Source organism: Streptomyces sp. NPDC005496 (assembly GCF_042872045.1).
In the GTDB taxonomy this organism is placed as follows: domain Bacteria; phylum Actinomycetota; class Actinomycetes; order Streptomycetales; family Streptomycetaceae; genus Streptomyces.
Map to the genome: position 1 here is coordinate 1 of NZ_JBIAJQ010000016.1, position 56,488 is coordinate 56,488.

General features: G+C 73.6%; 45 protein-coding genes (1 of these 45 cut by a window edge). 23 read left to right on the forward strand and 22 right to left on the reverse strand.

The genetic code is table 11. The features are described from left to right. The first annotated feature begins 410 nt into the window (after window positions 1-410). Together ACFYQQ_RS36395 and ptsP are read left to right on the forward strand one after the other, a co-directional pair. Window positions 411-860 (forward strand): PTS glucose transporter subunit IIA, encoded by a 450-nt coding sequence (locus ACFYQQ_RS36395; protein ID WP_355790503.1) that lies wholly within the window; start codon window positions 411-413, stop codon window positions 858-860. Between the two features lie 77 nt (window positions 861-937). Then, complete coding sequence (gene ptsP, locus ACFYQQ_RS36400) at window positions 938-2,608, forward strand: phosphoenolpyruvate--protein phosphotransferase (protein ID WP_355790505.1); 1,671 nt, start codon at window positions 938-940, stop codon at window positions 2,606-2,608. Window positions 2,609-2,677: 69 nt separating this feature from the next. Here ptsP and ACFYQQ_RS36405 read toward each other — a convergent pair whose 3' ends face one another. Then, window positions 2,678-3,568, reverse strand: a complete 891-nt coding sequence (locus ACFYQQ_RS36405; protein WP_355790508.1) for a hypothetical protein — start codon at window positions 3,566-3,568, stop codon at window positions 2,678-2,680. Window positions 3,569-3,590: 22 nt separating this feature from the next. Beyond that, window positions 3,591-4,802: an MFS transporter gene (locus tag ACFYQQ_RS36410; RefSeq protein ID WP_388906822.1), complete on the reverse strand. Its 1,212-nt coding sequence runs from the start codon at window positions 4,800-4,802 to the stop codon at window positions 3,591-3,593. Between the two features lie 111 nt (window positions 4,803-4,913). On the opposite strand from ACFYQQ_RS36410, the gene ACFYQQ_RS36415 reads away from it, so the two are divergent. Beyond that, window positions 4,914-6,233 carry an aminotransferase class I/II-fold pyridoxal phosphate-dependent enzyme gene (locus ACFYQQ_RS36415; protein ID WP_355784824.1) on the forward strand — a complete coding sequence of 440 codons (1,320 nt, stop codon included), beginning with the start codon at window positions 4,914-4,916 and terminating at the stop codon, window positions 6,231-6,233. Here the strand turns inward: ACFYQQ_RS36415 and ACFYQQ_RS36420 are convergent, their stop codons facing one another. Beyond that, the gene (locus ACFYQQ_RS36420; RefSeq protein WP_356242264.1) at window positions 6,234-8,201 is read right to left on the reverse strand and encodes an acetoacetate--CoA ligase; all 1,968 of its coding nucleotides are present in this window, start codon (window positions 8,199-8,201) and stop codon (window positions 6,234-6,236) included. Window positions 8,202-8,414: 213 nt separating this feature from the next. On the opposite strand from ACFYQQ_RS36420, the gene ACFYQQ_RS36425 reads away from it, so the two are divergent. Beyond that, window positions 8,415-10,781 (forward strand): glycoside hydrolase family 31 protein, encoded by a 2,367-nt coding sequence (locus ACFYQQ_RS36425; RefSeq protein ID WP_388906827.1) that lies wholly within the window; start codon window positions 8,415-8,417, stop codon window positions 10,779-10,781. Between the two features lie 58 nt (window positions 10,782-10,839). On the opposite strand, the gene ACFYQQ_RS36430 is transcribed toward ACFYQQ_RS36425, so the two are convergent. Both ACFYQQ_RS36430 and ACFYQQ_RS36435 read right to left on the reverse strand, forming a co-directional pair. Continuing rightward, complete coding sequence (locus ACFYQQ_RS36430; protein ID WP_356166371.1) at window positions 10,840-11,379, reverse strand: NUDIX domain-containing protein; 540 nt, start codon at window positions 11,377-11,379, stop codon at window positions 10,840-10,842. A gap of 70 nt (window positions 11,380-11,449) precedes the next feature. Further along, window positions 11,450-12,259 (reverse strand): M15 family metallopeptidase, encoded by an 810-nt coding sequence (locus ACFYQQ_RS36435; protein ID WP_388906830.1) that lies wholly within the window; start codon window positions 12,257-12,259, stop codon window positions 11,450-11,452. 252 nt (window positions 12,260-12,511) lie between these two features. Between ACFYQQ_RS36435 and ACFYQQ_RS36440 the strand changes: the two genes are divergently transcribed. The 5 genes from ACFYQQ_RS36440 to glpK all read left to right on the forward strand — a co-directional run bounded on the left by ACFYQQ_RS36440 (window position 12,512) and on the right by glpK (window position 18,716). Further along, window positions 12,512-12,985, forward strand: coding sequence for a zinc ribbon domain-containing protein (locus tag ACFYQQ_RS36440; RefSeq protein WP_355787252.1), 474 nt, complete (start codon window positions 12,512-12,514; stop codon window positions 12,983-12,985). Next, window positions 12,982-14,172 (forward strand): lipid-transfer protein, encoded by a 1,191-nt coding sequence (locus tag ACFYQQ_RS36445; RefSeq protein ID WP_355787249.1) that lies wholly within the window; start codon window positions 12,982-12,984, stop codon window positions 14,170-14,172. The genes ACFYQQ_RS36440 and ACFYQQ_RS36445 overlap by 4 nt, the downstream gene beginning before the upstream one ends. A gap of 111 nt (window positions 14,173-14,283) precedes the next feature. Beyond that, the gene (locus ACFYQQ_RS36450; protein ID WP_388906833.1) at window positions 14,284-15,930 is read left to right on the forward strand and encodes an EAL domain-containing protein; all 1,647 of its coding nucleotides are present in this window, start codon (window positions 14,284-14,286) and stop codon (window positions 15,928-15,930) included. A 462-nt stretch (window positions 15,931-16,392) separates the two neighbouring features. Beyond that, window positions 16,393-17,175 carry an MIP/aquaporin family protein gene (locus ACFYQQ_RS36455; RefSeq protein ID WP_355793695.1) on the forward strand — a complete coding sequence of 261 codons (783 nt, stop codon included), beginning with the start codon at window positions 16,393-16,395 and terminating at the stop codon, window positions 17,173-17,175. A 23-nt stretch (window positions 17,176-17,198) separates the two neighbouring features. After that, window positions 17,199-18,716: a glycerol kinase GlpK gene (gene glpK / locus ACFYQQ_RS36460; protein ID WP_355793697.1), complete on the forward strand. Its 1,518-nt coding sequence runs from the start codon at window positions 17,199-17,201 to the stop codon at window positions 18,714-18,716. A gap of 184 nt (window positions 18,717-18,900) precedes the next feature. Here glpK and ACFYQQ_RS36465 read toward each other — a convergent pair whose 3' ends face one another. The 4 genes from ACFYQQ_RS36465 to ACFYQQ_RS36480 form a co-directional block, all read right to left on the reverse strand. After that, window positions 18,901-19,506 carry an ATP/GTP-binding protein gene (locus tag ACFYQQ_RS36465; protein ID WP_355794419.1) on the reverse strand — a complete coding sequence of 202 codons (606 nt, stop codon included), beginning with the start codon at window positions 19,504-19,506 and terminating at the stop codon, window positions 18,901-18,903. Window positions 19,507-19,769: 263 nt separating this feature from the next. After that, window positions 19,770-20,165 (reverse strand): DUF742 domain-containing protein, encoded by a 396-nt coding sequence (locus ACFYQQ_RS36470; RefSeq protein WP_355794420.1) that lies wholly within the window; start codon window positions 20,163-20,165, stop codon window positions 19,770-19,772. A 9-nt stretch (window positions 20,166-20,174) separates the two neighbouring features. Further along, complete coding sequence (locus ACFYQQ_RS36475) at window positions 20,175-20,615, reverse strand: roadblock/LC7 domain-containing protein (protein WP_355794421.1); 441 nt, start codon at window positions 20,613-20,615, stop codon at window positions 20,175-20,177. Then, window positions 20,612-23,533, reverse strand: a complete 2,922-nt coding sequence (locus ACFYQQ_RS36480; RefSeq protein ID WP_388906838.1) for a nitrate- and nitrite sensing domain-containing protein — start codon at window positions 23,531-23,533, stop codon at window positions 20,612-20,614. Before ACFYQQ_RS36480 ends, ACFYQQ_RS36475 begins: the two co-directional genes overlap by 4 nt. A gap of 648 nt (window positions 23,534-24,181) precedes the next feature. Between ACFYQQ_RS36480 and ACFYQQ_RS36485 the strand changes: the two genes are divergently transcribed. Next, on the forward strand, window positions 24,182-24,667 hold the full coding sequence (locus tag ACFYQQ_RS36485) for a hypothetical protein (protein ID WP_388906967.1): 486 nt from the start codon (window positions 24,182-24,184) through the stop codon (window positions 24,665-24,667). 372 nt (window positions 24,668-25,039) lie between these two features. Further along, entirely contained in the window at window positions 25,040-26,596 is a 1,557-nt protein-coding gene (locus tag ACFYQQ_RS36490) for an amino acid permease (RefSeq protein ID WP_355791028.1), read from the forward strand. A gap of 73 nt (window positions 26,597-26,669) precedes the next feature. Here the strand turns inward: ACFYQQ_RS36490 and ACFYQQ_RS36495 are convergent, their stop codons facing one another. From ACFYQQ_RS36495 to ACFYQQ_RS36510, 4 genes are all read right to left on the reverse strand, one after another. Further along, window positions 26,670-31,322 (reverse strand): hypothetical protein, encoded by a 4,653-nt coding sequence (locus tag ACFYQQ_RS36495; RefSeq protein ID WP_388906841.1) that lies wholly within the window; start codon window positions 31,320-31,322, stop codon window positions 26,670-26,672. Window positions 31,323-31,363: 41 nt separating this feature from the next. Further along, window positions 31,364-32,242, reverse strand: coding sequence for a hypothetical protein (locus ACFYQQ_RS36500; RefSeq protein ID WP_355781394.1), 879 nt, complete (start codon window positions 32,240-32,242; stop codon window positions 31,364-31,366). Between the two features lie 323 nt (window positions 32,243-32,565). Then, window positions 32,566-34,092: a hypothetical protein gene (locus ACFYQQ_RS36505; RefSeq protein WP_356166397.1), complete on the reverse strand. Its 1,527-nt coding sequence runs from the start codon at window positions 34,090-34,092 to the stop codon at window positions 32,566-32,568. Between the two features lie 252 nt (window positions 34,093-34,344). Then, entirely contained in the window at window positions 34,345-35,049 is a 705-nt protein-coding gene (locus tag ACFYQQ_RS36510) for a GntR family transcriptional regulator (protein WP_355792562.1), read from the reverse strand. A gap of 170 nt (window positions 35,050-35,219) precedes the next feature. Here ACFYQQ_RS36510 and ACFYQQ_RS36515 point away from each other — a divergent pair, with 170 nt between their 5' ends. From ACFYQQ_RS36515 to ACFYQQ_RS36535, 5 genes are read left to right on the forward strand one after another with little or no spacing between them, the layout of a single operon-like run. Next, window positions 35,220-36,539 carry an MFS transporter gene (locus ACFYQQ_RS36515; protein ID WP_355792565.1) on the forward strand — a complete coding sequence of 440 codons (1,320 nt, stop codon included), beginning with the start codon at window positions 35,220-35,222 and terminating at the stop codon, window positions 36,537-36,539. Further along, the gene (locus ACFYQQ_RS36520) at window positions 36,536-37,360 is read left to right on the forward strand and encodes a putative hydro-lyase (RefSeq protein ID WP_355792568.1); all 825 of its coding nucleotides are present in this window, start codon (window positions 36,536-36,538) and stop codon (window positions 37,358-37,360) included. Before ACFYQQ_RS36515 ends, ACFYQQ_RS36520 begins: the two co-directional genes overlap by 4 nt. A gap of 19 nt (window positions 37,361-37,379) precedes the next feature. After that, the gene (locus tag ACFYQQ_RS36525) at window positions 37,380-38,138 is read left to right on the forward strand and encodes a 5-oxoprolinase subunit PxpA (RefSeq protein WP_356166402.1); all 759 of its coding nucleotides are present in this window, start codon (window positions 37,380-37,382) and stop codon (window positions 38,136-38,138) included. Further along, window positions 38,135-38,752 carry an allophanate hydrolase subunit 1 gene (locus ACFYQQ_RS36530; RefSeq protein ID WP_356166405.1) on the forward strand — a complete coding sequence of 206 codons (618 nt, stop codon included), beginning with the start codon at window positions 38,135-38,137 and terminating at the stop codon, window positions 38,750-38,752. Before ACFYQQ_RS36525 ends, ACFYQQ_RS36530 begins: the two co-directional genes overlap by 4 nt. Continuing rightward, complete coding sequence (locus ACFYQQ_RS36535) at window positions 38,749-39,621, forward strand: biotin-dependent carboxyltransferase family protein (protein WP_356166407.1); 873 nt, start codon at window positions 38,749-38,751, stop codon at window positions 39,619-39,621. Before ACFYQQ_RS36530 ends, ACFYQQ_RS36535 begins: the two co-directional genes overlap by 4 nt. A 29-nt stretch (window positions 39,622-39,650) precedes the next feature. Here ACFYQQ_RS36535 and ACFYQQ_RS36540 read toward each other — a convergent pair whose 3' ends face one another. From ACFYQQ_RS36540 to ACFYQQ_RS36555, 4 genes are all read right to left on the reverse strand, one after another. Then, window positions 39,651-40,844 (reverse strand): glycosyltransferase, encoded by a 1,194-nt coding sequence (locus tag ACFYQQ_RS36540; protein WP_388906848.1) that lies wholly within the window; start codon window positions 40,842-40,844, stop codon window positions 39,651-39,653. Then, the gene (locus tag ACFYQQ_RS36545; RefSeq protein ID WP_356166413.1) at window positions 40,841-41,965 is read right to left on the reverse strand and encodes a glycosyltransferase family 1 protein; all 1,125 of its coding nucleotides are present in this window, start codon (window positions 41,963-41,965) and stop codon (window positions 40,841-40,843) included. The genes ACFYQQ_RS36540 and ACFYQQ_RS36545 overlap by 4 nt, the downstream gene beginning before the upstream one ends. Window positions 41,966-42,103: 138 nt before the next feature. Beyond that, complete coding sequence (locus ACFYQQ_RS36550) at window positions 42,104-43,522, reverse strand: HEAT repeat domain-containing protein (RefSeq protein WP_355782600.1); 1,419 nt, start codon at window positions 43,520-43,522, stop codon at window positions 42,104-42,106. 301 nt (window positions 43,523-43,823) lie between these two features. Then, complete coding sequence (locus ACFYQQ_RS36555) at window positions 43,824-44,216, reverse strand: ankyrin repeat domain-containing protein (RefSeq protein WP_355782597.1); 393 nt, start codon at window positions 44,214-44,216, stop codon at window positions 43,824-43,826. Window positions 44,217-44,554: 338 nt separating this feature from the next. On the opposite strand from ACFYQQ_RS36555, the gene ACFYQQ_RS36560 reads away from it, so the two are divergent. Together ACFYQQ_RS36560 and ACFYQQ_RS36565 are read left to right on the forward strand one after the other, a co-directional pair. Then, window positions 44,555-44,749 (forward strand): hypothetical protein, encoded by a 195-nt coding sequence (locus ACFYQQ_RS36560; RefSeq protein ID WP_121404479.1) that lies wholly within the window; start codon window positions 44,555-44,557, stop codon window positions 44,747-44,749. A gap of 37 nt (window positions 44,750-44,786) precedes the next feature. Then, a complete protein-coding gene (locus tag ACFYQQ_RS36565; protein WP_356166419.1) occupies window positions 44,787-46,451 on the forward strand; it encodes a hypothetical protein in 1,665 nt (554 codons plus the stop codon). 15 nt (window positions 46,452-46,466) lie between these two features. Here ACFYQQ_RS36565 and ACFYQQ_RS36570 read toward each other — a convergent pair whose 3' ends face one another. Next, window positions 46,467-47,966: a PLP-dependent aminotransferase family protein gene (locus tag ACFYQQ_RS36570; protein WP_356166422.1), complete on the reverse strand. Its 1,500-nt coding sequence runs from the start codon at window positions 47,964-47,966 to the stop codon at window positions 46,467-46,469. Window positions 47,967-48,030: 64 nt separating this feature from the next. Here ACFYQQ_RS36570 and ACFYQQ_RS36575 point away from each other — a divergent pair, with 64 nt between their 5' ends. The 4 genes from ACFYQQ_RS36575 to ACFYQQ_RS36590 all read left to right on the forward strand — a co-directional run bounded on the left by ACFYQQ_RS36575 (window position 48,031) and on the right by ACFYQQ_RS36590 (window position 51,512). Further along, complete coding sequence (locus ACFYQQ_RS36575; RefSeq protein WP_355792440.1) at window positions 48,031-48,729, forward strand: hypothetical protein; 699 nt, start codon at window positions 48,031-48,033, stop codon at window positions 48,727-48,729. Then, window positions 48,726-49,493, forward strand: coding sequence for a glycerophosphodiester phosphodiesterase (locus ACFYQQ_RS36580; RefSeq protein WP_355792437.1), 768 nt, complete (start codon window positions 48,726-48,728; stop codon window positions 49,491-49,493). Before ACFYQQ_RS36575 ends, ACFYQQ_RS36580 begins: the two co-directional genes overlap by 4 nt. Before the next feature lie 42 nt (window positions 49,494-49,535). Further along, the gene (locus ACFYQQ_RS36585) at window positions 49,536-50,882 is read left to right on the forward strand and encodes an MFS transporter (protein WP_355792434.1); all 1,347 of its coding nucleotides are present in this window, start codon (window positions 49,536-49,538) and stop codon (window positions 50,880-50,882) included. 255 nt (window positions 50,883-51,137) lie between these two features. Beyond that, window positions 51,138-51,512: an RNA polymerase-binding protein RbpA gene (locus tag ACFYQQ_RS36590; protein WP_003977404.1), complete on the forward strand. Its 375-nt coding sequence runs from the start codon at window positions 51,138-51,140 to the stop codon at window positions 51,510-51,512. 179 nt (window positions 51,513-51,691) lie between these two features. Here the strand turns inward: ACFYQQ_RS36590 and fxsA are convergent, their stop codons facing one another. The 4 genes from fxsA to ACFYQQ_RS36610 form a co-directional block, all read right to left on the reverse strand. After that, the gene (fxsA, locus tag ACFYQQ_RS36595; RefSeq protein ID WP_355795153.1) at window positions 51,692-52,270 is read right to left on the reverse strand and encodes an FxsA family membrane protein; all 579 of its coding nucleotides are present in this window, start codon (window positions 52,268-52,270) and stop codon (window positions 51,692-51,694) included. Window positions 52,271-52,343: 73 nt separating this feature from the next. Further along, entirely contained in the window at window positions 52,344-53,135 is a 792-nt protein-coding gene (locus ACFYQQ_RS36600) for a polyprenol monophosphomannose synthase (RefSeq protein ID WP_355795155.1), read from the reverse strand. Between the two features lie 578 nt (window positions 53,136-53,713). After that, window positions 53,714-55,336 (reverse strand): amidohydrolase, encoded by a 1,623-nt coding sequence (locus tag ACFYQQ_RS36605; protein ID WP_356166429.1) that lies wholly within the window; start codon window positions 55,334-55,336, stop codon window positions 53,714-53,716. Window positions 55,337-55,403: 67 nt separating this feature from the next. Continuing rightward, window positions 55,404-55,844, reverse strand: coding sequence for an Lrp/AsnC family transcriptional regulator (locus tag ACFYQQ_RS36610; RefSeq protein WP_355790884.1), 441 nt, complete (start codon window positions 55,842-55,844; stop codon window positions 55,404-55,406). 267 nt (window positions 55,845-56,111) lie between these two features. On the opposite strand from ACFYQQ_RS36610, the gene ACFYQQ_RS36615 reads away from it, so the two are divergent. Continuing rightward, window positions 56,112-56,488, forward strand: the 5' portion of a protein-coding gene (locus tag ACFYQQ_RS36615) for a hypothetical protein (protein WP_355790887.1). Its footprint extends 61 nt past the window's final position; the window shows 377 of its 438 coding nt (coding positions 1-377); the start codon lies at window positions 56,112-56,114; its stop codon lies off the right edge, out of view.

Consider the following 56,488-nt stretch of genomic DNA (forward strand, 5'->3'; position numbering starts at 1 on the left):
TTTTTGGCACGCTGTTGAGTTCTCAAGGAACGGACGCTTCCTTTGTACTCACCCTCTCGGGCTTTCCTCCGGGCGCTTCCCTTCGGTCTTGCGTTGCAAACTCTATCAGTGATTTTCCGTCTCCCTGACCACCGGCCCCCGGACATGGGGAACGGATCCCGAGATAGGATCTGACAAGTTTGGGTGCTGCCGGGCAAGGACGCGTTGCCGCATCGCTCAGCCCCAAGCAGGTCTACGACTGTACCTCCGGCCCCCGAGTGGGTGCAAATCCGTTGGAGAGGTGGTCTAGACCTCTACTCGGGAGCTATCGTGCGGAACCGGCAGTTCATCTGACATACGCTGCTGAACAGTGCGCCGTCCGATACAGGGAGTGACGGCCCATTTGGATCTCCACCCCTGGGAGGCTTCCCATGACCACCGTGACGTCCCCTCTTGCAGGTCGCGCCATCGGGCTCGCCGCAGTGCCGGACCCCGTCTTCTCCGGAGCCATGGTCGGCCCCGGCACGGCCATCGACCCCGTGCGTGAGCCCTCCGAGGCGGTGTCGCCCGTGGACGGAGTCATCGTCTCGCTCCACCCGCACGCCTTCGTCGTGGTGGACGGTGAGGGCCACGGCGTCCTCACCCACCTCGGCATCGACACCGTGCAGCTCAACGGCGAGGGCTTCGACCTGCTCGTCAACAAGGGCGACACCGTGACCCGCGGCCAGTCCGTGATCCGCTGGAACCCCGCCGCCGTCGAGGCCGCCGGCAAGTCCCCGGTGTGCCCGGTCGTGGCACTGGAGGCGACGGCCGAGTCCCTCTCCGAGCTCCGCGAGGACGGCGACGTGAAGGCCGGCGACAGCCTCTTCGGCTGGCAGTGACGGCAGTGCCGTCCCCGGGCGGCGACAGGACAACCACCGCGGCGGCGGGGCTCGCCGCACTATCGGAGACGGGTGAGATGGAGACAATGCTGCGAGGCGTCGGCGTGAGCCACGGTGTGGCGATCGGCGAGGTTCGGCACATGGGAACGGCGGTCCTCGAACCGCCTGCCAAGCAGATTCCCGCGGAGGACGCGGAGCGCGAACAGGGGCGCGCCCGCAAGGCCGTGGAAGCTGTGGCGGCCGATCTGACGGCACGCGGCAACCTGGCCGGCGGCGAGGCGCAGGCGGTGCTCGAGGCGCAGGCCATGATGGCCCAGGACCCCGAGCTGATGGCGGACGTGGAACGGCGTATCGCCGTCGGCAGCACCGCTGAGCGCGGCGTCTACGACGCGTTCGCCTCCTACCGTGCGCTGCTCGCCGGTGCCGGTGAGTACCTCGCCGGGCGGGTGGCCGACCTGGACGACGTACGGAACCGTATCGTCGCCCGGCTGCTCGGGGTGCCCATGCCGGGTGTCCCGGACAGCGACGAGCCGTACGTCCTCATCGCGCGTGACCTCGCGCCGGCGGACACCGCGCTGCTCGACCCGACGCTCGTCCTCGGTTTCGTCACCGAGGAGGGCGGTCCCACCAGCCACAGCGCGATCCTGGCGCGGGCGCTCGGTGTGCCGGCCGTGGTGGCCCTTCCCGGTGCGGGCGAGCTCGCCGAGGGCACGGTCGTCGCCGTGGACGGCAGCACCGGTGAGATCTTCGTGGAGCCGAGCGCCGAGAAGAAGGCGCAGCTGGAGGCCGCGGCGGCCGAGCGCAGGGCGGCGCTGTCCGCGTCGACGGGCCCCGGCGCCACCTCCGACGGGCACAAGGTGCCGCTGCTCGCGAACGTCGGCGGTCCCGCTGACGTGCCGGCCGCGGTCGAGGCGGGTGCCGAGGGCGTCGGCCTGTTCCGTACCGAGTTCCTCTTCCTGGACGACAGCGAGAACGCGCCGTCCGAGGAGAAGCAGGTGGAGGCCTACCGCCAGGTGCTGGAGGCGTTCCCCGAGGGCCGTGTGGTCGTGCGGGTGCTCGACGCCGGCGCGGACAAGCCGCTCGACTTCCTGACCCCGGCGGACGAGCCCAACCCCGCGCTGGGTGTGCGGGGACTGCGCTCGCTGCTCGACCACCCCGACGTGCTGCGCACCCAGCTGACCGCGCTCGCCAAGGCTTCCGAGGGTCTGCCGGTCCATCTCGAGGTCATGGCGCCGATGGTGGCGGACCGCATCGACGCGAAGGCGTTCGCCGACGCGTGCCGCGAGGCCGGGCTGCGGGCCAAGTTCGGCGCGATGGTCGAGATCCCGTCGGCCGCGCTGCGGGCGCGCTCGATCCTGCAGGAGGTCGAGTTCCTGTCGCTCGGGACCAACGACCTCGCGCAGTACACCTTCGCGGCCGACCGGCAGGTGGGTGCGGTGTCCCGGCTGCAGGACCCGTGGCAGCCCGCGCTGCTGGACCTGGTGGCGCTGTCCGCCGAGGCGGCCAGGGCCGAGGGCAAGAGCTGCGGTGTCTGCGGCGAGGCCGCGTCGGACCCGCTGCTGGCCTGTGTGCTGACGGGTCTCGGGGTGACCTCCCTGTCGATGGGGGCGGCGTCCATTCCCTATGTGCGGTCGACGCTGGCGAAGTACACGCTCGCGCAGTGCGAGCGGGCGGCCGCCGCCGCCCGGGCCGCGGACACCGCCGAGGAGGCGCGGAACGCGGCTCAGGCGGTGCTGTCGGGCGAGTAGGGCCGCATTCCGAGTGATCGGCTGTGCGCGAGGGGCGCTCCACCTGCGGGTGGGGCGCCCCTCGCGCGTTCAGTGCCTGTGCCCCCTGCCGGGTTCCTCCTCCCCCAGGTCGGGTGGTACGCAGTAGTCGACGCCGGACTCCGGGGAGACGAGGTCTCCGGAGTCGATGTCGGTGCAGTAGGCGTCGAAGACCTCGGCGGCCGTCAGCGGTACCAGTCCTTCGCCGCGCAGGCGCCAGCCGTAGATCCGGTCGGTGGTGCCGGGAGCGCTGGTGCGCATGACGAGTCCGCCCGGGGCCTGGGTGGCGATGCCGAGGGCCAGGACCGTGGCGAACTCCAGGGCCTCGCTCTCGTCCAGGCCGGCGGCGTCCTCGGTGGCCTCGGCGTGGAGGACGGCCATGAGCGACTCCGGCGTGGTGGAGACGCTGCACACCAGGTGGCGCTCGCCGGGGCCCGCGGTGTCGAGGATGCGGGTGAGCAGGTGGGTGGCCCGGGCGAAGGCGGCCTGTCCGATGTCCTCGCCGCAGGACGCGCAGTCGCCGATGCCGGCCAGGACGGTGGTCGCGTACTCCCAGGTCGCCTGTCGTACGGCCTCGTCGACGAGGTCCGGGACCAGGTCGGCGAGGGGCTGGCCCTCGTACGGGAGGGCGGGGCCCGTCGCGGCGAGCTCGGCTGTGAAGCGGGTGCGGCTGGCCGGGGCGTCGGGGTCGAGGCCGGTGTCGGAGCAGAACGCGGCGTACTCCTCCGGGTCGAAGAGGGCGACGGTGGTGTGGCCGCCCTGGGCGGCGAGTGTCCTGAGCAGGGCTTCGACCTGCTGGAGGTAGGTCCGGTGGTCGTCGAAGGTGAAGGTGCGGTAGCGCCGCATCGCGGCGAAGTCCTCTTCGTCGGTGAGCAGGCCGATGGTGCCGGCGATCTCGCGGCGCAGCACGCGTCGCATGGTCTGGTGTCGGGTGTGCGGCATGGTTCCCCCTGTGCACGGTCGATCAATGCTCACTCACAGTAATCGGGGGCACTGACAACGGCTGCTCTCGGAGCCGGTCGCGGACCAGGCGGTGCTGGAATCCGCAGGTCAGGGCGATGACCGCGCCGAAGACGGTCCATCCGGCGGGGCCGGTGGCGATGGCCGCGGTCACGGCGAGTGGCCCGAGGCTGCGCTGGACGGACTGGGCGAGCCCGTGGACGCCGAGGTAGCTGCCCTGTGCGGTGTCGGGGGCGAGGGCGACGGACAGGTCCCAGGAGACGGTCGCGTGCATCATCTCGGCGACGGTGAAGGCGACGGCCGCGGCGGTGAGAGTCAGGGTCGCGGTCACGGTTCCGCCGGTGCTGGAGAGGGCCATCAGGACGCCGCCGAGGGCGAAGACGGCGGAGAGCGGGAGGAGCAGGGCGCGGGCGGCCGCGGTGGTGGCGCCGAATCGGGCCAGGGGGACCTGGAGGGCCACGACCATGACGTTGTTGAGGACCATGAGCAGGGGTGCGAGGCCGTGCGGTGCGTCGCTGCCGTGGGCGATCCACAGGGGCAGGCCGACCTTGAACACCGCGTCGTCGAGGAAGAGGACGGTTTCGGTGGCGACGTAGGCCAGGTAGGTGCGGTCCCGCCAGGGGCCGGTCGTCCTCGCCGTCGTCGGGACGGGTTTTCCGGAGGCGGCGACGGTGCGCGACGGGGACGGCGGCTCGCCGCAGCGGCGGGTGAGGAGTGCGACGACGGCGAAGGAGAGGGCGTCGCCCACGAGGAGCCACCGGTAGGCCGCCGTGGTGCCGACGGCGAGGGCCGCCGCCGCGACCAGGCCGCCCACGGCCCAGCCCGCGTTGGCGACCGTGCGGTTCACGGCCTGGTAGCGGACGCGGTCGGGGCCCGCCACGCGTGCCGCGTAGAGCTTGGTGAGGACGTTGGCGGCCCGGTCGCCGAGGCTGCCGGCCGCCGAGAACACCAGCAGGAGCACGTAGTCGTCGGTGGTCAGCAGGGCGAGGGAGGCGGCGGCGCGCAGGAGTTGCAGGGCGATCAGGACATGGGTGAGCGGCAGGCGGTCGGCGATGCGGCCACCGAGCGGTGCGCCGGCGATGCCGATGGCTCCGGAGACGGCGACGAGGGTGCCGACCTCGGCGACGGAGAGGCCGGTGACATAGGTGAAGTACAGGACGGAGACGGAGGCCCACAGGCCGCTGCCGATCCGGTCGACGAGCGCGATCCAGAGCATTCTCCGGCCGTCGGGGCCTCCCGGTATGCGTGTCGCCCATCCGGCCGCGCGGCGTGTCGGACTCACTGCTCCCCCTTGCTTCCAGTTATGTATTGATACATACTTGGTAACGTGGCAACACAATATGGGATCGCTGGTACGACAGCCAAGGGAATTGCCGCGTCCGTCGAACGCGGCGTGGCCGAAGGAGCGTTGAACCCCGGGGACGCCCTGCCGCCGGTGCGGCGTCTCGCCGACGGACTCGGGGTGAGCCCGGGGACGGTCGCGACGGCCTATCAGGAGCTGCGCCGACGCGGAATCGTGGTGACACGCGGGCGCGGCGGGACCGTCGTCGCCGCCGCGCCCACGGTCGCCTCGCGGCGGCCGCCCAAGGTGCCGCCCGGCGTGCGCGATCTGGCCGGCGGGCATCCGGACCCCGCGTTCCTGCCCCGGCTGGTGCCGCCGTCGCGACTCTCCCCCGGGGCGCGGTCGCACCGTGGCACGCCCCGGCTGGCGCAGCTGGAGCAGGCGGTCCGCGCGTGGCTGGCTCCGGACGGCGTGCCCACCGAGGGCGTGACCTTCGCGCACGGCGCGCTGGACCTGATCGGGCGGCTGCTGTCCGTGGAGCTGCGGCCGGGCGACGCCGTCGCGATGGAGGACCCCGGCTACCACCACCTGCTGGACCTGGTCACGGCGCTGGACCTGCGTACGGTGCCGGTGGCGGTGGACGACCAGGGGATCCGCCCCGACGCGTTGCGCGCCGCGGTGCGGGCGGGTGTGCGCGCGGTGGTGTGCAGTCCACGGGCGCAGAACCCGTGCGGCGGCTGCTTCTCCGTGGCGCGCCGTGACGCGCTGGTCGCGGTGCTGCGGGAGCGGCCCGAGGTGCTGGTCGTGGAGAACGACCACGCGTCCGCGGTGGCGGGCGCCCCGCTGCACACGCTGACGTCCGGCGGTCTGGCGCGCTGGGTGCACGTGCGGACGGTGAGCAAGTTCCTGGGGACGGACCTGCGGTGGGCCGCGGCGGCCTGCGATCCGACGACCCTGGCCCGGCACGACGGCCGGCTGCTGCTGACCTCGGGCTGGGTCAGCCATCTGCTGCAGGAGACCGTCCACGGCCTGCTGGCGGACGAGGCCACGCGCGCGTCGGTGACGCGTGCCGGGGAGAGTTACGCGCAGCGCCGGAGCGCGCTCGTCGGCGAGCTCGCCCGGCACGGCGTCGAGGCCCGCGGAGTGAGCGGGATGAACGTGTGGGTGCCCGTGCGGGACGAGTCCGCCGTCGTCAACGGGCTGCGCTCGCACGGCTGGTGGGTCGCGGCGGGGGCGCGGTTCCGGCTGGCGTCCGGGCCGGGTGTGCGGATCTCGGTCGCGGATCTGGAGCCGGCCGACGCGCTGCGGCTGGCCTCGGACTTCGCCGCCGTGCTCGGCGAGTCCGAGGCCACCTACGGGGGTTGATCAGGAGCGCTTGCGGGCCAGGTCCTCGTAGAAGCGCAGGAGTTCGACGTCGTCCACGGACCCGACGTTGACGGCCTTCTCCAGGGAGGCGCCCTGGAGGAGGCGCTTGACCGGGACCTCGATGCGCTTGCCCGTGAGGGTGTGCGGGACGCCGGGGACCTCGATCACCTCGTCGGGCACGTGCCGTGGCGAGAGCTGCTCGCGGATCGTGCGCCTGATGCGGTCCAGCAGGGCGTCGTCGAGCACGGCGCCGGGCGCGAGGTGCACGAAGAGCGGCATCCAGTAGCCGCCGTCGGGCTGTTCGACGCCGATGACGAGCGATTCCTTGATCTCCGGGAGCCGTTCGACGGCCTCGTAGATGTCGGCGGACCCCATGCGCACGCCCTGCCGGTTCAGCGTGGAGTCGGAGCGGCCGTGGATGACGACGGAGCCGCGCGAGGTGACGGTGATCCAGTCGCCGTGGCGCCACACTCCGGGATACGTGTCGAAGTAGCTGCCGTGGTAGCGGCTGCCGTCGGGGTCGTTCCAGAAGCGGACGGGCATCGACGGCATGGGGTTGGTGACCACGAGCTCGCCGACCTCGTCGATCACGGGCTTGCCGGCCGGGTCCCAGGACTGGAGGTCCGTGCCGAGGCCCGGCGCCTGGAGTTCGCCGATGTGGACCGGGAGGGTGGGCACGGCGCCCGCGAAGCACGAGCACACGTCCGTGCCGCCGCTGACCGAGGCGATCCACAGGTCGTCGCGGACCTCGTCGTGCAGCCAGCGGAACCCGTCGGGAGGCAGCGGCGAGCCCGTGGTGGCCACGCACTGGACGCGCGAGAGGTCGAAGTCCCGGGAGGGGTGGACGCCCGCCTTGCGGCACGCCATGACGTAGGCCGCCGAGGTGCCGTAGAGGGTGGCTCCCGTGCGCTCGGCGATACGCCACTGGGCTCCTGTGTCCGGGTACCCGGGGCTGCCGTCGTACAGGACGATCGTGGTGCCCGTGAGCAGGCCGGAGACGAGGAAGTTCCACATCATCCAGCCGGTGGACGTGTACCAGAAGAAGCGGTCCTCCGGTCCCAGGTCGCAGTGCAGGCCGAGCTGTTTGAGGTGCTCGACGAGGATGCCGCCCTGGGACTGGACGATCGCCTTCGGCAGGCCGGTCGTGCCCGAGGAGTACAGGACCCACAGCGGGTGGTCGAAGGGGACCTGCTCGAAGACGGGCTCCACGTCGGCGGCGGTCAGCGCCGACCACTCCAGGGTGCCCTCGGGGGCCTCGGTGCCCAGCAGCGGGATGTGCACGACGGCGCGCAGGGTGGGCAGTTCGCGGCGCAGCTCGGCGACGGTGTCGCGGCGGTCGTGCTCCTTGCCGCCGTAGCGGTAGCCGTCGACGGTGAACAGGACGACCGGCTCGACCTGCTGGAAGCGGTCCAGGACGCTGCGGGCGCCGAAGTCCGGGGCGCACGAGGTCCACACGCCGCCCACGGCGGCCGTGGCGAGCAGCGCCACCACGGCCTGCGGGATGTTCGGGAGGTAGCCGCTGATCCGGTCCCCGGGGCGCACCCCGAGGGAGCGCAGCTCGGCCGTCAGGGAAGCGACCTGGCGGCGTAGCTCCGCCCAGGTCACGGGGCTCGGCTCGTGGGTCTCGTCGACGTACAGCAGGGCGGGCTCGTCCGCGCGGGTCCCCGCCGCGCGCAGGGCGTGCTCGGCGTAGTTCAGGGTGGCCCCGGGGAACCACTCGGCGCCGGGCATCGAGCGGTCGCCGAGCACGCGCGTGCAGGGGGTGGAGAACCGTACGTCGAACCACTCGGTGACGGCTTTCCAGAACGTGTCCAGCTCGTCGACGGACCAGCGGTGCAGCGCCGCGTAGCCGCCCGAGGCCGGGGCTCCGTGGTGTTCGGCCGCCCAGGACTGGAACCTGGTGACCTGTGCCCGGTCGATCCGTTCCCGGTCGGGCTGCCAGAGCGGCGAGGCGTTCGCTGAGGACATGGGGCGGCTCCCGGACTGTGCGCGTCGTGTGCGTCGGTCGCGCACGGGCAGGGGTGTGCGCGTCACGCGGCTGACACGGACGATGCCATGTGATCGACTTCCGCACCAGGGTGCGCCGCACATAGTCGGTGTCGTGAAGATGTGCCCACACCACGGGTGAACGGCAGTTGAACGGCCCTCCTCCGGGGCCTCGTGAATGGCAGGCTGAACAGCATGGACGGTCGTGACCTGGTGCGTTCGGTGATATCGGTCGGCTCGGGGGGTGCCACTCAAGGGTTGCGCACCGTGCGGGCCGCGTGGCGCAGGAGGCGTACGGACGCCGCGGGTCTGCCGCGGCGGGGGGCCGAGCGGGCGCGGGTGCCCGGTCCTGTGCTCGGCGTCGAGCCGGGCCCCGGGGGCGGCGTCATCAAGTTCACGCGCTCGGAGCTCCAGGTCAGCGTGGCGGCGAACGGGTCGCTGTTCTGGGGCTGGGACGGGGCCGGGCCCCTGCCGTCGCACGCCCTGTCGGGCGGCTGCCCCGAACCGGACCCCCGGGCCGTGCTGGAGCCCGACAAGGACGGGGGGTGGCGGATCGTGGCCGAGCGCCTCACCGTCGCCGTGTCGCGGCACGGGGCGATCGAGGTGCGTACGCCAGGCGGGGTGACGCTGCGCCGTGATCTGCCGCCCCGCTGGTGGGAGTCGGCCGAGGGGGGCGCGGCGCGCTGGATGCAGCGCTCTGAGGTGGCGGCGGACGCGCGGTTCTTCGGCCTGGGCGGGCGCGCCGCCGGGGCGCGGCTGCGCGACGGCACCTACCGGCTGTGGAACACGGATCCTGGGCGCGCCCTCGTGCCGGGCGAGGACCCGCTGCACATCACCATGCCGGTGCAGCTGGTGGTGTCCGACGCGGGCACCCATCTCGTGTTCCACGACAACCCGTGGGATGGCGCGGTGACGCTCGGGGAGGGCGAGGAGGGCGCCGGTTCCGGGCACGACCGGCTCGGCACGTGCCGGCTCCGGATGGAGGGCGGGCCGCTGCGCTGCTGGGTCCTGGTGGGCACCCCCGCGCGCGTGCTGCACGCCTGGTCCGCGCTCACCGGGGCGCCCGCGCTGCCGCCGGCCTGGGCGCTCGGGCACCACCACGGGCGGTCGGACTTCGGCGGCGAGCAGGAGGTGCGGCGGATCGTCGGGGGCTACCAGGAGCGCGACCTGCCGCTCGGGGCGGTCCACCTCGATGTCGACCACCACGAGGCGCGCCGGGTGTTCACGGTGGACCGGGAGCGGTTCCCCAAGCTGCCGGTGCTCGCCGACGAACTGCGGCGCGACGGGATCCGGCTGGTCTCGGTCGTGGACCCGGCGGTCGCCGCGGCGCCGGGCGTCGCCGTCCACGACAGCGGGGCGGCCGAGGACGTCTTCCTGCGCGACGGCGGCGGGAAGCCGGTCGAGGCACCGGCCCGGCCCGGCCGGTCCGTGTTCCCGGACTTCACAGACCCGCGGGTGCGGCGGTGGTGGGGACGGCTCTACGAGGAGCGGCTGGCGCAGGGGTTCGCCGGGTTCCGGCACGACATGAACGAGCCGACGTCGTTCGCGGCGTTCGGGGAGAACACCCTGCCGCGTTCGGCCCGGCACTTCCTGGAGGGCACCGGCGGGGACCATCGCGAGGCGCACAACGTGTACGCGCTGGGCATGGCGCGGGCCGGGTACGAGGGGCTGCGCGAACTGGCGCCCGGGGAGCGGCCGTTCGTGCTCTCGCGTTCCGGATGGGCCGGGATGCAGCGCTACGGTGGTGCCTGGTCGGGCGGTGTGGCGACGGGCTGGCCGGGGCTGCGGGCGTCGCTGTCGCTGGTGATGGGCCTCGGGCTCAGCGGGGTGCCCTACTCGGGAGCCGACGTGGGCGGGTCCGACGGACGCCCGTCACCGGAGCTGTACCTGCGGTGGTTCCAACTGGGCGCCTACCTCCCGCTGTTCCGTACGCACGCCGGGCCCCGGGCGGGCCGCCGGGAGCCCTGGGAGTTCGGTGACGACGTGCTGGCCCACGCGCGTGTGGCGCTCGCCGAACGGCGCCGCCTGCTGCCGTACTTCATGACACTGGCGCACCTCGCCCGCCGTACGGGGGCGCCCTACGTGCGTCCTCTGTGGTGGGGTGCGGCCGAGGACCGGGCGCTGCGCGACTGCGAGGACGCCTTCCTGCTCGGTGACTGTCTGCTGGTGGCTCCGGTGCTCGGTCCGGGGGCGGACCGGCGTGCGGTGCGGCTGCCGCGCGGGCGCTGGTACGACACCGCGACGGGAAGGGCGTACGAGGGGCCCGCCCAGGTGCTGGTCGACGCCCCCCTGTCACGGATTCCGGTGCTCGCGCGCGCGGGTGCCGTGGTGCCCGTGCGGGGCGACGACGGGGTTCTGGAGCTGGAGGTGTGGGCGCCCGCGCGGGGCCGCACCGGGGGCGGGCTGGTGGTGGCCGACGCCGGGGACGGGTGGGACGAGCCGGAGATCGAGCGCTATGTGACGCGCTGGGAGGGGCGGCGGCTGGTGGTCGAGCGGGAGTCCGACGGCGGCCCGGGCGAGCCGCTCCACCGGGTGCGGCTGCGCGGGCTCGGGGCCGGCTGAGCGGCGGCGGGGCCGCGGACGTATGGCATGCCCCGGGCTCGGCGGCCCGGGGCGTCGCTCAGATGTAGCGGCCGTCGAACCAGGCCCGGACGGCCAGCGTGTGCAGGGGGAAGGCGAGTTCGGTCGGCCTGCGCAGCAGGTGCCAGCCCTCCGTCTCGTCCGTGGCGGCGGACTCGGGGAGTCCGGCGGCGGGGCGTTCGGGGAGGAGCCCGAAGAGCAGCAGGTGCCCGTCGGGAGAGCTCATCGCGTCGATGAGCCGCACTTCGCGGCTCGCCGCCTCGATGCCCGTCTCCTCCTGGAGTTCCCGCACGACGGCGTGCCGCCAGTCCTCACGGTGGTCGACGAAGCCGCCGGGCAGGGCGATGCCTCCGCGCGCGGGGGCGATCGTCCGGGTGATGACCACCAGGGCGGCGCCCTGGGTGTCGTAGACGGGCTGCAGGGCCACCGCGACGGGAAGTGGGTTGCGGTAGGCGACCGTGGCGCACGCGGCGCAGGTGCGGGGCCAGCCGGAGACGCCCTCCCCGTAGGGCGCTCCGCAGCTCGAACAGTGGGAGTCCGGCGCGGGGCCGGCCGTCGGCGGGTGGTGGGTTACGGACACGCGCGGACTGTATCCGATCAAGTCGGGAGCCCCGTCGGGGAGGTGTCCGGAGCGCCTTCGGACTCTCGGCTCAGTGGGACGGGTTCAGCGACTTCCGGGACACCGGGAAGTCGAAGTAGGTGTCCGGGTAGGGCTCCGGCTTGTACGTGTAGTGCCACCACTCCTCGGCCAGGTTGACGAAACCGAGGCCTTCGAGGGTGCTCTTCAGAAGCAGCCTGTTGGCGCGCTGTTCGCCCTGGACGCGCGGGTCCAGGGTGTGCGCGAGGGTGTCGAAGCAGTCGTAACCCGTGCCCATGTCCACGGAGTTGTCGGGGAAGCGCTCCTTCTGGGGCGCGTAGCAGGGCAGAAGGGGCTGCCCGGGGACGTGAGGGCGCGTCGGGCGGGCCGGCAGCCGGACGATGGTGAGGTCGGTGGTGGAGCCGCGGCTGTGCCCGGACTTCTCGGCGATGTAACCGTCCTCGAACAGGCGGGTCTTGTCGACCCGCGGATAGAACTCCGCCTTCATCCGCTGGTCGTCGAGGTCCTCGGCCCAGCGCACGAAATGGTCCACCGCTCGCTGCGGGCGGTAGCAGTCGTAGACCTTGAGGCTGTAGCCGCGCCGCAGCAGCTTCGTCTGCGCCTTGTGCAGTGCCTCGGCGGCGGGCCGGGTCAGGATGCAGAGCGGCTGACGGTATCCGTCGACGCGCTCGCCCACGAAGTTGTGCGGCGTGAAGTACCGCATGTCTTGGAGGATCGTAGGGTCGACGGACCTGAGGGCCACGAAGTCCTCGGGCGCCCTCGGTCCCGGTTCGGCGCGGGCGGTGGCGGAGGCGGCGGTCACGGACAGCAGGGCCGCGAGTGTGGTCACCAGGCCCCGCAGCGCGGTGGAGAGTCGTGTCATGACCCTTGCGTCTATCAGGCCGGGGTTCCGTCTGGGAAGGGATCGCATACGGTCCGCGCGCCTCGGGGGATCTGGAGCCCGACGCGTCGCACGTCCGAGGATGCCGCGACACCCCGTGGCTGTGGACCTCCGCGCGCCGGGGTGTCCGGTTCTCCGCGGCCGCCCTGCCCAATCGGCGGCACCCGTGACACACTTCTGACGTCCCGTCAGATCCCGTTCTCTGGAGGACCCTTGCCGCGTACCCGCACACCGGTGGTGGCCGGTTGGTTCACCCAGGAAGAGGACGAGGACGGTTTCCGCCTGCTCGGCACGCGCTGCTCGGCGTGCGCCAGCGTCTTCTTCCCCCGCGAGGACGTCTGTTGCCGCAATCCCGGCTGCGGCGGGGGCGACCTGACCGAGACGCCGCTGTCCCGGCGCGGTCGCGTCTGGTCGTACACGGACAGCCGCTACCGGCCGCCTGCGCCCTACGTGTCCGACCCCGAACTCCCCTGGCAGCCCCGCACGTTGATCGCCGCGGAACTGGAGGCCGAGCGCATCGTCGTGCTCGGACAGGCGCCTGACGGGGTCACCGTCGCCGACCTCGCGGTGGGCATGGAGGTGGAACTCGTCCCCGGCGTGCTGAACGAGGACGCGGGGACGACCTGGACGACCTGGCACTGGCGGCCGGTGAAGGAGGCCGGGACGGCGGATCGAGGCGTGTCCGGCGGGCCGGGGGTGACGGCATGACCGGCGAGGTCGCGGTACTCGGCGCGGGCATGCACCCGTGGGGCAAGTGGGGCCGGGGCTTCGTCGAGTACGGCACCGTGGCCGCCCGGGCCGCATTGGCCGACGCCGGCCTGGACTGGCGGGACATCGGCTCGATCGTGGGCGCCGACACCGTACGGGGCGGATATCCCGGGTACGTGGCGGGCGCGACGTTCGCCAGGGCGCTGGGCTGGCAGGGGGCCCGGGTGACGAGCGTCTACGCGGCCTGTGCCTCCGGGGCGCAGGCCGTCGACACGGCGCGCGCGCAGATCCTCGCGGGGCTCGCGGACGTCGTGCTCGTGGTCGGCGCGGACGCGGCACCCAAGGGTTTCTTCCGCCCGGCCGGCGGGGAGCGCCCGGACGACCCGGACTGGCTGCGCTTCCGGATCCTCGGGGCGACCAACCCCGCGTACTTCGGGCTGTACGCGCGGCGGCGGATGGCCGTGCACGGGGACACGCCCGAGGACTTCGCGCGGGTCAAGGTGAAGAACGCCGCCGCGGGCGCCCTGAACCCGAACGCCCGCTACCGCAAGCGGGTCACGGCCGAGGAGGTCGCCGGCTCGGCGGTGGTGGCGGATCCGCTGCGCCTGCTCGACATCTGCGCGACCTCGGACGGCGGCGCGGCCCTGGTGCTGTCCAGCACGGAGTACGCCCGGCGGCACGGCGCGGCCGGGGCCGTACGGATCCGGGCCGTGTCCACGGTGACCCCCCGCTATCCCAACACCCTGCTGGACCTGCCGGACATCGCGACGGACTCCGCCGCGGCCGTGGCCGCGACCGGTGAGACCTTCCGCGCGTCGATCGCCCGTGCCGCGTACGAGGAGGCGGGCGTCGGGCCCGAGGACCTGTCGCTGGCCGAGGTGTACGACCTGTCCACGGCGCTGGAGTTGCAGTGGTACGAGGATATGGGGCTGTGCGGTGAGGGCGAGGCGGCGAAGCTGTTGCGGGAGGGCGCGACGGCGCTCGGCGGACGGACACCGGTGAACGCGAGCGGCGGCCTCGCGTCGTTCGGGGAGGCCGTCCCGGCGCAGGCCATCGCCCAGGTGTGCGAGCTGACTTGGCAGCTGCGGGGCGCCGCCGGGGGCCGGCAGGTGGCGGGGGCGCGGGTCGGCATCACCGCCAACCAGGGGCTGTTCGGGCATGGTTCGTCGGTGATCGCGGTGCGGTGACCCGGCGGCGCCCGGACGGGTGTGCGTACGCAGTGTGACCGGGCGGGAATGCTGCGTGAACAGCGTGTGAATCGCGTTCCGGCGTGCGCGAGCGGCGCCATCATGCTGTCCGTGCACTCCTGGACGGATACTCTCCGCTTCGCCTTCCAGCCGGTGGTCAACCTGACGACCGGAGGGGTCGCGGCGCTGGAGATACTCGCGCGTCCGGAGGCCGGGGACGTCCTCGCGCAGGCCCGCCGGGACCCGGAACTCGACGGACGGGTGGCCGCGTGGGCCGTGCGCGCCGCCGCCCGCAAGGAGACGCTGCTGCCCTTGCACGTCAACGTGTTCGCCGGGACGCTGGCGGATCTCGGGCGCCTGGCCGACCTGCGCGAGGCCGTACGGCAGGCCGGGCGGATGACGTGGGAGATCACCCTCGACATCGGCCCGCCGTACACGCACGTGCCCCGGCACGCGCTCCTGGAGGCGGTGGCCGGGCTCCGGGCGGAGGGCTTCCGGATCTGCGCGGACGGCGTCGGGGACGGCGACGTGCCCCTGCGGCTGCTCGCGGACCTCGATCCCGAACTCGTCAAGCTCGACGCGTCGTTGCTGAGCCGCCCGGCGGCGGTGCGGGCGATGCGCACGTTCTGCGAGCACTCGGGAGCGCTGCTGTCCGTCGAGGGCGTGGAGACGGAGGCGCAGTGCGCGGCCGCGGTCGCCGCCGGTGCGCAGCTCGCGCAGGGACAGCTGTTCGCCCCGCCGGCGCGGCTGCCCGCCGCCGACGTGTACGTGCCGCCCGTCTCCCCCGCCGTGACGGCCGTGCCCCGGTCGGGGCCCTCCGTACGGCAGTTCGTCCGGCCGGCCGCGCTGCTGCCTGCGACGGCGTCGGCGGGACGCGTGCGGGCGCTGCTCACCGGCTCGCCCGACGTGTCCGGGGTGCTGCTCGTCGACGCCTCCGGGGTGCCCGTGCGCTCGGTGCACCGGTCGCGGTTCCTGCTGTCGATGTCGGGGCGGTACGGGCACGCCCTGTACGCCGACCGGCCCGCCGCCAAGCTCGGTGACCCGCCGCGCACGGTCGGCGTCGACGCGACGGCGTGGGAGGTGCTGGACGTGGTCGCGGGCGGCGACCGGGACCGTACGTCCGACGATGTCGCCGTCGTCGACCGGCTCGGGCGGTGCGTGGGCGTCGTCCGTCTCGCCGACCTCGTACGGGCGCTGGCCGAGAGCCGGGTCGAGGAGGCGGCGGGGCTCAACCCACTGACCCGGCTGCCCGGTTCGGACGCGATCACCGAGGAGGTGGACCGGCGGATCGCGGCCCGGCGGCCCTTCGCGCTGAGCTGGCTGGACGTCGACCACTTCAAACGGGTCAACGACGGGGCCGGGTTCGCGGCCGGGGACGAGCTGATCCGGGCGGTGGGGCGGGTGTTGCAGCACGCCGCGTCCGAGGCCACGCGCGTGGGGCACATCGGGGGCGACGACTTCCTGGTCCTCGCCGACCCCGGCGGCCTCGACCAGGTGGCCGCCTCGGTGCTCGACGCCCCCTGGTCGGCCGGCGGAATGGCGGTGACGCTGTCCCTCGCCACGGTGCTGTGCGCGCCCGGCGCGGTGACCGACCACCGGCAGGCCGCCGCGTGCCTCGCACCGCTCAAGCAGGCGGCGAAGGCCCTGCCGGGCGCGAGCTGGATCCTGGGGCGGGCGGGACTGCCCGGTCACGAGGTGCGCCGGGGCCCGGGCCCCATGGCGGCACAGGCGGGATGCGGGGCGGCCGAAGTGGGGTGAGGCGTCCGGGGCCGGGGCCGGAGCGCCGAGGCTCACCGACTTGTTCCTCCCGTCAACCACCTTTCCACGCAAGGGTGTTGACGACTCGGCGTGCTCGGCGTACCGGCTCCGGGAGCTGAACGGTCGCCGCACCGGCCCGGGCGCCGCCGTTCGCAGGCCCCGGCTCGCACACGGTCGCGAACGGTTCCGGTCGGCGACCTTGACGCCCTCTGAGTGCCGGTGAACACTTCCCGGTGTCAGTCGGCATCGCCGCATTCGGGCGTCTTCAGGCGCTGTACCGTCCGGGTTCCCGCCTGCACGAAGGGCCATCCCCCCACGGGCGATTCCGCTGCTACGGCACGCTCGTCACGGACGCCGGGCGGGGCGCGGGACCTCCCTGCCCTCGGCTGAAGTAGCCATGGGAAACGCACCCTGCACGGTGGACCGGGGCGGACCGCCCCGGGCGAGGGCCTAGGAGCCGCCATGAGCAACGCAGACATATTCGTCGGTGAGGTCATCGGCACCGCGATCCTCATCCTCTTCGGCGCGGGAGTCTGCGCCGCGGTCACTCTCAGATTCTCGAAAGCACAGGCGTCGGGCTGGATCGTCATCGCGTTCGGCTGGGGATTCGCCGTGCTGGCCGGCGCCTACACCGCCGCCCCGCTGTCGGGCGGCCACCTCAACCCGGCCGTCACCATCGGCGTCGCCGTCGACACCGGCGTGTGGGACAAGGTGTGGGTCTACCTACTCGGCCAGATGGTGGGCGCCATGCTCGGCGCCGTCCTCGCCTACCTGGTCTACCTCGCGCAGTTCCAGGCCAACGTCCGCAAGACGGGCACCACGGAGGGGACGGCGGACGAGCCGACACCGACCCTCGGCATCTTCTCCACCATCCCCGAGATCCGGAACCCGGTCGCCAACCTCCTCACCGAGGTCATCGCGACCATCGCCCTCGTGCTGCCGATCCTCGCCTTCGGCAAGAACATCGGCATCGGCATCGGTCCGGTCCCCGGGGAGCAGGGGATCTACGGCTCCGGCATCTCGGTCCTGCTGGTGTCCCTGCTCGTCGTCGGCATCGGGCTCTCGCTCGGCGGACCCACCGGGTACGCCATCAACCCGGCGCGCGACCTGGGCCCGCGCATCGTGCACACGTTCCTGCCCATCCCGAACAAAGGCACCTCCGACTGGGGCTACTCCTGGGTCCCGGTCGTCGGCCCGCTGATCGGAGGGGCGCTCGCGGGCCTCCTCTACAACGCAGCCTTCTGACCTCGAGCGACCAAGGGGTATCCATGCCGGACAACGCCGAGAAGTACGTCGCCGCAATCGACCAGGGCACCACCTCCAGCCGCTGCATCGTCTTCGACCGGGCCGGCGCGATCGTCGCCGTCGACCAGCGCGAGCACCGACAGATCTTCCCCAAGCCCGGCTGGGTGGAGCACGACGCCACCGAGATCTGGTCCAAGGTGCAGGCCGTGGTCGCGGGAGCGATCGCCAAGGCCGGGCTGCGCGCCGACCAGCTCAGCGCTCTCGGGATCACCAACCAGCGTGAGACGACGGTGCTGTGGGACCGCGCCACGGGCAAGCCGGTGCACAACGCCATCGTCTGGCAGGACACCCGTACCTCCGCCCTCTGCGGCGAACTGGGCGGCACGGACGGGCAGGACCGTTTCCGCGAGCAGACCGGACTGCCGCTGGCCAGCTACTTCTCCGGGCCCAAGGCGGCCTGGCTGCTGGACAACGTGCCGGGTCTGCGCGCGCGTGCCGAACGCGGCGAGATCGCCTTCGGCACGATCGACTCGTGGCTGATCTGGAACCTCACCGGCGGCACGGACGGCGGACGGCACGTCACCGACGTCACCAACGCCGGGCGCACCATGCTGATGAACCTGGAGACCCTCCAGTGGGACCCGTCCATCCTCTCCGCGATGAACATCCCCGAGGCGATGCTGCCCGAGATCCGGTCCTCCTCCGAGGTGTACGGCACCGCCGTGGGCCAACTCGGGGGCGTCCCGGTCGCGTCGGCGCTCGGCGACCAGCAGGCGGCCGTGTTCGGCCAGGCCTGCTACGACGTCGGCACGGCCAAGAACACCTACGGCACCGGCAGTTTCCTGCTGCTCAACACCGGCAACCGGCCCGTCCCCTCGAAGAACGGCCTGCTGACCACGATGGGTTACAAGATCGGCGACGAGGCGCCGGTCTACTGCCTGGAGGGCTCGATCGCCATCACCGGGGCCCTGGTGCAGTGGTTCCGCGACCAGTTGGGGATCATCCGCACCGCGGACGAGATCGAGACGCTGGCGGCGAGCGTGGAGGACAACGGCGGGGCGTACATCGTGCCGGCCTTCTCGGGCCTGTACGCGCCCTACTGGCGTTCCGACGCGCGGGGTGTCGTCACCGGCCTCACCCGGTACGTCACCAAGGCGCACCTGGCCCGCGCGGTCCTGGAGGCCACGAGCTGGCAGACCCGCGAGGTCGTCGACGCCATGTACCAGGACTCCGGGGTGCAGATCACCACCCTGAAGGTCGACGGCGGCATGACCAAGAACAACCTCCTGATGCAGCATCAGGCGGACGTCCTGGGTGTGCCGGTGATCCGTCCGAAGGTCTCCGAGACGACGTGTCTGGGCGCGGCCTACGCGGCAGGACTGGCCACGGGCGTGTGGAGCGACCTCGACGAGCTCAAGACGCACTGGCGGAAGGACGTCGAGTGGACGCCGGTCATGGAGTCCGCCGAGCGCGATCGCGAGTACCACAACTGGCACAAGGCGGTGGAGAAGAGCTTCGGCTGGCACGAGGAGGGCGTGTGATCCGGCCGGTGAGGCACGCGCGCGTGGCATGACGTGAGCCGCGCGCGTACGACCCCGGTCGTCGGCGCTGCGTGCGTGTGGGTCCCCGTGGGCCCACACGCGCGTGCAGGAGTGCGGCCCGTACCCCGGTCGGCGGGGGTACGGGCCGCACGCACGGGCCGGCCGGCGCGGCGTACGGGTGCCGTCAGCCGGTGGCGGCCTCGCGGCGTACGGCGGCCTGGTCCATCGCGTGCTGGACGACCCTGATGAGTACTTCCTTGGCCGATTCGCGGTCCCGGGCGTCGCAGAGCACCACGGGGACGCCCTCGTCCAGGTCGAGCGCCCGGCGGACGTCCTCGGCCGGGTAACGGGCCGCGCCCTCGAAGCAGTTGACGCCCATCACGAAGGGGATGGAGCGCCGCTCGAAGTAGTCGACCGCTGCGAAGCAGTCCTCCAGGCGACGGGTGTCGGCGAGGACGATCGCACCGAGGGCACCGGTGGCCAGTTCGTCCCACAGGAACCAGAAGCGGTCCTGTCCCGGCGTCCCGAAGAGGTACAGCACCAGGTCCTCGCGGAGGGTGATGCGGCCGAAGTCCATCGCGACGGTGGTGGTCTTCTTGCTCTCCACACCGCTGATGTCGTCGACCGGACGCCCCGCCTCGGTGAGCATCTCCTCCGTCCGCAGCGGCCTGATCTCGCTGACCGCGCCGACGAGGGTCGTCTTCCCGACGCCGAAACCGCCGGCGACGAGGATCTTGAGCGTGACGGGCTCGACCGGAGGCTTGCCGCGCTCAGTTCGCCCGAAGATCATCGGTCTCTTCTCCTGCTTCGCTGGGGTCGGGCGGGGCGGACCGTGGCCGCCGCGCGGAATGTCGATGACAGGTACGTCTCCGGGGCGGGCATCCGCCGTCTCACTTCCGCCGGGTTCCGTGGCGGTCGTCCCGCCCTCGCGGCCGGGACGCCGTGCCCGCGCGGACGGCAGCGGAGCGGGTCCGGAGAGAGCGCTTCCCGGCCCGCCCTCGGCGGCCGGGCCGGGGCTGCCGGCCTGTCACGTCCTCACCCCGGTTCCGCCGCTCACAGCGCCCGGAGGCCGCTGATCACATCGCGCAGGATGCTCTCGTCCGGCAGCTCCGCGGGCGGTACGGGACGGGTCACGTGAACCAGTTCCTCGTCCACGAGGTCGCCGATCAGGACCCTGACCACGCCGATGGGGAGGTCGAGTTCCGCGGCGAGTTCGGCGACCGACTGCGGGGCGTCACGGCAGAGTTCGACGATGTGCACGTGCTCCGGGGACAGCGTCTGGTCCGCCTCGGGGTCGTCCGCGTGGGTCTCCGTGACGACCACCGCGATCAGGTCGAGCCGGTGCTGGGCCGGGCTGGTGGTGCGCCCGCGCGTCATGGCGTACGGACGGACCACCGGTCCGGCTTCGTCGTCGAACCAGTGGCTGGTCCCCTGACCGTCTCCGCTCATGCCATCCCACTACCCGTCGGTGGGCAGCTCGGTGCGCGGAGCCGCGCCCAGATGCACGCCGACCCGCTTGACCAGGAGCGTCATCTCGTAGGCGACCTGTCCGATGTCGGATTCGGCCTCGGAGAGGACGGCCAGGCAGCTGCCGTCGCCGGCGGCCGTGACGAACAGGAACGCGTCGTCGAGCTCCACGATCGTCTGCCGGACGCTGCCCGCCTCGAAGTGCCGACCGACCCCCTTGGCGAGGCTGTGGAACCCGGAGGCGACGGCGGCCAGGTGCTCGCTGTCCTCCCGGGTCAGGTCCTTGGAGACACCCGTGGGCAGTCCGTCGCCGGAGAGCACGATCGCCTTGCGGATGCTGGCGACCCGGTCCACCAGATCGTCGAGGAGCCAGTTGAGCTCCCCCGACGTCGCGCTGCTCACGGGGTGCCCTGCGGCCTTCGGTGCGGTCATCGACCGTCTCCCTCTGTCGTTCCTTGTGCTGAGCCGCCGTGGGCATCGTCGCCCCCGGCGTTCTCCTCGCGGCCGCGCTGCCAGCCCCGCTGGAGGGAGGCCATGCGGCTGCGTACGTCGTCGGCGTCACGTTCGGCGGGAAGCGGACCTTCACCCGCGGTCCTGTCGCGCTCGGTGCGCCGCTCGGGTCCGTCCTTCAGCTGCGGGGCGAGGCTGGCCTGCCGTACCCGGCGGGGCAGCGCGCCAGCGTCCGGGCTCTCCAAGCCGGTCGCGGCCGTCTCGTCCGTACCGCCCGGCCGGTCGGAGCGGCGCCCGCGCGCGGGGACGACGCCGTGGGCCTGACCGGGCTCGCCGTGCCGCCCGGAGGTGCCGGTGCGCTCGCTCCCGAGGGGAGCCGGCGCTTCACCGAGTCCGCCGTCCGGCCCGCCCGGGGGATCGCCGCGTCCGCCGCCGAAGCGGCGCGACGACACGGGGCGCTCGGCGACGGCGCGTGCCGTGTCGGCGCGCGCACCGCGGCGGGCCGCCGAGGGCGCCGCCTCCTCGAATTCCGTGTGCCTGGACGGCAACGGCTCCGTACTCTCCGTCGACTCCCCCTCCGCGTCCCCGCGCCGGGACCGCGCCTCCGTCACCGGGCGCCCGTGCGAGCTGACCAGCTTGGGGGCCCTGCGGCGCTGCGGCAGCGGTACGGGGGCGTCGGGGTGGACCGGGTCGGCGGGGCGCGCCGACTCGCCGTGGCCCTCACGCGCCTGCTGGTGCTGCTCGCCGGGGACACCGGTGACGGAGCGGCGCGGCCGGAAGAGGCCGCCTCCCTCGCCGTCGTCCTCGCCCAGGACGCCGGGCAGGTCGCCCAGCGCGTCGAGGCCGACGGGGGCCTCCAGTTCGACGGGACCGTCCAGGATCGAGGCGGGCAGGCCCGGCAGCCGTACCGGGACCTGCGCCAGCGCCGCCTTGCGGTCCTGCTCGCTCCCGGTCTCCTTCGCCTGCGTCGCGCGGTCGAGGCGGAAGCCGGTGCCGTTCGTGTCGGGCACGTCGTCGGTGAGCAGCACGTCGGGGATGAAGACGACGGCCGTGGTGCCGCCGTACGGGGAGGGCTGCAGGGAGACGCGGACGTTCTGCCGCTGGGCCAGCCGGCTGACCACGAACAGGCCGAGCCGGTCGGTGTCGGACAGCTCGAACTCGGGGGTCTCGGCGAGCCGGAGGTTGGCGTCGAGCAGCGCCTCGGCGGCCATGCCGAGGCCGCGGTCGTGGATCTCCAGCGTGAAGCCGTTGGCGACGCGCTCCCCGAGCACCTGGACTGCGGTGTGCGGGGGCGAGAACACGGTGGCGTTCTCCAGGAGTTCGGCCACGAGGTGGGTGAGGTCGGCGACCGCCGGGCCGGTGACGGCGACCCGCGGCAGACGGCGTACCTCGATGCGCTCGTAGTCCTCGACCTCGGCGACGGCGGCGCGCACGATGTCCATGAGCTGGATGGGTTTGCGCCACTGCCGTGAGGGTGCCGCGCCCGAGAGGATGACGAGACCCTCGGCATGGCGGCGCATACGCGTCGTCAGGTGGTCCAGGCGGAACAGGTCGGCGAGTTCGTCGGTGTCCTCGGTCCTGCGTTCCATGGTGTCGAGCAGTGTGAGCTGCTTGTGCAGCAGGACCTGGCTGCGCCGGGCGAGGTTGACGAAGACCTCGGAGACGCCCTCGCGCAGTTCCGACTGCTTGACGGCGGCCTCGACGGCGGCGCGCTGGAGGGTGTTGAGGGCCTGGCCGACCTCGCCGATCTCGTTCTTGTCGTACTCCAGGCGCGGCACTTCCGTCTCCACGTCGACCTGTTCGCCCGCGGAGAGCCGGCGCATGACGCTCGGCAGCCGTACGCCGGACGCCTCGTGGGCCTCCAGCCGCAGCCTGCGCAGGTCGCGGATCAGGGTCCGGCCGATGCGCACGGACATGAACAGGGAGACGAGCAGGGCCGCGAGGCCCAGGACGCCCGCGATGGCAGCCTTGACGATGACGTTGACCGCCAGGGGGTGGACCCGGTCCCGGTAGCGGTCCTGGGCCTCGTCGTCCATTCGTCCCAGTTCGACGAGGGTCGCCCCGGCCGTCTCGTCCCAGCTCTTCGCGGTGATCCCGCGGGGCGCGCCCGGGGTCGCGGCGATGACGGCCTGTTCGGCGTTGCGCAGGGGCGCGGTGCCGGCGTTCTTCCAGTAGCGCCCGAAGCGGGCGCGTTCGGAGCCCGGCAGCAGCGGCAGGCTGGTGTCGTACAGCAGGCTGCGCTGGGCGACGAGGTCCGACACGTCGCGGATCTCGTCGTCGGTGATCCGGCCCGCGACGAGCGCCGAGCCGAGGAGCGCGTCCTCGCGGGAGAGCAGCTCCCGGGCGCGCCCGACGTTGGCCAGGGCCCGGCCCTGCTTGTCCATCTCGACGTTGTCCAGCACGTGGAGGTTGGCCATGAGGACGTAGCAGGGGTCGACGATCCGGTTGTAGAGGTCGAGTGCCTGGGTCCGGTCGACGGTGCCCTCGTCGACGCCGTGGCGCAGCGAGTCGAGCCCGTCCAGGGCGTCCAGGATCGAGGCGACGCGCTCGCCGGTGCCCTCGCTCATCTCCCCGCGCACGTCCGGGTCCTCGGCGTTCCTGCGGACCTTGGCGACGGCCTTGTCGGTGGCGGCCCTGCTGCGCCTGAGCGCCGCCTGGGCGTCCGAGGCACGCGGGTCGGCGAGGTGGACGAGGCTCTGGCGGCGTTCCTGCTGGAGGACGCCGACGGTGTCCTCGGTGGCGAAACCGACCTTCTCGACGACGTCGGACACCTCGAACAGGTGGATCGCCTCGCGCCCGGTGAGCACCGTGGCGAAGCCCCAGATCGCGGTCAGGGACACGAGCGGCACGAGCAGCAGCGCCACGATCTTCCGGCGGATGGACTTCCCGCGAAAGCGCATGGCCTCCCCCAGCTCGACCCCCGCCGGCCCGGGGGCACACATGTGCGTCAACAAACGGCGTGAGCCTACTACCGACACAGCGGTATCTCGAAGGGCTGTCCGAACCTCCATCTGCCGTGTACCGCACGGGACATCAGCAGTTGTCCGTGCATTGCGGGAGATTGCCTCCCCGTTCCGGCACCCGCGTCGGGGCCACAACGCGTTCAACTGTCCGGCCGGTTGGCCGGAAAGCTTCGGTCGCCGGGAATCTTTGCCGGAGGTCGTTCGTCTTTCTGTACGGGAACGAGGGGCGGAACCGGCCACAAGGTGCCGCAGGCCGCGTCCAGGTCGCGTAAAACAGCGCAACCCGGGCAGGCCACTGGGAAGCGGGAGTCCTGAGGCACCAGGGCGAGCGGTCTGCTGGGGATGGGGAGTGACGAGTTGATGGGCACGGTGGAGCGCGAGGCGCTCAGGAGCGGCGTTGCGACGCCGGTGGCTGCACGACGGGGACCGCAGGCCCCCGATCCCGGCGCCACGACGGGCGGACGCGACGCGACGACGGCCGGGCCACGGGGCCCCCAGCGCGCGGGCGACGCCACTGGTCCACGCCCGGCCGACCCGCGCGGGGACGACAGCGGCACCCACCGGCTGGTCCAGGCGGACGAGGTGCTGACCGCGCCCCGGTCCACGGCGGAGAGCGGTGACCCGAGGGCGGGCGCGGGGTCCGGCGGAGCGGCCCGCGAGCGCGCCGAAGAGCGGTACTACTACCGGCCGTTGTGGGTCGAGGAGCCCGCGCGCAGGCGCCGGCTGCCCGATCCGGTGCGTACGGCGGCCGTGCGCGCCGTGATCATCATCGCGGTCACGCTCATGCAGGGCGTGGTGGCCTTCCTGTGCACCCTGGCCGGCTCCTGGCTGGCCTTCCCGATGGTCCTCAGCAGCGTCGCGAGCACCGTGGTCGCCACCTGGGCCGCCCTCGACGTCTGGGTCACCCGCCAGGTGTGGAACCAGCGGCACGGAGTGGTGTCCGTCCCGAGCAGCACGGCACGCGCGCTCAGGCGCGAGCGTCGCACGGCCCGCCGGCACGCCCGCACGGCGGAGCGCGCCCAGCAGCGGATACGGCGCCGGAGCGGCGCCCGCCGACTGTCGCACTCGTAGGCGCGAGGCGGAACGGCGTTCGCGGGTACGGGGTTGGCGCTTCGGCCTGTCGGTACGCGTTGTCGTGCCGACCTTGCCGGTACGGGGTTGCCAGGGCGGCCCTGAGTGCGCGGGGCCTCTCAGGGCCGGCCTTGTCGGTACGGGGTTTCCGGGTACCGGTCGGGGTAGCCGGGGCCGGGACAGTCGGTACGGGAGTTGCTCGGCGGTCCGCGCAGGTACGGGGATTGCCGGATAGGCCTGACTGGTACGAGAGTTGCGCGTCGGCCTGATGAGGGTGGAGTCGCCGGGCGGCCTGCGAGCTGTGGGCGTCGCCAGGCGAACCGGCAGGGTCCCGCACGGGTCGTCCCCGCTCGCCGATCCAGGAGGCCGCTCATGACGACCCGTCCGCCCACGACCGGGCAGAACGACGACTCCGAACTGGCCGAGTTCGGCTACCGACCCGAACTCAAGCGCACCCTCGGCAACTTCCACACCTTCGCCGCCGGCATCAGCTACATCTCGATCCTCACCGGCACCTTCCAGCTCTTCTACTTCGGTTACGGCAGCGGCGGCCCCGCCTACTGGTGGTCCTGGCCGATGGTCTTCGCCGGACAGTTCATGGTGGCCCTGTGTTTCGCCGAACTGGCCGCCCGTCACCCCGTCGCCGGGTCCGTCTACAACTGGTCGAAGAAGATGGGCAATCCGCACCTCGGCTGGCTGGCCGGGTGGATGATGCTCGTCGCCTCCATCGTGTCGATCGCCGCCGTGGCCCTCGCCTATCAGCTGACGCTGCCGCAGATCTCGTCCGTCTTCCAGTTCGTCGGGGACGGCACCGGGAAGTACGACGTCGCGACGAACGCCGTGGTCCTGGCCACGGTGCTCATTCTCTTCACCACCCTGGTGAACGCCTTCGGCGTGAAGCTCATGGCCACCATCAACAGCGCCGGCGTCCTCGTCGAGCTGATCGCGACCGTCGTCCTCATCGTGCTGTTCGCCGTCCACATCACGCGCGGACCGCAGGTCGTCATGGAGACGCAGGGCCACGGGACCGGCGAGTCGTTCGGCTACCTCGGCCCGTTCCTCGTCGCCTCACTCGCGTCCGCGTACGTCATGTACGGCTTCGACACGGCTGCCTCCCTGGGCGAGGAGTCCCTGGACCCCTCGCGCAACGCCCCGCGCGCCATCCTCCGCGCGATCGTCGCCTCGTTCGTCCTCGGCGGGCTGGTCCTGCTGCTCGCGCTGATGAGCGTCGGCGGCCTCAAGGGCGAGAAGCTGTCCACGGACGGGCTGCAGTACATCGTCCTCGACGTGCTCGGACCGACGGCCGGCAAGGCGATGCTGTGGTGTGTGCTGATCGCGGTCACGGTCTGCGCGCTCGCGGTGCACACGGCGGCGATCCGGCTGGCCTTCGCGATGGCCCGGGACAACAACCTCCCCGCGTCCGCCCTGATGGCCCGGGTGAGCCCGCGATTCCGGACGCCGGTGCTGCCCGCGGTGATCATCGGCGTGCTCGCCGTGGCGATCCTCGTCGTGAACATCCGCCAGCCGCAGATCTTCACCGTCGTCACCAGCATCGGCATCGTCATGGTCTACCTCGCCTACCTCGGCGTGACCGTCCCGATGCTGGTGGCGCGTCTGCGCGGCACCTGGCGGCCCGCGGGCGACGGCAAGTTCTCGCTGGGCCGCTGGGGCCTGCCGGTCAACGTTCTCGCCGTGCTCTGGGGCACGGCCATGACCGTCAACCTGATCTGGCCGCGGTCCGAGGTCTACAACGCGGCGGCCCCGTACCACTGGTACCTGCGCTGGGGCGCGGTCCTGTTCGTCACGGTGATCGCCGGTGGCGGGTACGCCTACTACTGGTTCGTCCAGCGGCACCGCACCGGCGTCCTCGCCGAGCACCGGCTGCACCCGCAGACGTCCGCCCCCACCGCCGCCCCCGCGACCGACTGACGGCGGACGTCTCCCCAAGGACGCGGAGCCCGGGCACGGTCACACGTGCGGTGCCCGGGCGAACGGCCGTCCGCTACGAGGCGCTCGGCGCCGGCCGCTTGTACATCCGCGTCGCGGTGATCTCACTGTGGCCGGGCTCCCCCGGGGCCGACTCCCGCGGCAGACCGGGCCGCAGGTGCTCCTCGACGCTGATGTACTTCAGCCCGGCCCGCAGGTCGGCGTCGTTGCGCAGCCGGATGACGAGCGGGAACTCGGCGAGCGCGGTCGTGTCGAACAGGCCGGTCGTGTAAAGGAGTTGGACGCCCAGCGCGTCGGACACGGCGCGCTGGAGCTCCAGCAGGTACGTCGCGTTGGCCCGCCCGATGGGGTTGTCGAGGAAGAGCGTGCCGGCGTGCCGGTGCTTGTCGCGGCCCCGGTCGTTGCTGCGCAGCGCCGCCATCGTGCAGTACAGGGCGATGGCGGCGGTGAGCAGCTGGCCGCCGGAGAAGACGTCGCCCATCTGCCCGACGGGGACGCGCTCGGCACGCAGCACGGCGTCCGGCTTGAGGATCTCGACGGCGACGCCCTTCGGGTGCAGTGCGGCGCTGACGCCCCGCAGCAGCAACGACATGCCGTCGCGGCGCATGTCCGAGTTCTTCTTGACCGCCGCACGCGTGGCCTCGTCGACGACCTCCCCGAGCCGCTCGGTGAGCGTCGCCTGGTCGGGCTCCTCGAAACGGATGCGCAGGAACTCCTGCCCTGACCACTCGCCGAGCCCCTCGGGCAGCCGGGAGAGCCGCTGCGCGGACCGCAGGGTGGCGAGCGACGACTCCACGAGCCCCCGCAGCCGGTCGACGATCGAGTCCCTGTTCCGCTCCAGCTGCGCCAACTCGTCGGTGAGCACGCGCAGTCGGGGCGCGAAGGCGTCCGCCCACTTCTGGGCGTGCTCCGGCAGCGCGGCGGCGGGCAGCTCGCGGATCTGCTGCCGTGCCGGGGTGCGCACCTGCTCGTATCGCGTGGAGTTGGCGTGCCGGACGAGGATGTCGCTCGCCTCGCGCACGGCGGCCTCGGCGGCGGACAGGTCGGCGGCGCAGCCGCGCAGCGAGCGGCGGGTCTCGGCGGCGGCGTGCCGCGCCTCCTCCAGCGTGCCGGGGTAGGGCTCGGTCTCCTCCTGCTCCTCGTCCGGGTGCTCGCGCAGCAGGTCCCGGAGCAGGGCGGCCGTCTCCTCGAAGCCGCCGGCCGCGTCCTCCGCTGCGCGGTGCGCGTCGAGCAACTCGGAGTGCGCCTCCCGTGCCTGGCTCAACGCCTCGGTGCGGGCGGCGAGTTCGCCGGTGGCGGTGCGCAGCAGGGTCTGGGCGTGCTCGGCGTCCCGGGGCGTCAGCTCCTCGGGCAGTTCGGTGTGGGCTCCGCCGTCCTCGGGTGCGTGCCGCTCGGCCTCGCCGCGCAGCCGGCCGAGCTGCTCGCTCGCCGTCGACATCCGGGTCTCCAGGAGCTGGACCAGTTCCTCGGCGCGGGCCGCCGCGGCCTGCCGGGACGGGCCGTCGGAGCCGTCCGGCGACTCCAGGAGCTGTGCGGCGCGCGTGCGCACCTTGTTGCTGAGCCGGTCGAACTCGGCGATCGCCGCGCTCTCGTCGCTCTCGGCCCGGGCCTGTTCGGCGCGCAGGTCGGCGCCGACGCCGACCTTCTCGTAGAGCTGGGAGGCGGCGCGGTAGGCCTCGCGGAGGGCGGGCAGTGAGGACCTGACGGCGCCGTCGGTGCCCTCGGTGCCGTCTTCGGCTTCGACACCTTCGGGCACGCCCGCGATCTCGGCGCGCTCGGCGCGCAGCGCGCGGGCCGTGCGGCGGGCGTCGTCGGCGGCGCGCTGGGCGCCGCGCCGGTCCTCGTCGGCGGCGCGTGCGCGCTCCAGGCAGTGCTGGGCGCGGCTCTCCGACTCGGCTGCCTCGTCGGCGAGTTCACGCAGCTTGACCTGCCAGGCGGCCCGTTCGCGCAGGCGGAAGGCGAGTCCGGCGAGGGCGTCGGCGGCACGCCGGGCCCGCTGGGCGGCCTCCTGCCGCTCGTCCCGTACGAGGGCCGCCTCGGCCGCCTCCTCGTCGGCCTCGGCGCGGACGGCCCGCGCCTCGGCCAGCTCGGCCTCCGCCTCCTCGGCGAAGGCGCGGGCGTCCCGGGCGGCGTCGGCGAGCTCCACGAGCCGCCCGGCCGGGCATCCGGCACGCCAGGACGCCAGGCGCGCCGCCAGCTCGCGGTCCTTGCCGAGCCGGGCGGCGAGAATGCGGATCTCCTCGTCCCGGCCGGCCGCGCGGACCCGCAGCGCCTGCCGCTCCTCGTCCGCGGCGTGCTCGTCATGCATGGCCGGGTTGGGCGGTACGAGGAACACGTCCCCGCCGTCACCGGCACCCGGCGCCGGGGTCGGCGCGAGCAGTGCGGCGGCCGTGCCGACCGCGACGGCGGAGCGCGGCAGCAGCGCGGCCTCGGCGAGCGCCTGACGGGCCCGGGCGTGGGTGTCCGGGTCGGTGATGATCACGCCGTCGACGAGCTCGGGCCGGGCGGCCAGTACGCGGGCGTGGTCGACGGGGTCGACGGCTTGCGCGAGATAGCGCCAGCCGGGCAGCGCCGGGATGCCGTGCTCGCCCAGGTACTCGACGGTGGCCAGCACGTCCGGCCCCGGCGGCAGCAGCCCGCCGTCACCGAGCGCGCCGAGGATCCGGGCGTCGTCGGCCGCGGCGGTCCGCAGGTCGAAGAGCTGGCGCTCGGCGGAGGCGACGCCCTCGTCGAGCATGCGGCGCAACTCATCGGCGTAGCCGTCCAGTTCCTCCGGGCTGAGCGGGCTGCTCTGCCCCGGGTGGTCCGGCTCGCCGGCGCTCTCGTCCCGCCGGGGCTGCGGCACGCCCGCGCGCGCGGGGGCCCCGGGCAGGCCGAGCAGTTCCGTGAGCCGCTCCTCGCCCGCGAGGCCGAGTGCCGTGCGCCGCTCCGCGTCGTGGGCGCGCTCCGCGGCCGTCGCCGCGTCCGCCGCGCGGGCCGCGGTCAGTTCCGCGCGGGACTCGGCGGCGGCCGCCTCCCGAGCGTGCTCCGAGGCGCGTCGCGAGGCGTCCCGGGCGGTGTCCCAGGCGGCGACGGCGGATTTCTCGGCGTCGCTGGCGGCCAGCGCGGCCCGCGCCGGGTCGGCGTCCGGGGCGCTGTCGTCGAGCCAGCCGGCGCGCACCGCCTCGGCGGTCTCCTGCTCGACCTCGGCCAGCCGCTGGCGCAGGTGGCCGATCTCGCTGCGGGCGCGCTGCGCCTCGGTGGCGGCGGCCGTCGCGTCGCGGTGCGCCGCCTCGCCGACCTCCTGGAGTCCGGCGGACCGCTCCTCCTCCTCGTTGGCGAGCGCCTCGGCCCCTTCGGCGGCGCCGTGCAGGGCGCGTACGAGGTCGACGGCGGCCTTCGCCCGGGCGGCGAGCGCGGGTGCCGCGTCCCGCTCGGCCTCGCGGATCGCCGCGGCCACGCGCGCGGAGCGGTCGGCGGCGGCGCGGTGCCGCAGGACCAGTTCGGCGGCCTGCCAGGCGGCGTGCAGGGTCCGCGCGTCGGCGAGTTCCCGTTTCTGGGCCGCCGCGGACCTCTCGGCGGCGGCGAGGGCCAACGAGGCGTGCCGGTAGGCGAGTTCGGCGGCGACCAGTCCGCTCCGGGAGCGGGCGCCCTCGGCTTCGGTGACCGTGTGCGCGGCCGCGGTGACCTGCTGGGCGAGGTCGCCCACGCGGTGCCGCTCCTGGACCGAGCGCGCGGAGAGCCGCCTGGCCAGGGTGCGGGTGCGCCGCTCGGCGCCCGTGTGGATGTCCCGCGCGCGGCCGCGGGCCTCGGCGGCCTCGACGATCCTGCCGAGGAGATCCACGGACCCGGCGGTGAAGTCCCGTTCGGCGATGAGTTCGGCGCGCCTGCCCAGCTTGTTGCCGAAGCCGCCGACCAGGTCGGCGAGCCCGTCCGTGTCCCGGGTGTCGGTGACGGCGCGCAGCAGCAGGTCGGTGAAGTCGGAGTCCTTCTTGACCGCGAACAGGCCGGCGGCCTCGCCCTCGTCCGCGTTCATCTCGCGCTGGTAGCGGAAGAGTTCGGGGTCGAGGCCCAGGTCGCCGAGGTGCTCGTTCCAGCGGTCGTGGATCTCCTCCCAGTGCACCTCCAGGTGGGGGTAGGCCTTGCCGGCCTCGGTGATCGCGTCCCGGAAGCCCTTCATGGTGCGGCGCCGGCCCTGGGCGCCGGAGACGCCCTCGACCGGCGGCCGGACGGTGGTGGCCTCGGCGACGGGCAGGTTGTCCAGGCTCAGCCCGGGACCGGGCCGGAAGGAGTACCAGGCCTCGGCGAACTTGCGCGGGTCGTTGGAGACCTGCCGTCCCCGCCACTCGCTGACCTTGCCGACGACGACGCACTCGCCGGTCAGGGTGTGCTGCCACTCCAGCGCGACGTGTCCGCAGTCGTCCGCGAGGAGGAACTTGCGCAGGACGCCGGAGCTGGCGCCGCCCAGGGTGTTCCGGTGTCCCGGCAGCATCACCGAGAAGATCAGCTTGAGCAGGACCGACTTGCCGCCGCCGTTCTCCAGGAAGAGGACGCCCGCGGGTGCCGGGCGGCGCGGCGGGCCGACGGGCTCCTCCTCGAAGAACTCCGCCTGGGTGGGCGCGGGGTCGGGCACGGGCTCGCCGACGCCCCTCAGGTCCAGGACGGTGTCGGCGTAGCGCGCACCGGCGGGCCCGATGGAGTAGAGGCGGACCCGGGACAGCTCGTACATGGCGGCGGACTCTCGTGATCGTGTGGGGGGGGGCGGTGCGGTCAGGAGTGGAACGGCAGTCCGGCGTCGGCGACGAGTTCCAGGTCGTCGGTCTGCTCGGCGGGCAGCAGGCTCGCGGTGCCGTCGGTGACCGGGACGACGCCCAGTTCCAGGAGTTCGGCCATGGCCGCGCTGCCCGCCATGTCCCGTACCTGGAGCTGGTAGCGGGCGGTGGTCCGGTACGTGCCCCCCGAGTCGTCGCCGGTGCGCTGGAGGAAACCGGAGTCGGTCAGGAACGCGACGGCCTTGCCGACGATGCCCGTCGTCGAACCGGCGAGTCTGCGCGCGTCCTTGGTGGCGCCGGTGGAGCTGCGCCGCACCCAGATCCGCCAGGCGGCCTCCAGGCCCGGCGCGTCCGTCGCCGGGTCGGTGTTCTCGCCGGTCTCGTCGGCCCGCTCCTCCAGGCGCCGGCAGGCCTGCCGGACGAAGGCGTCGACGCCGTTGACCGTCACGCGCCCGATGTACCCGTCGTCGGCGAGGTCCTCGGGGCGCGGGAACGCCATGGCGGCGACGGCGAGATGCGCGAGGCCGTGCAGGAACCGGTCACTGGAGTCGGCGGACGTCCGGCGCGCGTAGTCGCCCATGCGGACGGCGAACACGGAGTCCTCGGCGGCGGTCACCGCCATCCCCGCGCGCGGGGAGACCTCCAGGACGACGAGGCCGAGCCCGGCGGCCACGGCGTCGGCGAGCCGGGCGAAGGGCGGGTCCTCGCGGTAGCGGCGCAGCAGTTCGGTGTACTCCTGGTCGCGGGCGGGCTGCAGTTTGGGCTGCAGTCCGAAGGCGACGAGCCGCGCCGCGTCGGCGGCGTCGGCGGGGGTGACGGCGGCGCTCGCCGGAGCGGCGGCTGCCTCCGGTTCACTCCACTCGACGTGCTCGGTCACGGCTCAGGCTCCTCGGTTCATCGGTACGGGGGTGACGCCCCGGTAGGGGGCGCGGGGTGCGGGGGCGGGCGGACACGCCACACTGGCGTGTGCGTGCCGCGGGCCCGGTCCGGCGGCCTGACCGGTCGAGCCGAGGCGGAAACCGAGGCCGGTCCACCGGCGCCCGACCCGCGGCGCGACACCAGGCCGGGCCGTCAACCGGCCCCCCGGGGCACGGCGGCGCGGGTGCGGCGCCTCTCCGGCGTGGGGCCGGTCGCCGGCGCGGGGCCCTGGACGCACGTGGGTGGACGGGGCAGGGCCTGCGGGCCGCCCGGGCTCGGTGTTCACGCCGCCTCCGTCCGGCCGGCGGCCATCCCGGCCGCGTCGAGCAGCGCCGTCCCGACGATGAGGTCCGCCCCGCCGAACTCGGGATCGTCCAGCTCGGTCCCGTCGTCCACGGCGAACAGCAGCTTCTCCTCGCCCTGACGGTAGGCGGTGCCGACCGGCGGGCTGGCCGCGTGCACGGCCAACAGGGCGACGAGGTAGGGCAGTTCGGGGTCCTTGCGGCGGGCCTCGGCGAGCAGCCCGGACAGCCGGCGGGGCGCGTCCGCGGGGAGTTCGAGCAGGTGCATGGCGGCGGCGAGCTGCTCCTCGCTGAACCGGCTGTCGTCCGGCGTGGCGATCAGGTCGGGTTCGGGCATCTCGGCGCCGAGGTGCTCCCGCTCCATGGGCGGCGTCAGCAGTATGTCCACGAGGTCCCCGACGCGCACCGAGACCGGCGTGCGCAGCCCGGTCCCGCGCGCGAAGAAGGCGTCCGTGACACGCGTCGCCTGTTCCACCGGGAGCGGCAGGACGGGCGCGACGAGGTGGCCGTACAGATCGATGCCCGAGGTGGTCATGGGCGTCGCGAAGGCCTGCCGGTCCTGCTCGGCACGGAACAGCGGCCCCGCCTCCAGCAGCCGGGACTGCAGCAGGGTGTGCCGGCGGATGCAGTCCTTGACGATGTCCACGAGCTCGGCGGCGCGCCGCTTCTGCTCGGGGTCCTCGGACTCGTCTCTGGCCTTGCGGATGTTAGTGAGGATCGCGTTCTCGTGGCGGTAGCGGTCGGCGACGTGGTGGAGGGCTTCGGCGATCATGTCGGGGACGGCCTGGAGCCAGTCGACCGCGCGTACGTTGCGCCGGGTCGCGTCCAGTGCCCTGCGCAGCGTCTCCGAGTACTGCACGGTGCGGTACCGGGCCTGCTCGGCGGCGAGCTGCGCGTCGGCGAGCCGGCCCCGGCTGATCAGCACCTCCAGCTTGACCTCGGCGGCGATCTGCGCGCTCGTGACGTCCGTGTCGAGGGCGCCGACGAGGACGTTGACCGCCTCGTCGGTCGTACGGAGGTAGACGGTCCCCCCGTAGCCGGGCACCTCCTCGATCAGCTTGAAGTCGTAGTCGCGGCGGACGTAGGAACCGTCGGGCGCGAAGGTGCCGTACACGGCGCGGAAGCCGCGGTCGACGCTGCCGACGTTGATCAGGTTCTCCAGGACCCAGCGGGCCACGCGCTCATGCTCGGCGACGGGCCGCTGCGGGGCCTGGGCCGCGATGCGGGGGATGAGGCGGGCCACTATCTGGTCGTGGTCGGCGCCCGTGTCGAAGTCCATGTTCAGCGTGACGAGGTCGATGGCGGCGAGGGCGACCTCCGCCATTCCGTACACCGAGTACTCCCCCGCGAGGTTGACCTTGCGGGCGTCGAGGTCGTGCAGCGGCGCGGTGCAGGCGAGCGCGCGAAGCCGCCGCGCCAGACCCTCGTCGGCGGCCGGGCCCGGGGCGGGGCGCGGCCCCGCGCTGAGCTGGGGCGGAACACGGTCCGTCGGTGCAGGCGAAGTCACGGTGCACAGACTAGGTCCTCGGTCTGACAACGGTCGAAACGACTCAGAAGCGCCCACGCTCCCGCGGCCCCGCCCCTCGCCGCCACAGCCCGCGGGCCCCGCTCCCCGGACCCCCGCTCTCCCGCCCCGGCCCCTTCGCGGCACACCGCGGCCCGCCTGCGGAACCCTCGCTTCCGCACCCCGCCACGCCATCGCGCGGGCACTCACGGACGCAGCGGATCGCGCGCCCGGCCGGTCCCGAGGACGTCAGCCTCAGGCCCCGCCCGTCCCTTGGTCGGAGACGCGTCGCGCGTACACCTCCACCAGTCCTTCGAGCGAGTCGTCGAGGTACTCCGCGAGGAGCTTCTCGGCCTCCTCGCCCCGGCCGGCCTCCAGGCTCTGGAGTATCCGCCGGTTGCGGGCCAGATAGGGCTCGTGCAGCCGGCGCGGGTCGTCCACGACGTGGAAGGCGAGGCGCAGTTCGGCGAAGACGCTGCGCATGACCTCGTCGGTGCGGGTGCTCCCGGCGAGCGCCACGAGTTCCCGGTGGAAGTGGATGTTGGCCGTGGAGACGCCTTTCCAGTCGCCTTCCCGCGCCGCCCGGCGGCCCTCGGCGACGGCCGCCGCGAGCCCTTCGACGGCGTACGGCGGTGCGCCGAGGCCCCGGACGACGGCGCACTCGACGAGGGTGCGGGTGCGGTAGATGTCCCGCACGTCGTCGACGGTCAACACCCGTACGAAGACACCGCGGTTGAGCTCGTGCACGAGCAGCCGCTCATGGGTGAGCAGCCTGAACGCCTCGCGCAGCGTGTTGCGGGAGACGCCGAGCGCGCCGCCGATGCTGTCCTCGGACAGCCGGGTCCCGGGCGGGAAGAAGCCCTCGGCGATGCGGCTCCTGAGGATGTCCGCGACCCGCTCGGCGGTGCTGGTGCGGCCCAGCAGGGCGCGGTCGTCGGCCAGTCCGGTCAGCTCTGCCATGCCCGGAATTCAACCGCAGACCGCAGAACGAGACAACAGGGGTATTGAAGGATCGTTCAACGATCCTCTACCTTGGCGAGCAGGCGCCGACCGCACCCGTCCGGCGCCACCGCTTCCGCACGGCACGGCTCAGTCCTCACGCACCCTCCGTCCCTCACTGCGAGGTGCCCATGAGCACGACTCCTCCGCCACCGGCCCTGAAGACCGGCCCCTCGGCCGGCACGGGTGAACCGCCATCCTCCGACGGCCCCTTCGGGTGGCTGCGCGCGCTCGGCCCGCGGGGCCGCCGCGCCTTCGCCGGCGCGTTCGGCGGCTATGCCCTGGACTCGTACGACTACTTCACGCTGCCGCTGAGCATGGTCGCGCTCGCGGCCCACTTCGGCCTGGACAGCGGCCAGACCGGCCTGTTCACCACGGTCACCCTGGTCGTCTCCGCGATCGGCGGGGCCGTCGCCGGTGTCGTCGCGGACCGGATCGGCCGGGTCCAGGCGCTGATGATCACGGTGATCACGTACGCCGTCTTCACCGTGGCCTGCGGCTTCGCCCCCAACTACGAGACGCTGCTGGTGTTCCGGGCCCTTCAGGGGCTCGGTTTCGGCGGCGAGTGGGCGGTCGGCGCGATCCTCGTCGCCGAGTACGCGAGCCCCAGGCACCGGGGGCGCACCCTGGGCGCGATCCAGAGTTCCTGGGCCGTGGGCTGGGGCCTCGCGGTCGTCGTCTACACGCTGGTCTTCCAGTTCGTCGGCGACGATCTCGCGTGGCGGGTGATGTTCTGGACGGGCGCGCTGCCCGCGCTGCTCGTCGTGTGGGTGCGCCGCCGGGTGCACGACGCTCCGGAGGCGGCCGCCGAACGGCGGCGGAACCCGCAGAAGGGCTCCTTCGCGGCGATCTTCAGGCCCAGGAGTGCCGACGGTCCCGGCCTGCTGCGGACCACAGTCTTCGCGGGCCTGCTGTCCACCGGCGTCCAGGGCGGCTACTACACGCTGGCGACCTGGGTGCCCACCTACCTGAAGACCGAGCGGGGCCTGTCCGTCGTCGGCACCGGCGGCTACCTCACGTTGCTGATCTCCGGGGCGTTCCTCGGCTATCTGACCGGCGGCTATCTCACCGACCGGCTGGGCCGCAAACGCAACATCCTGCTCTTCGCGGTCCTCTCCGCCGCCGGCATCCTCACGTACGCGAACATCCCGAGCGGCGCCAACACCCTTCTCCTGGTGCTCGGTTTCCCCCTCGGCTTCTGCATGTCGGCCATCTTCAGCGGCTTCGGCTCGTTCCTCAGCGAGCTGTACCCGACGGCGGTGCGCGGCACGGGCCAGGGGTTCACGTACAACACGGGCCGCGCGGTGGGCGCCGTCTTCCCCACCCTCGTCGGCTTCCTGGCCGGCAGCTGGGGCGTCGGCGGCGCCCTGGTGTTCGGCGCGATCGGCTACGCGCTGGCCGCCCTGGCCCTGCTGGGACTGCCCGAGACGCGCGGGACGGAGCTCCGGTGAACCGCACCTCTCAGGACCGCCCCGTGACCCTGCGGGACGCCCACGCGCACGCGTGGAGCCCCGCCGACGCGCGGGCGCGCTTCCGCTCGGGCCTGTCGGGACCCACCGCCGGAGTCGCCGCGGGCCACACGCAGGCCAACCTGATCTCCGTCCCCGCCGACTGGGCGTACGACATGCTGCTGTTCTGCCAGCGCAACCCCAAGCCCTGTCCGGTCCTCGACGTCACCGACGCCGGGTCCTGGACCACACCGCTGGCACCGGGCGCGGACCTGCGCACCGACCTGCCCCGCTACCGCGTGTGGGAGCACGGCGAGCTGGTGGCCGAACCGACGGACGTGCGGACCCACTGGCGCGAGGACCTGGTGTCGTTCCTCATCGGGTGCAGCTTCACCTTCGAGTGGGCGCTGACCGAGGCGGGCGTGCCGATGCGCCACATCGAGCAGGGCCGCAACGTCCCGATGTACGTGACCGGCAGGCAGTGCCGTCCGGCGGGGCGGCTGCACGGCCCCATGGTGGTGTCGATGCGTCCGGTCCCGCCCGGGCACCTGGCCGCCGCGATCAGGGAGACCAGCCTGCTCCCCGCGGTGCACGGCAGTCCGGTGTACTGCGGGGACCCGGCGGGGCTCGGCGTGGGGGACCTGTCCGTCCCGGACTTCGGCGACCCGGTGGACACCGAACCGGACGACATCCCGGTGTTCTGGGCCTGCGGGGTGACGCCCCAGGCCGCGGTCATGGCGTCGCGCCCGCCCTTCGCCCTCACCCACGCCCCTGGGCAGATGTTCGTCACCGACGCCCGTGACGAGCAGTACCGCGTAGCCTGAGAAGGAGAACGGACACCCCATGACCCTGATCGATCTGAACGCCGACCTCGGCGAGGGCTTCGGCCGCTGGCGGCTCACCGACGACGAGCAGTTGCTGTCCGTCGTCACGAGCGCCAACGTGGCCTGCGGCTTCCACGCCGGGGACGCGATCACCATGCGGCGGGTGTGTGAGCTCGCGGCCGGTCGGGGCGTGCGGATCGGGGCCCAGGTCTCCTACCGGGACCTGGCGGGATTCGGGCGGCGCGCGATGGACGTGCCGCCCGACGAACTGGCCGCCGAGGTGGCCTACCAGATCGGCGCCCTGGAGGTCTTCGCCCGGGCGGCCGGCACGCGCGTGTCGTACGTGAAACCGCACGGCGCGCTCTACAACCGCGTGGTCCACGACGAGGCGCAGGCGCGTGCCGTCGTGGACGGCGTCCTGCTGGCCGGGGGCTCGCTGCCGGTCCTCGGGCTGCCGTCCTCCCGTCTGCTGGAGCTGGCGGCGGAGGCCGGGCTGCCGGCCGTCACGGAGGCGTTCGCGGACCGCGCCTACACCTCCGCGGGCACCCTGGTGCCCCGCACCGAGGAGGGCGCGGTGATCACGGACGGGGACGTGGTCGTCGAGCGGTCGCTGGGCCTGGCCCGCACCGGTGAGGTCGCCACCCGCTCCGGGGAACGCGTCACGGTCCGGGCCCGCTCCCTGTGCCTGCACGGGGACACCCCCGGCGCGGTGGACCTCGCCCGCCGGGTCAGGGCCGGCCTGGAGTCATCGGGCGTCCGCGTGGAGGCGTTCGCATGAGGACGCTCGCGGTCGGCGACCACGCCCTGCTCGTCGAGGTGGGCTCCGGCGAGGAGGCACAGGCCCTGCACGCCGAGCTGCTGCGCCGCCGCGCGGAGGGCGACCTGAGCGCCGGGGAGATCGTGCCGGCGGCGCGCACGGTCCTGCTGGACGGCGTGCCGGACCCCGCCCGGCTGGCGGAGCGCCTCGGCGGCTGGACGATCCCGCCCCTGGCCGCCCGCGCGGACACGGCCGTCGAGATCCCGGTGCGCTACGACGGCCCCGACCTGGCCGAGGTGGCCGCCCTGTGGAAGGTGCCGCCGGGGAAGGTGGCCGAGATCCACGGGGCCACCGCGTTCCGCGTGGCGTTCTGCGGGTTCGCGCCCGGCTTCGGCTATCTCACCGGACTCCCCTCCCACTACGACGTCCCCCGGCGTGCGACCCCGCGGACGGCGGTCCCCGCGGGGTCGGTCGCCCTCGCGGGCCCGTACACGGGCGTGTACCCCCGCTCCTCGCCCGGTGGCTGGCAGCTCATCGGCACCACCGACGCCGTCCTGTGGGACCACCGGCGGGAGCCCGCCGCGCTGCTGGCCCCGGGCACGCGCGTGCGCTTCGTCCCGGCGGGCTCCTCATGACGGACCTGGCCCTCGCCGTCGTCCGCGCCGGCGCCCTGACCACTGTGCAGGACCGCGGGCGCCCCGGCCACGCCCACGTCGGTGTGCCGCGCTCCGGGGCACTCGACGGGCCGGCGGCCGCGCTGGTGAACCGGCTGGTGGGGAATCGGCCGGACGCCGCCGTCCTGGAGACCACGCTCGACGGCTGCGCGGTGCGGCCTCGGTGCGCGGTCACCGTGGCGGTGGGCGGCGCGCCCTGCCCGGTCACGGTGGACGGCCGGCCGGTGCCCTGGGGCGCGCCGGTCCGGATCGCCGCCGGGTCCCTCCTGGACGTGGGTCAGGCACGCGCGGGCGTACGCAGCTACGTGGCTGTCTCCGGCGGGCTGGCGGTGGAAGCGGTCCTGGGCAGCCGTTCCACCGACCTCCTCTCGGGTCTGGGCCCCCCGCCCCTGACCGACGGCGCGGTCCTGCCGCTGGGACCCGGGAACGGCACGCACGCGCGGGTGGACGTCGCCCCGCAGCCCGCCCCGCCCACCGAACTGGTGCTGCGCGTGACCCTCGGCCCGCGCGACGACTGGTTCACGGAGGCCGCCCTGCGCACCCTCACCGGCCGCACCTACGCGGTGTCCTCCGCGAGCAACCGCATCGGCCTGCGCACGGAGGGACCCGCCCTGGAGCGGGCCGTGCCGGGCGAACTCCCCAGCGAGGGCCTCGTCCTCGGCGCGGTCCAGGTGCCGGCGGACGGCAGGCCCCTGGTCTTCCTCGCGGACCATCCGACCACCGGCGGATACCCGGTGATCGCGGTCGTGCGCCCCAACGACCTGCCCGCCGCCGCCCAGGCCGTCCCGGGCACACCGCTGCGCTTCGTGGCGGTGCGCCGGCGCGGCTGAGCACCCGAGCCCGGCGAGGGCGGCGCCGGTCAGCCCGGGAGCGGCACGGGCGTGCCGAAGGCCCGGGGCGCCGCGTCGTGGGCGGCGAGGAAGGCGTTCACGGAGACGGCCCAGCCGAAGCACTCGGCACGCGCGCGTGCCGCCCTCCTCCGTTCGGCCTCCGGCCGCGCCAGGAGCGAGCGCACCGCGTCCGCGAAGGACCCGCCGTCGTCGGCTGCGGTGAGACCCGCGGCCCCGATCACCTCGGTGAGCGCCGACGAGGCGCTGGCGACCACAGGGGTGCCGCAGGCCATCGCCTCCAGGGCGGCCAGCCCGAAGGTCTCCGCCGGACCGGGCGCGAGGCAGACGTCGGCGGACGCCTGGAGCGCGCCCAGCGCCGCCCGGTCGGCGACGTGCCCGAGGAAGGTCACGGGCAGTGCCCGCTCCCGGGCCCGCAGCTCCAGCCGGGCGCGCAGGGGACCGTCCCCGGCGACGACGAGCACCGCGCGCCGGCCGTGCCGCAGCAGTGCCTCCAGCGCGTCGAGCGCCGTGCCGGGCCGCTTCTCGACCGACAGCCGGGAGCACATCACCAACAGGGTCTCCCCCACGCGCGCGTGCCGTGCCCGCACCCCCGGGTCCCGCAGCGCGGGATGCCGTCCGGCGAGGTCGACGCCGAGGGGAGCCCGTACGACGTTGCGGGCGCCGATCCGCACGAACTCCCGGGCGGCGAACTCCGTGGTGCACACCACGCGCGCGTAGGTGTGCGCCGTACGGGTGTTGAGGGCGTCGGCGGCGCGCCGGGCCAGGCCCTCGGGGAGACCCCAGGTCCGCAGCACTCCGTCGGCGGTCTCGTGGGAGACCATCACGGCCGGCACCCGGGCCCGCCGCGCCCAGACCCCGGTCCAGCGCAGCGTGGTGCGGTCGCAGACCTCCAGTCGGTCGGGCGCGAGCGACTCCAGCAGCGCGGCGACCCGCCGCCGGTCGGTGAGGACCCGGTAGCCGCCGGTCCCGGGCAGCAGCGGCCCCGGCAGGGTGATCACGCGCCCCTGCTCGGTCGTGTGGTCGGTGAGGCGTTCCCCCGGGACGATCAGCACGGGCCGGTGCCCGGCCGCGAGGTAGCCGGCGCCCAGCTCCCGCAGCGCGGTCCGCAGGCCGCCCGAGGCGGGGGCGACGAAGTTGGCGAGCCGCACGATCCGCAGGCCCGTACCGGGGCTCGTACGGTCCTGGCCGGTGAGGGGGTTCATGCCGCCACCGCCGTCCGAGTGGAGAGCACGTCCGTGTAGTGGCCGATGAGCTGGTCGCCGACGGCGGCCCAGGTGCGGGTCTTTACCGCGTCTCGGCCGGCGGCACCGTAGGCGGCGCGCAGCGCGGGGTCGGCGGCGAGCGACCACACCGCGTCCCGGACCGCCGCCGGGTCGCGCGGCGGGACGAGGAGCCCGGTGCGTCCGTGGGCCACCAGGTCCAGCGGTCCGCCCGCGGCGGGCGCCACGACGGGCACCGCGCTCGCCATCGCCTCCTGCACGGTCTGGCAGAAGGTCTCGAAGGGCCCGGTGTGCACGAAGGCGTCCAGTGAGGCGAAGATCCGGGCGAGGTCGTCGCCGGTGCGGCGGCCGAGGAAGACGGCGCCCGGCAGAGCCCCGTCGAGCGCGGCCCTGCTCGGTCCGTCGCCCACCACCACGACCCGCACGCCCTCCATCCCGCAGACCCCGGCGAGCAGCTCGACCTGCTTCTCGGGGGCGAGCCGCCCGACGTAGCCGACGATCAGCTCGCCGCCGGGCGCGAGTTCACGGCGGAGCGCCTCGTCGCGCCGGTCCGGGCGGAAGCGGACGGTGTCGACGCCGCGCGGCCACAGCCGCACCCGGGGCACCCCGTGCGCCTCCAGGTCGTGCAGGGCGGCGCTGGAGGGGGCCAGCGTGCGGGCGGCGGCGGTGTGGACGGCGCGGATGCGCCGCCAGGCGGCGCCCTCCCCCGCCCCCATGTACGTACGGGCGTAGCCGGCGAGGTCGGTCTGGTAGACCGCCACGGCCGGAATCCGCATCCGGGTGGCGGCGGCCATGCCGCGCACGCCCAGCACGAAGGGGCCGGCCAGGTGGACGAGGTCGGCGCGGTGCTCGGTGATCGCCGCGGCGACGCGGCGGCTGGGGAGGGCGACCCGGACCTGGGGATAGCCGGGCAGCGGCAGGGAGGGGACCCGGACGACGGGGCACGGCGCGAGGGCGTCGGGCCCGCTCCCGGCCGCGGTGGCCGGGGCGACGACGAGGGGGGCGTGCCCGCGCTCGGCGAGGTGCCGGGCGGTCTGGAGGGCGCAGTGGGCGACGCCGTTCACGTCGGGCGGAAAGGACTCGGTCACGATGACGACACGCATAACCGTGTTGTCGTCGCGCCGGACGTGGACGCGTCAACGTGGATCTTTCCGGACGAGGAACGTCCCATGAGCGTTGCGCTGCGCGCCCGTCCGGCCGGGCCCGCGGCCTCGGCCGCCCGTCGTCAGGTCATCCGGCGTTCACACGGCGGGCATGTCCGGTCCGATCCGGCTGCGTACGGCCGTCTGCACCTCGGCCTCCTCGGCGGGGTCCGCGGCGAGCCGGCGCAGCTGGTCCACGACACGGGCGTCACCGGTCTCGGCGTGCCGGGCGGCGACCTCGCGGGTGGACTCCTCGCAGTCCCACAGGCACTCGACGGCGAACCCGGCGGGGAAGGAGGGGTCGGTGGTGGCCAGGGCGCGCGCGGCGCGGCCGCGCAGCTGGGACGAGGCGGTCTCACGGTAGATGTGGCGCAGTACGGGTCCCGCGCAGGCGATGCCGAGGCGTCCGGCGCCGTCCACGAGCGTCCACAGGGTCGGCGCGTCGGGCCCTTCGCCCCGTACGGCCTCGCGCAGGGCCTCGAGGACGAGGTCGCTGTCCTGTGCGCCGCCCCGGCAGGCCAGCATCCGGCCCGCGGCGGCTCCCAGGGCGTCCGGGCGGTGTGCCCAGCGCCGGGCCCGGTCGACGGCGGCGACGCTGCGCATCCGCTCGAAGGCGTCCACGGCGGCCTCCACGACCGGTGCGGTGCCGGCGGCCGCGGCGCCCTCGATCAGGTCGAGGACGTCCGGATCATTGCTGTCGGCGAGGTAGCGCAGGGCGGTGCATCGGGCTCCGTCGTCCCCGTCGCGGGCGGCCTCGACGATCTGCGGACGGTCCTCGGGGCCGGCGACGGCGGAGAGGCAGCGGGCGGCCGGGACATGGAGCGCGGCTCCGCGGTCGAGGCCCTCCTGGGCCCAGTCGAAGACGGCCCGCACGCTCCAGCCCGGGCGGGGCCCGGCCGGTCGCATCTGCCGTTGCCAGCGGTCGAAGGAGCCCTGTTCCTGGGCGGCACGCACGCGTGCGCCGATCGACGGGCGCGGATCCTCGGCCCACAGCCGCCAGGGCCGGGGTTCGAAGGCGTCGCGCACCTGCGCGGCCAGCTCGGCCTCACCGGCGGGATCGGCGGGGAACCGCGCGAGGACGGGGGCGGCGAGACTGCGCAGGCCCGCGTCGTCGTCACGCAGGGCGAGCTCGTCCAGGGCCCAGGCCCAGTTGGTGCCGGTGGCGGCGTAGCTGCGCAGCAGTTCCAGCGCGTCGCGCCTGCCGTACGAGGCGAGGTGGCCGAGGACCGCGAGGGCGAGGCCCGTGCGTGACTCGCAGGTGTCGAGGATGTCCTCGGCGTCGAAGAGGTGCCGCTCGATCTCGTCGAGCTCACCGCTCAGGTCGAGGAAGAGACGGGCGTAGTAGAGGGAGCGGTTCTCCACCTGCCAGTCGTGGCGGGGGTCGCGGAGCACGCACTGGTTGAGCGCCGCGAGCGCTTCGGCTCGCGGTGCGGTGAGCGCGTGCAGCGTGCCGTCGCCGCGGCCCCTCTGGAGCAGGCCGAGCAGCGTACCGCTGGGCGCTATGACCGGATCGAACATGGGAAACAGCCTCACATCAAGCGTCGACGCAACCGGGGATCGTGCTTTACCTGGCCGCGTGACAACACGTCGGGGCGCCCGCCGTTTCCTGCTTGCTGTAGACCATCTTCCTCTGCCTCTCGTCGGTGGCCCGTGCGGGCCGCGTCACGGCCCGCGCGGTGCGGCAACACCTGCCCAGCCATCGCGTCCGTGAATCACGACGTCATGATGACCCAGCGGTTCTTCCCGCCGCGACCGCATTTCCGGCGGCCCCGTACCGCCTCCCCCGTTTTCAGCGTTCTGCCTGGTCAGGGCAGTGAGTTCAGTGTGCGCCGAACAGTTCGAGCAGTTCTGTCCGGGCGAACATGCGGGCCGTGTCGACGGCCGAGGGGGTGCCCGCGGCCGGATCGGCACCGGCGTCCAGGAGGACCCGGATCACGGCTTCCTCGCCCTTGAAGACGGCTCCGGCGAGGGGGGTCTGCCCGCGGTCGTTGATCCGGTCCGCCTCGGCGCCGCGCTCCAGCAGGGCCCGCACCGCGTCCGCGTGGCCGTGGTAGGCCGCGAGCATCACCAGGGTGTCCCCGCGGTCGTTCGTGAGGTCGGCGGGGACGCCCGCGTCGACGTACTCCACGAGGGCCTCGGTCTCGCCTCGGCGCGCCAGATCGAAGATCTTGGTCGCCAGCTCCACGACCTCGGGGTCGGGGGCTTCACTCATCGGCCGGACCGCCTCTCACTTACGAGTGCTTCTGGGGACTGCGGGAGCTTACGACAGCGAGCGGCACCGTCGTGCCCGGGAGGGTACGACGGTGAACGGCGCGGCCGTACGGGTGAATCGCCAGCGTACTGGCTTCGGCGGCACATGAGCGGTGCCGTCCGAGGCAAAGATCACCACGGGCGCCGCCGGAGGCGTCAGCGGGTCCCGGGCGGCTCCGACGGCTCGGCCGTCCGGGCGAAATCTGGGGAATTTCACTCAGTTGCACCTTTTATCGTATGGATACATGCTGTGAGCCTGGAAGAACTCATGGTGACTGTCCCCACAACCAGGAGCCAAAAATGATCCTGTCCATCTCCGGCGTCGTCCTCCTCGGCATCATCGTCTTCCTCTTCTTCCGCAAGGACGGCCTGAAGGCGTCACACGCCATGGTCTCCGCGCTCTTCGGCTTCTACCTCGCCAGCACGGCCATCGCGCCGAGCATCAAGGCAGGCGGCGAGAGCCTCGCGGGGCTCCTCGGCGGAATCAAGTTCTGACGCCCCTCCCCTACGCACGCACGATCAGGAGACACCAGTGGCGCGGCGCCCTCTTCCCCGCATTCTGAGCAACGGCAGCGCACAGATCGCCCGGAGCCGGGAGCTGGCCCGGACGGCGGCCGACAGCGCCACCGATGTCCTCCACCCACTCATCACGATCACTCGTGGTCTGCGCCGGCTGGCTGGAGCCGGGCGGCGCAGGTGGGCCGACACACCGAAGGACCGGCGCGGGCCGCTCCTGTTCCTGGTCGCTTCGGTGGTACTGGTCGTGGCCCTCGTGCCGTACGGGCCGCTGCTCGCCGTCGTCACGGTGATGGCGGCGGCGGCCTGGAAGGGCCGCGAACGGCGGCCGTCGCAGCCCACGGGCCCCGACGAGCCGCAGACCAAGCGCCTGCAGTCGCTGTACGAGGCGCTCGTCCCGTACTTCTCGACGGCGGAGGACCCCGCCCCCCTCTACGCCCACGGCGGCGAGTGGGAGCAGGCATTCCCGTCCTACGAGTTCGACGACACCGGCCGCGTCTCGCGGCTGCTCGTCCGCTACCCGGCGTACTTCACGGACGGCGAGGCGGAGTCCCGCGCCCGCGTCGAACAGCTGCTGCACACCAAGTCGGGCCGCGGCCGCGAGTACCACTTCGTCTGGGACGAGGAGGGCAACGAGCTCTCCGTCTCCGTCCTGTCCCCGCTGCCCACCGACATCGCCGCCCAGCGATTCGTCACGGCGCCCGGCGAGACGGTCCTCGGCTTCACCGACCCGAGCGACGTCCAGCGCACGCTCCCCGTCACCCACGGCGAGGAGCAGCGCGACGTTCCCCCCGTCGTCTGGCGCACGGGCGTCCGCTCGACGGAGCCGCACCTGCTCGTCGCGGGCGAGCCGGGCAGCGGTACGACCACCCTGCTCCGCTCGATCGCCCTGCAGGCCCTGCAGCAGGGCGACGTCCTGATCGTCGAGGGCGGTGGGACCGGCGAGTTCGCGTGCCTGACCGGCCGCGACGGCGTCCTCGCCGTCGAGAGCGGCCTGACCGGCGCGTTCACGAGTCTGGAGTGGGCGGCGCACGAGACGGAGCGGCGGCTCGTCGCGGCGAACCGCGCCCGGCAGGCCGGCCGCCCGGCGCCCGACGACATCAGGCGCCCGCTGTGGATCCTGCTCGACCGTCCCAGCACGCTGGGGCTGCTCGCCGCGGCCGACGGGCGCAAGGACCCCCAGTCCCTGCTCCAGGTTCCGCTGCGGCACGGGCGCGCGGCCAACGTGACCGTCGTCGTGGCCGACCAGTTCGACAGCCTCGACGCCCTCTCCGACGCGGTGCGGCAGCACACCCGCGCGCGCGTGGTCCTCGGCCCGGCGTCCGCGGCGCAGCTCCAGGCGGTGCTGGGTGTGCCGCCGCACACCACGCCCACCCCGGACACCCCGCCCGGGCGGGGCTACGCGCGGCTCGGCTCGGGCCCCGTCCACCGCCTCCAGGTCCCGGCCACCCCGGACCCGTTCGACGACGCGACGAGCGAAGCCCATCGCCGCGCCGTGCTGGCCCTGCTGCCGGAGCGCACGACTCCGGTCGGGCCCGAGCACCTCGTCCCGGGAGAGGCGGACGCGGACGCGGAGATGGAGGCGGAGCTGGAGAAGAAGCCCGCCGTGGAGACGGAGAAGAAGCGCCCCGTCCCGGTCCTGGAGCCCATGCCGACCGAGGTCGCCGTCGCGGAGAGCTGAGGCGCCCGGCCCGGCCTACGCCACGAACGTGCGCGGCGCGTCGGACCCGCCGCCCGCGCCGGTCTCCACCAGCCGGGCCGCCGCGGCCAGCCGGACCGCCGCCTCCTCGGCCACCGCGCCGGACACCGTGAACGGCAACCGCACGTACCCCTCGAAGGCCCCGTCCACCCCGAAGCGGGGCCCCGAGGGCACGCGCACCCCGACCCGCTCCCCCGCCTCGGCGATCCGCGAGCCCGACAGGCCCCCGGTGCGCACCCACAGCGTGAGCCCGCCGCGCGGGACGGAGAACTCCCACCCGGGCAGCTCACGCCGCACGGCGGCGACCAGCGCGTCGCGGTTCTCCCGCGCCTGTTCCCGACGCACCTCCACGGCCTGCTCCCAGCCGCCGGTGCTCAGCAGCCAGTTCACCGCGAGCTGCTCCACGACGGGGGTCCCCAGGTCGGCGTAGGCGCGCGCCGAGACCAGGCTGCGGATCACGTCGGGGGCCGCGCGCACCCAGCCGATGCGCATCCCGGCCCAGAACGCCTTGCTGGCCGAGCCGACCGTGATCACCGTCGACCCGGCGGGGTCGAAGCCGCACACCGGGCGCGGCATCTCGACGTCCGCGTCCAGGTGCAGTTCGTTCATGGTCTCGTCGACGACCAGCACGGTCCCGGCGGAGCGGGCGGAGTCCACCAGCCGCCTCCGCTGGTCCTCGTCGGCGAGGGCGCCGGTCGGATTGTGGAAGTCGGCGACCACGTACGCGAGGCGGGGCGCGGACTCCCGCAGCACCTGGCGCCATCGGTCCATGTCCCAGCCCGCGAGGCCCTCCGCCATGGCGACCGGCACCAGTCGGGCCCCGGCCTCGCGCATCAGCTGGAGGATGTTGGCGTACGAGGGGGACTCGACGGCGATGCGTTCGCCGCGGCCGGCGAACAGGTGGCAGATCGCGTCGATCGCGCCCATCGCCCCGGTGGTCACCATGATCTGTTCGGGCATGGTCGGGATGCCGCGGGCGGTGTACCGCTCGGCGAGCATGGAGCGCAGGGCGGGCAGGCCGGCCGGGTAGTCGCCGTGGGTGTGCGCGTAGGGCGGCAGTTCCTCCAGGGCGCCCTGGACGGCGCGGGTGAGCCACGGCTCGGGCGCGGGCAGGGCCGCGGTGCCGAGGTCGATCATGGAGCCCAGCGCCTCGGGCGGCAGCGGTTCCAGGCCCCGCGCGGGCAGCGGGTTGCCCGCCGGGACGGCGGTCCAGCTGCCCGCTCCGCGCCGGGACTCCAAAAATCCCTCGCTGCGCAGCGCCTCGTACGCGGCGGCGACCGTGGTGCGGCTGACGGTCAGGGCCAGCGCCAGTTCACGCTCGGCGGGCAGCCGGGCGGCGACCGGTACGCGGCCCTCCAGCACGAGCAGCCGGATGCCGTCGGCGAGCGCGCGGTAGGCCGGCGGGCGGCGGGTGCCGGGGCCGGCGGGGCGGTCCTGCTGCGAGGTGAGGAGCCGGGCGAGCTGCGCCGCTCCCACCGCCGAAGTCCACTGCACCATGTCGACCAGTCCACCTTCCCCGAATTGGCCATGGATGACGACCGTTTCCACGCCACAGAGTGTCATGCGTCAGGCCACTGCCACCACACGGGGGATTCCTTTGTCCACACATTCCGGGTCCGGGCGGCTGCCCCTCCGGCTCGTCAAGCTGTACGCGGGCCTCGCCCTGTACGGCGCCAGTTCGGCGCTCCTGGTGCGGTCCGGCCTCGGTCTGGAGCCGTGGAACGTGCTCCACCAGGGTCTCGCGGAGCTGACCGGGCTGACCATCGGAGTGGTGTCGATCATCGTCGGGGCGGCGGTGCTGCTCCTGTGGATCCCGCTGCGCCAGCGGCCGGGGCTCGGCACGGTCTCCAACGTCTTCGTGGTCGGGGTGGCCATGGACGGCACCCTCGCCCTCGTGCCGGAGGCGCACGGCCTGACGGTCCGGGTCACGCTGCTGGTCGTGGGCATCGTGCTGAACGGAGTGGCGACGGGCCTCTACATCACGGCGGGCTTCGGTCCCGGCCCGCGCGACGGCCTGATGACGGGCCTGCACCGGCGCACCGGCCGCTCGATCCGCCTGATGCGCACCTCTGTCGAGGTGACCGTGGTGGCCACCGGCTTCGCCCTCGGCGGCACCGTCGGGGTGGGCACCGTCCTGTACGCGCTGGCGATCGGCCCGCTGGCCCAGCTCTTCCTGCGCGTGTTCGCCCCCGCGCCGGCACCGCCCGGCAGCACGGTCGTCGCCGCCGGTCAACCGGAGCGCGCGATACTGCCCGGGTGAGCACCCGCATACGCCATCCCTACCTCGACCACCCCGGCCCGATCCCCTTCGCCCACCGGGGCGGGACGGCGGAGGGCCTGGAGAACACCCTGTTCCAGTTCCGCCGGGCGGTCGAGGCGGGGTACCGCTACATGGAGACGGACGTGCACGTCACGGCGGACGGCCGGCTCGTCGCCTTCCACGACAGCACCCTGGACCGGGTGACGGACGGGGCGGGCCGGCTCGCCGACCTCCCCTGGGACGAGGTGCGCCACGCGCGCGTGGCGGGCCGCGAACCGGTACCCCTCTTCGAGGAACTCCTCGACACCTTCCCCGGGGTCCGCTGGAACGTCGACGTCAAGGCCGAAGGGGCGCTGCTCCCCCTGCTGAGTCTCATCGAGCGCACGGCCTCCTGGGACCGCGTCTGCGTCGGCTCCTTCTCCGAGGCGCGAGTGGCCCGCGCCCAGCGCCTGGCAGGACCCCGCCTCGCCACCTCCTACGGCACCCGCGGCGTCCTCGGCCTGCGTCTGCGCTCGTACGGGATGCCCGCCGTCCCGCGCCGTCCCGCGGTCGCGGCCCAGGTGCCGGAGACCCAGTCCGGCGTGACCGTCGTCGACCGCCGCTTCGTGCGCACCGCCCACGCGCGCGGCCTCCAGGTGCACGTGTGGACGGTGAACGAGCCCGCTCGCATGCACCGGCTCCTGGACCTGGGCGTGGATGGCATCATGACCGATCACATCGACACGCTGCGCGAAGTCCTGGAGGACCGGGGCACCTGGGTCTGAGCCCCCGCGCACCGTGCATCCACGGAGAGCGAGGGGCGCGGGTTGGGCACCGACACCGTGCGGGCGACGGAGGCCGACGAGGCCACCGGGCGGCGACGCGAACAACGCGGCTGGTACGTCTACGACTGGGCGTGCTCCGTCTACTCGACGAGTGTGCTGACCGTCTTCCTCGGCCCCTATCTGACCTCGGTAGCCAAGTCGGCGGCGGACGCGGACGGCTTCGTGCACCCCCTGGGCGTCCCGGTCCGCGCCGGCTCCTTCTTCGCGTACTCCGTGTCGGCGTCCGTGATCCTGGCGATCTTCGTGATGCCGCTGGCGGGAGCCGCCGCCGACCGCACGGGCCGCAAGAAGCCGCTGCTGGCGGCCGCCGCGTACGTGGGCGCCGCCGCCACCGCGGGCATGTTCTTCCTGGACGGCGACCGCTACCTCCTGGGCGGACTGCTGCTGATCGTCGCCAACGCCTCGCTGGCGGTCTCGATGGCCCTCTACAACTCCTACCTGCCGCAGATCGCCCCGCCCGAGGAGCGCGACGCGGTCTCCTCCCGCGGCTGGGCGTTCGGCTATGCGGCGGGTTCGCTGGTCCTGGTCGCGAACCTCGTCCTGTTCACCGCCCACGACAGCTTCGGCCTCTCCGAGTCGGCGGCCGTCCGCATCTGCCTGGCCTCGGCGGGCATCTGGTGGGGCGCCTTCACCCTCGTACCGCTGCGCGCCCTGCGCGACCGCCGTACGGCGCCGACGGGGCCCCCGGTGAACGGCTGGCGGCAGCTGGCCTCCACGGTCCGGGACATGCGCCGGCAGCCGCTCACGCTCGCCTTCCTGCTCGCGTACCTCGTCTACAACGACGGCATCCAGACGGTGATCTCGCAGGCGTCGGTGTACGGCTCTGAGGAACTGGGCCTCGACCAGTCCACCCTGATCGTCGCCGTCCTGCTGGTCCAGGTGCTCGCCGTGGCGGGCGCGCTCGGCATGGGGCGGCTGGCGCGCACGTACGGCGCCAAGCGCACGATCCTCGGCTCACTGGTCGCCTGGACCGCGACCCTCGGCGCGGGATACTTCCTGCCGGCCGGCGCGCCCGTGTGGTTCTTCGTCCTCGCCGCCGGCATCGGTCTCGTCCTCGGCGGCAGCCAGGCCCTGTCCCGCTCGCTGTTCTCGCATCTGGTGCCGAGCGGGAAGGAGGCCGAGTACTTCTCCGCGTACGAGATGAGCGACCGCGGGATGAGCTGGCTGGGCCCGCTCCTGTTCGGGCTCACCTACCAGCTGACCGGGAGTTACCGGGACGCGATCGTGTCCCTCGTGGCCTTCTTCGTCCTCGGGTTCGTGCTGCTCGCGCGGGTCCCGGTACGGCAGGCCGTGCGCGACGCGGGCAATCCCGAACCGGCCAGGATTTAGCGCGCGACGCCAAAGGCCGGTAGTGTACGCGTTTGGCCTGCCTGGCGTACCGTTACTGCGCGTCAAAGAACACGAAACGCCGGGTGACATCTTCTGTCAGATGTGACAAACCGGGCGCTGGTGGGTACAACAAGGGGCGGCTACGACGGCGACGCATGACCCACAACGGGAATCTTTACCGCCGACCGGACGTTGACCGGATGACGACGACAGCGACACCTGTCCTGTGGGCGACAAGCCCGGGAGGCACGATTCATGAGTGAGCGAGCTCTTCGCGGCACGCGCCTCGTGGTGACCAGCTACGAGACGGACCGCGGCATCGACCTGGCCCCGCGCCAGGCCGTGGAGTACGCATGCGAGAAGGGGCACCGGTTTGAGATGCCCTTCTCGGTCGAGGCGGAGATCCCGCCGGAGTGGGAGTGCAAGGTCTGCGGGGCCCAGGCACTCCTGGTGGACGGCGACGGCCCTGAGGAAAAGAAGGCCAAGCCCGCGCGTACGCACTGGGACATGCTGATGGAGCGGCGTACCCGAGAGGAACTCGAAGAGGTCCTCGAGGAGCGTCTGGCGGTTCTGCGCTCAGGCGCGATGAACATCGCGGTACATCCGCGGGACAGCCGCAAGTCCGCGTAACTCCTCCGGGAGCTGGGCGGCATACCGACACACGCACGACGACCGCGGGCACCGTACGTTCAGTACGGTGCCCGCGGTCGTCGTGCGTTCTGTTCTCTTCTGCGCCCCGGTCGGCTCTGTTCTGCGCCCGGTCGGTCGGCCCTGGTTCCCGCGCCGCCGTGGCGGCGCGGGAGCGCCGGTCAGCGGCCGAGCGGCGGGCGGCTGTCCACGGCCGGACCCTCGTCCCGCGGGCCCTCGTCCCTGATGACCTCGCCCTGGACGACCTTGCCGTCGGGACGGTGGATGCGGGACTGCCGGAAGGCGTCCTGGAAGGTGCCGGGGACGGCCGCGCGCATCCTGCGGTCCACGGCGCGCTCCGTGTAGGCGCTGACGGCCTTCTGGACCGGCGGGACCAGCAGCAGGAGACCCAGGGCGTCGGAGATCAGCCCCGGCATCATCAGGAGCAGACCGCCGAGCATCATCGGGCCGTTGCCCCGGGTGCCGCCGCCCGTGGGCGGCACCCCGCTCTGCTGTCGGCGCAGCGTCTCGTTCAGGTTGCTGAAGGCCCGGCGTCCGGCCCGCTTGACCACGACCGCGCCCAGCACGAAGCCCGCGAGGATCAACAGCAGGACGGTGCCCCCGCCCGCCGCGCCGGCCACCACGGTCAGCAGCCAGATCTCCAGCACGAGCCAGGCCGCGACGCCGAGCGGCAGGAAGGTACGCAGCCGCGAGCGCCGGGGCCGGGCGGGCTGCGTGGGGGTCGGAACGCCAGTCGTCATGCTCCCAGTGTGCCTGGGCGCGGCTCAGCGCGGGATAAGGGAATGATCAGTCGGGGCCGGTGCCGGGGGCCGTTCAGGTGGTCTTGCGCCCGAGGACCTTGCCGACCCGCTCCCCCACGCCCCACGTGGTGACCCGCCACAGTGCCTCGACCAGGATGTCGCGGCTCATCTTGGAGTCGCCCAGCTCCCGCTCGACGAAGGTGATGGGCACCTCGACGACGTGGTAGCCGGCCTTCACGGCACGGCGGGCGAGGTCGACCTGGAAGCAGTAGCCCTGCGAGGCCACCTCGCCCAGACCGAGGCCCTTGAGGGTCTCCGCGCGGAAGGCGCGGTAGCCGCCGGTGACGTCCCGGATCGGCACGTCGAGCAGGACGCGGGAGTACAGGCTGCCGCCGCGGGAGATGAACTCACGGGACTTGGGCCAGTTGACGACCCGGCCGCCCGGCACCCAGCGGGAGCCGAGCACGAGGTCGGCGCCCTTGAGGGCGGTCAGCAGCCGGGGTAGTTCCTCGGGCTGGTGGGAGCCGTCGGCGTCCATCTCGATGAGCACGCCGTAGCCGTGCTCCATGCCCCAGCGGAAGCCCGCCAGATAGGCGGCGCCGAGGCCCTCCTTGCCCTTGCGGTGCAGCACCTGGACGTGCTCGTCCTCGACGGCCAGCTCGTCGGCGAGCTTGCCCGTGCCGTCCGGGCTGTTGTCGTCGGCCACGAGGACGTGCGCGTCGGGCACGGCGGCCCGCACCCGGGCGACGATCTTCTTGATGTTCTCCGCCTCGTTGTAGGTCGGAATGATCACCAAGGCCGTCCCGAGGGGGCCGAACTGTCTCCCCTGGGCTCCTGCCGCGAGGGTCCCGTCGCCGTCGTTCACCACTGCCCCTTCATGTCCGTACGCAGGGGTCCACCATAATGGCCGCGGCCCGCGTTGCCGCTCCGGCACGTACGTGTACGGGGTGTCCGTTCCCCCGGAGCGGCGAAGGCGGAGCGGCCGGCCGCGGACCGGCCCGGCGCCTCCGCTGCGGATCGGGGCCCGGCGCCCTTCGGGCCGACCAGGGACCCGCTGGCTGCGGGTCGACCGAAAGCCGTTGTCTACTGGACGTCCGGGCCCCACCCGGGTCGCACCTTCCCCCGCGCTCCGGCGGAGCGGGGAGGGACCCATCCGGCCGGAACGTTCCCTCGCCCCGCGGCTCGTGCGCTGGGCCTGGCACCCAGTGGTGGTGTGCCGGTGCGGCACACCATCCCTGACCCAGCGGCGCTGCGGCGACTGCGTGAAGTTCCCCGGCCGGACCTCCGGTGGTGGACCCGGCCGAACCTACCCGCCTCCCGCAGTCGGCTGTCAACAGTCGCCTGACCTGCGGTTATTCGGTCAACTGCCTGGTCAGTGCGGAGGATGCCCAGGTCGCGCGCCGCGCCGGAGCGCCCCGGCCACCGCCGCGCGGGCCCGGCACATCACTCGTCCGGCCGTACGAATACCGTCCGGCCGCCGACGACCGTGCGCAGGCAGACCGGGAGGTCGGCGCCCGGGGTCAGGTCGGGCAGCCCGGGCGTGCCGGAGCGGGGGTCGGTGGACCAGCGCGCCACACGGTCGTCGGGTGCCTGGACGACGAGTTCCTCGGTGCGCCACACGGCGTAGTCCGCGGGGGCTCCGGGGACCAGAACACCCGCGTCGTCCCGTCCGACGGCGCGCCAGCCGCCGCGCGTATGCGCCGTGAACGCGGCGCGCACGGACACGCGGTGGGCCGGGGTGCGGTGGAAGGCGGCGGCGCGGACGGTGCCCCACGGGTCGAGGGGGGTCACGGGGCTGTCGGAGCCGAAGGCGAGCGGGACGCCGGCGCGCAGCAGCGCCGCGAACGGGTTGAGGGTACGGGCCCGTTCGGCGCCGAGGCGCTGGGCGTACATGCCGTCCTCGCCGCCCCACAGGGCGTCGAAGGCGGGCTGCACGGAGGCGGTGAGGCCCAGTTCGGCGAAGGCGGCGACGGTCTCGGGGGTGAGCATCTCGGCGTGCTCGACGCGGTGGCGGGCGGCGCGCACGCGGGCGAGTCCGACCTTCTCGGCGGCGGCGCGCATGCCGTCGACCACGGCGGTGACGGCGGCGTCCCCGATGGCGTGGAACCCCGCCTGGAGTCCGGCCTCGGTGCACCCGACGACGTGCGCGGCGACGGCGGCGGCGTCCAGGTAGGCGGTGCCGGTGTGGGCGGTGTCGGCGTACGGCTGGTGGAGGCAGGCGGTGTGCGAGCCGAGCGCCCCGTCGACGAAGAGGTCGCCGGCGGCGCCGACCGCTCCCAGGGCACGGGCCCGGGCGATGCCCTCGTCGCCGTGCTCTGCCCAGTAGCCGACGACGCGGGGGCCCGGCTGCTCGGCGGCGAGGGCCAGCAGCCCGGTGAAGTCGTCCTCGGAGGAGATCTCGGGGCCGGCGCACTCGTGGACGGAGCCGATGCCGAGCGAGGCGGCGTGGGTGAGCGCGGCGCGCTGCGCCTCGGTGCGCTGCGCGGGGGTGACGGCCCCGAACGCGGCGGCGCGCACGGCGTGGTGGGCGTCGCGGGTCAGCGGTCCGTCCGCGTACCCGGCGCGGCCGGTGACGCCGGGCACCAGGTCGAGCAGCGCCGTGGTGACGACGGCGGAGTGGACGTCGATGCGGGAGAGGTAGAGCGGGCGCCCGCCGGTCGCCTCGTCGAGTTCGGCGCGGGTCGGGGGCCTCCCGTCGGACCAGCGGGCGGCGTCCCAGCCGTGGCCGAGCAGGACCCGGTCGGCGGGCCGGGCGGCGGCGAAGTCGCGGACGAGGGCGAGGGCGGCGTCCAGGGAGGGGGCACCGGACAGGTCGAGGCCGGTGAGGGCGAGCCCGGTGGCGGTGGTGTGGACGTGGGCGTCGGTGAACGCGGGGGTGACGAGGGCGCCACCGAGGTCCACGACGTCGTCGACGCCGCTCGCGAAGGCGTCGGCCGCGCCCTCGGAGCCGACCCAGGCGATCTGCCCGCGCTCGACGACCATCGCGGTGGCGAAGGGGTCCGCGGGGCTGTGGACTTCTCCACCGCGCAGCAGCACGGTGTCCGACGGGGCGGTGCTCTCACTCATGGGCACCAGTCTCGCCCCTGGGAGCGCCCCGGCCGCGCGCGGGGGCCGGGAAGCGGGCGGGGCGCCGTCAGATGCGCGGCGGCCGTGCCTCGTACGGGGTGGAGAGCACCACGGTGGTGCGGGTGGAGACGCCTGCGAGGGAACGCACCCGGGCGAGCAGCTCCTCCAGTTCGTGCGGCGTCGAGACGCGCACCTTGAGGATGTAGTTCTCGTCACCTGCCACGCTGTGGCAGGCCTCGATCTCGGGGACGCCCGCCAGCCGTTCCGCGATGTCGTCCGGGGCGCTGGGGTCGAAGGGCTTCACCGAGATGAAGGCGGTCATGGGCAGCCCCACGGCGGCCGGGTCGACGACCGCGGCGTAGCCACGGATCACGCCGCGCTGCTCCAGCCGGCGCACCCGCTGGTGCACGGCCGACGTGGACAGGCCCGTGGCCTTGCCCAGGTCGGTGTAGCTCATCCGCCCGTCCTCGACGAGCAGCTGCACGATCTGTCGGTCCAGCTCCTCCATGGCGCAAGAACCTACAGGGCGTTGATCCCGGCGGATACCGAGCGGCCCAGGTCATAGCCGGTTCGTGATGTCGGCGCCCGCCGCCGGGGCGCCGTCCGGGAGGGACGATCCGGCCAGGTCGGGCACCTGCGGGAGGCATGTGACGAACGCCACAGTTCCGCGGCGCACTCCGTGATGTTCTCGCGATTACCTCGCAGGCCCGACGGGAAGTGCTTGGTGTGGTCGAGGTCGCAGCGCCTTGTCGGCCCACCCGAGGGGGAGAATCCCATGCAGAGTCTTAAGCGCCCTGGTCGTTCCACGCCCAAGAGGCAGCAGCCCGTCCTTGAGCCCGAGCCGGAGGGTGTCGAACCGGACGCCCTGGACGGCGAGGAGTTCGACGCGTACGACACCTTCGAGATGTACCGGGTGTTCTGCCCGGACTGTGCGCAGCCGATCGCGCTCCTCGCGGACGAGGAGGTCCTGCCCGAGCACGCGCTGTGCGCCTCGCCGTGGAACCCCTTCGGGCTGACGGTGTGCGCCGGTACGGGCCGTTCGGCCGCCGACGCCCGTCCCGCCGACGAGACGACGGAGCCTCAGGAGCAGGACACCGCGCTGCTGTTGACGCTCCCTCAGGGGCTCGACTGGCGGAAGCAGCCCTTCTCGCA

Excerpts from the sequence above, each read along its gene's own strand:
- ACFYQQ_RS36480 (WP_388906838.1), bottom strand. The coding sequence starts at position 23,533 with ATGCGCTTTCGCGGGAAGTCCATCCGCCGGAAGATCGTGGCGCTGCTG.
- ACFYQQ_RS36420 (WP_356242264.1), bottom strand. The coding sequence starts at position 8,201 with ATGTCCTCAGCGAACGCCTCGCCGCTCTGGCAGCCCGACCGGGAACGG.
- ACFYQQ_RS36550 (WP_355782600.1), bottom strand. The coding sequence starts at position 43,522 with ATGTTCGATCCGGTCATAGCGCCCAGCGGTACGCTGCTCGGCCTGCTC.
- ACFYQQ_RS36495 (WP_388906841.1), bottom strand. The coding sequence starts at position 31,322 with ATGTACGAGCTGTCCCGGGTCCGCCTCTACTCCATCGGGCCCGCCGGT.
- ACFYQQ_RS36530 (WP_356166405.1), top strand. The coding sequence starts at position 38,135 with ATGAGGACGCTCGCGGTCGGCGACCACGCCCTGCTCGTCGAGGTGGGC.
- ACFYQQ_RS36405 (WP_355790508.1), bottom strand. The coding sequence starts at position 3,568 with ATGCCGCACACCCGACACCAGACCATGCGACGCGTGCTGCGCCGCGAG.
- ACFYQQ_RS36425 (WP_388906827.1), top strand. The coding sequence starts at position 8,415 with ATGGACGGTCGTGACCTGGTGCGTTCGGTGATATCGGTCGGCTCGGGG.
- ACFYQQ_RS36555 (WP_355782597.1), bottom strand. The coding sequence starts at position 44,216 with ATGAGTGAAGCCCCCGACCCCGAGGTCGTGGAGCTGGCGACCAAGATC.
- ACFYQQ_RS36535 (WP_356166407.1), top strand. The coding sequence starts at position 38,749 with ATGACGGACCTGGCCCTCGCCGTCGTCCGCGCCGGCGCCCTGACCACT.
- ACFYQQ_RS36475 (WP_355794421.1), bottom strand. The coding sequence starts at position 20,615 with ATGACCGCACCGAAGGCCGCAGGGCACCCCGTGAGCAGCGCGACGTCG.
- ACFYQQ_RS36470 (WP_355794420.1), bottom strand. The coding sequence starts at position 20,165 with ATGAGCGGAGACGGTCAGGGGACCAGCCACTGGTTCGACGACGAAGCC.
- ACFYQQ_RS36445 (WP_355787249.1), top strand. The coding sequence starts at position 12,982 with ATGACCGGCGAGGTCGCGGTACTCGGCGCGGGCATGCACCCGTGGGGC.
- ACFYQQ_RS36575 (WP_355792440.1), top strand. The coding sequence starts at position 48,031 with ATGCGTCAGGCCACTGCCACCACACGGGGGATTCCTTTGTCCACACAT.
- ptsP (WP_355790505.1), top strand. The coding sequence starts at position 938 with ATGGAGACAATGCTGCGAGGCGTCGGCGTGAGCCACGGTGTGGCGATC.
- ACFYQQ_RS36545 (WP_356166413.1), bottom strand. The coding sequence starts at position 41,965 with ATGCGTGTCGTCATCGTGACCGAGTCCTTTCCGCCCGACGTGAACGGC.
- ACFYQQ_RS36605 (WP_356166429.1), bottom strand. The coding sequence starts at position 55,336 with ATGAGTGAGAGCACCGCCCCGTCGGACACCGTGCTGCTGCGCGGTGGA.
- ACFYQQ_RS36455 (WP_355793695.1), top strand. The coding sequence starts at position 16,393 with ATGAGCAACGCAGACATATTCGTCGGTGAGGTCATCGGCACCGCGATC.
- fxsA (WP_355795153.1), bottom strand. The coding sequence starts at position 52,270 with ATGACGACTGGCGTTCCGACCCCCACGCAGCCCGCCCGGCCCCGGCGC.
- ACFYQQ_RS36590 (WP_003977404.1), top strand. The coding sequence starts at position 51,138 with ATGAGTGAGCGAGCTCTTCGCGGCACGCGCCTCGTGGTGACCAGCTAC.
- ACFYQQ_RS36560 (WP_121404479.1), top strand. The coding sequence starts at position 44,555 with ATGATCCTGTCCATCTCCGGCGTCGTCCTCCTCGGCATCATCGTCTTC.
- ACFYQQ_RS36515 (WP_355792565.1), top strand. The coding sequence starts at position 35,220 with ATGAGCACGACTCCTCCGCCACCGGCCCTGAAGACCGGCCCCTCGGCC.
- ACFYQQ_RS36525 (WP_356166402.1), top strand. The coding sequence starts at position 37,380 with ATGACCCTGATCGATCTGAACGCCGACCTCGGCGAGGGCTTCGGCCGC.
- ACFYQQ_RS36540 (WP_388906848.1), bottom strand. The coding sequence starts at position 40,844 with ATGAACCCCCTCACCGGCCAGGACCGTACGAGCCCCGGTACGGGCCTG.
- glpK (WP_355793697.1), top strand. The coding sequence starts at position 17,199 with ATGCCGGACAACGCCGAGAAGTACGTCGCCGCAATCGACCAGGGCACC.
- ACFYQQ_RS36435 (WP_388906830.1), bottom strand. The coding sequence starts at position 12,259 with ATGACACGACTCTCCACCGCGCTGCGGGGCCTGGTGACCACACTCGCG.
- ACFYQQ_RS36570 (WP_356166422.1), bottom strand. The coding sequence starts at position 47,966 with ATGGTGCAGTGGACTTCGGCGGTGGGAGCGGCGCAGCTCGCCCGGCTC.
- ACFYQQ_RS36410 (WP_388906822.1), bottom strand. The coding sequence starts at position 4,802 with ATGCTCTGGATCGCGCTCGTCGACCGGATCGGCAGCGGCCTGTGGGCC.
- ACFYQQ_RS36490 (WP_355791028.1), top strand. The coding sequence starts at position 25,040 with ATGACGACCCGTCCGCCCACGACCGGGCAGAACGACGACTCCGAACTG.
- ACFYQQ_RS36610 (WP_355790884.1), bottom strand. The coding sequence starts at position 55,844 with ATGGAGGAGCTGGACCGACAGATCGTGCAGCTGCTCGTCGAGGACGGG.
- ACFYQQ_RS36465 (WP_355794419.1), bottom strand. The coding sequence starts at position 19,506 with ATGATCTTCGGGCGAACTGAGCGCGGCAAGCCTCCGGTCGAGCCCGTC.
- ACFYQQ_RS36395 (WP_355790503.1), top strand. The coding sequence starts at position 411 with ATGACCACCGTGACGTCCCCTCTTGCAGGTCGCGCCATCGGGCTCGCC.
- ACFYQQ_RS36510 (WP_355792562.1), bottom strand. The coding sequence starts at position 35,049 with ATGGCAGAGCTGACCGGACTGGCCGACGACCGCGCCCTGCTGGGCCGC.